The sequence below is a fragment of the Actinomadura spongiicola genome (assembly GCF_003432485.1).
Lineage (GTDB): Bacteria > Actinomycetota > Actinomycetes > Streptosporangiales > Streptosporangiaceae > Spirillospora > Spirillospora spongiicola.
Genome location: NZ_QVNQ01000005.1, coordinates 1 through 54,031, shown reverse-complemented (window position 1 = coordinate 54,031; position 54,031 = coordinate 1). Strand labels below are relative to the sequence as shown.

Genomic DNA, 54,031 nt, shown 5'->3' with positions numbered 1-54,031 from the left:
TGTCCGTCGCCGCCGCCAACAGATGCGTCGCCGTCGTATGCCGCAACCCATGCGGCGTCACACTCCGCCGCCGCCCCGCCTCCACCCGCGCCAACACCCGATCGATCACCGCCTGCACATCACCCCGCGCCAACCGACGCCCCCGCCACGACAACAACAACGCCTTCGGCTCCACACCCCGATCCAACCCACCCCGACCCCTCGCCACATACGCGTCCAACACCTCCACCACCGGACCCGGCAACGGCACATCCCGCGTCCGACCGCCCTTACCGAAAATCCGCCAATACCGCGTCCCCCCGTTGACGAAGAAGTCCTCCACGTTCGCCGCCGTCAACTCCGACACCCGCGGCCCCACCGCCGCCAACAACAACACGATCAGACCGTCCCGCAACTCCGTCCGCTGATCCGCACGCCGCCGACCCCCACCCCCCGCCGTCCCACCCTCGACACCCACCTCCGCCAAACCCCGCGCCGCACCCAACAACCCCTCCGCCTGCTCCACCGTCAACGCCCGCCGCTCCGCCCGCAACCCACCCCGCTGCACCGACCGCACCGTCACCGCCCGCATCGGATCCAACTGCACCCACCCCGCCACCACCGCGTACTTGAAGAACGCCGACACCGACCTCCGAAACCGCGCCTGCGACGCCGCGCTCTGCACCGGCCCCTCCACCGGCCGCACCACCGCCCCGGCCCGCCGCCGCCCATCAGGCTTGCGCGCGAACGCCAACAACACCTCGTCGACATCCTGACCCGTCAGATCGTCCAGGACCCGACCCCCACCCGCCAACTCCGCGAACGTCAACACGTCCCGCACGTACACCTCCGCCGTCCGCGGCGTCAACGCACCCGTCGAGGTCTTGGCACGCACCATCTCCGCGTAACGATCGGCGCTCTCGGCAACGGTCACACGCTGAACATCAGAGGGACGCACCCGCCGGACGCTACCCGCCGCCACCGACAAAACCCCAACCGGCCGGGGGAGAGGCTCGACCGACCACGCTTCCCCGGACCGTCGCCCCCGGTGCACACGATCGAGACCGCCCGACACCCCGATAGAGAACACTGAACACGTGAACCTCAGCGCATGGACCGGAGCCGTAAGCGCAGCCGTCGCCGTCCTTGCCGCCGCCATCGCCGTCTGGCAAGCACGCATCGCCCGGACAGCGGTAGACGCAGCACAACGCCAAGCACAGGCCTCTGAGCAACAAGTCGCCCTACTGCGACAACAACTCCACGACGACGCAACGCAACGGGCCATGGACGACCGACGCGAACGCACCATGGCCGGGGCGGCACTGGTGAAACAGGTCAGACACGCGGCCCAGGCCTACGAGCTCGCCCAGGAGTACCTCTACAAGGGCGGCCGCGACATCGGCGGGTACTTCACCGACGTGGCAGAGAGAATCGGCACGAGCATGAGGTCCCTCGACGCCACCCACGCATCGGCCGCTACCTCGGTACCCGCAATACCAGAAACCGTGCTCCGGGCATTAGAGCAGTTCGCACGCGTAGCCGCAGCACTGGGAAACGAACTCGACACCCTCGCAAGAACCAACCACCTGTTCTCCTGGACGAAAGAAGGCCGTCAACGGAGCGCCGCACGAACGTCCAGCCGGCAACTACTGGAACAACTCAACCAAGCCGAGGCCGCAGTCGTCACCGCCGTCCAAGCCTGGAACGACAACGACTAAGCGCCTTCCCCTCAACTCTCGACCACGACTGCGTTGAACGACCCTTTTGTCGACGGCCGGACGACGATCAACGTCGAGTCGACCGATTCAAGGCCCGGCGGTGTCGACGTGGCCGCCTCACAGGCTCACAGGAAGGCCGCGACCTTCGCGAAACGGGACCTGCGCGCCGCGTTTTGACCGGGGGACGGGCGAAGCCCTCCATCAGGACGGCAGACCATGACCCCGCTACCGGGCTCCTTCGCCAGTTCGTTACACCGTCGGCGCAGCGCGGGGGAGTCGGGTGCCTCCTGGCCCTGGGCGGCGATGACCGCACCATCATGCTGTGGGTTCTACAGCGCCGCACACTCGGGGCCACCCTCACCGGCCACACCCGGGCGGGCACCAGCCTGGCCTTCAGCCCTGACGGCCAAACCCTCGCCTCCGGCAGCGCGGACCACTCCGTCATCATCTGGCCCCTCAACACCACGACCGCCCACAGCCACCCACTCAACACCGCCAACCGCGACGACCCCACCACGTGATCGCTACAAGCCCCAGGGCAGGCTCTGAGAGCCGGAATCCGGTGCTTTCCTCCGGGTTCCAGGGCCGAATGCCCAGTACCGACTCCAGTGGTGGTCTTGATGGGGGAGCGGGGTCTCTTCCTGCGAGGCGGGGACGGAATGGTCGATCAAACGCACAGTGATCACGGATGTACATGGAGGCGCCCGTCAGGGTCCTCAAAGGTAGGGGAGGAGGTCATCGGGGATGGTCGACGAACGTGGGTGCGGCGGTTGCGCGGTTCGTGGGTCGCTTAGGGCGCCGGTGGGGTCGCGATGAGCGCGGGTGTGACCGGGCCATAAATGTAACTCTTTACACCATACAGAATTTGGCTTCTGTCTGGTTTGCCACGGAAAGCGCAGAACCGGGCACCGCAGGGGAGGCGGCGGCGCGGGCCGCGCCGCCACCTCGACCTCGCGGTCACTTCTTGTACGGCGCGACCTTCTCGCGCAGCTCGTGCATCGAGCTCTACAGCAGCTGCCGGAGCCGGTCACGGTCCGGACCGTCCGCGTCGGCGTAGTCGTCGATGTCGATCAACTGCTTCTTCGTCGCGGTGATCGAGTTCAGCTGATGGTCGAGCTTGATGTCACCGAACCAGGGGCTGCGCAGCAGGTTCGCCATGTCCGTGCGGAACATGGCGACCAGGTCGTCGGGGTCGGCGATGTGGTTCTTGACCTCGGCCACGAACGTCAACGTCGCCTTGCTGCCCAGCACCGCCTGCTGGAGCACGCCGTCGCCGGTCTTGCGGTCCAGCACGATCGTGAAGCTGTACAGGGCCGGGTCGCCCACCGGCTTGAACCGCACGTACTGCAGATCTCCGCCGGACTGGATCCCGATCACCGGGCATCCCAGATGCGCCATCGTGAACACCATCTCGCCGATGAGCGCCTCGTCCTTGCTCTCCCGCGCCTCGGCGTTGTTCTTGAACTTGTTGATCATCGAAAGCATGGCGGTCTCCGGTTCAGGCGGCGATACGGCCGTGCAGGTACTTCGCACAGGCCTGGCTGACGGCGGCGATGTGCTCCTGCAGCACCGGGTACTTCACCGTGTACTGGTCGGCGAAGTACTGGTCCAGGTCCAGTAGCAGCGGGACCTGGACGTAGACGTAGCCGGTGCCGAGGTCGGCGTCCACGGTGAACACGCCGGGCTCGCCGACGTCGAGGAAGCCGCTTTTCACCTCGGACTTCAGCGCCTGCCACACCGTCCGCGCGTCCTGGACGTACTCGCCGTAGGCCATCGTCACGGCCGCGTGCTGGCCCAGGGTCTTGGCGGCGGTGACGGTGCCGGACAGGTGAGTCAGCTGAAACATGAGGCGGTGCTTGTGCTCGCGATGCTGGAAGCGCAGGTAGTGGTGGTTGCTGTCGGAGTTCAGGTCGATGAGGGCGTTGCCCTGGGCGACCGCCGCGGTGATGACGGCTCCGACGAGCAGGTCGTCCATCTGGCGGGTGTGAAGTTCTTCGTTGAACCGCTGCCAGCTGCGGTTGACGAGCTGACCGAAGACCTGGTCGAGGTGCTCGCTCACGATCACCTTTCGGATGTGTGGATCAAGGGACGGGTGTGAGACTCCGGCGCCGCGGATTCGGTTTCGTCGGTTCGGTCACACGGTGACGCCCGCGCGGGTCGTGGTGTTGTCGGACGGTGGATTCCCGTCGCGGGCGTGCGCCTGGGAACGTGGGTGTCAGGCCTCTCTTCGGCCGGGCCGATCGTTGGTTGATAATGCACATTATGTTAAGTAGCGTTCCGGGGTCCTCCTCCGGCTCTGGGACGGGGTGTGTGCTGTGTCCGACTCGTCGAGCCTGGTGTGGACGTCGTGATCCTGAGCGTTCGTGCGCGCGTTGGACGAGTTCGCGCGGTGCTCGTCGCGACGTCGCCGGAGCGGTTTCGACGGAGCGGTGTCGCCGTGCGAGGGTTGGTGCCCGGTCGATGCGGCGGGACAGTGATCACGAAGCCGTTGCGGGTGGAACTGCGGGCGGCCCCTCCCCCCGGGACGATTCGGAGTCGCGTGAGGTGGCCCGTGGGGTCGGGTGACGAGTTGGCGTGCGGGTGCATGCGCGGATGTCCGTGGGGCTGGTGCCCCGGGCACTCCCCCGGAGATCGCGGTGGCATCCGGGCAGGTCGTCACGCTGAGTGACTGGTCGGGTGGGTGGCCCGGTGGAGTTGCTGGTTCCCGTGGGATGTGGCGGGGGCGACCGGGTGGCGGGTGGGTGTTCGACGCGGATCTGGTGAGGGGTGTCGGCGGTGGTGGCGGGGCGCGTCGTGCGGCTTGGGCGGGAGTCGGGGCAGGTAGGGCCGGAGGCTGCGCTTCCCGGGGGTGCTGGTGATCGGGCGCGGTTGTGCGGGCTGTTGGGTCGCACTCCCCTGGGTGGCTGGTCCGCGGGGTTTATGGGGATGCGTGGGGTGGTGGTGTGTGGTTAGGGTGCGGGGTATGACGTGGCGACATTGATCCTCAGGTGAGGCGAGGCTCGCGCGTAGGTTGTACGCCTACGCGTTCCTTGAGGATTGCATTCTTCTGTACCCGGTGTATGCGCTGTTGTTCGCGGACACCGGGTTGTCTCCTGCTGCGATCTCGTCGTTGTTCGTGATCTGGTCGGTCACGACGTTTCTGCTTGAGGTGCCGTCCGGTGTGTGGGCGGACGTGTTCTCGCGCCGGTTGTTGTTGGTGGCCTCTCCCCTGCTGGCGGGGGTGGGCTTCGGGTTGTGGTCGTTCTTTCCTTCGTACGCGGCGTTCGCCGTGGGTTTCGTGTTGTGGGGTGCGGGGTCGGCGTTGCGTTCGGGGACGATGCAGGCGCTGGTGTACGAGGAGTTGGATCGGGTGGGGGCGGTGGGGTCGTATGCGCGGTTGATCGGGCGGTCGGAGGCGATGTCGTTGGTGGGTGTGGTGGTGGCGTCGGCGTTGGCGTCGCCGGTGTTGGGGGCGGGTGGTTATCGGGCTTTGGGTGTGGCGAGTGTGGTGGTGTGCGGGTTGTGTGCGGTGGCGGGGTGGTTGTTGCCGGAGTCGCGGGGTGGTGGGGGTGGTGAGGAGGAGCCGTCGTTGGGGTCGGTGGTGCGTGCGGGGTGGGCGCAGGTGCGTGGGGAGCCGTCGGTGCGGTGGGCGTTGGTTTTGGTGATGGTGGTGGAGGGGGTGACGTCGTTGGATGAGTATGTGCCGTTGTTGGCGCGGTCGACGGGTGTGGTGGTGGCGGTGGTGCCGTTGTTGGTGTTGGTGGTGACGGTGGGTGATGCGGTCGGGGGTTGGGTGGCGGGGCGGGGGGTGCGGTGGTTGGCGCCGTTGTTGGGGGTGGGTGGGGTGTTGTTGGCGGTGGGTGCGTTGAGTGGGCGTCCGGGTGGGATGGTGTTGGTGGGTGTGGCGTTCGGGGTGTTTCGGTGGGCGATTGCGGCGGCGGACGCGCGGTTGCAGGAGCGGATCGGTGATGGGGCGCGGGCGACGGTGACGTCGGTGGCGGGGTTCGGTGCGGAGGTGGTGGCGTTGTTGGTGTATGTGGGTTATGCGTTGGGGTCGCGGTGGGCGGGTGCGGGGGTGTTGGTGGGGGTGGCGGCGGTTCCGTATGTGGTGGTGGCGGTGGTGTTGGGGGTGGTGGGGCGGCGGGGTGGTGTACATCGGGAGATGTAGGGCGTGGGTGTGGTGGTACGCGAAAGGTGCAGGGTGGGTGACTGCTTGCGCCTGATCCGGTGGTGGGGTGTGTGGGCGGAGGATCGTGGGGTCGTTGGTCGGGCGATTCTTGGAGTGTGTGGTGATGGGTGTGGATCCGTTGGTGTTGGCGCGGGTTCAGTTCGCGTTGACGGCGGCCACGCATTTCTTGTTCGTGGCGTTGACGTTGGGTTTGGCGACGTTGGTGGCGTTGACGCAGACGCGTTCTGTGGTGTCGGGGAGTGCGGTGCATGCGCGGATGACGCGGTTCTGGGGGCAGTTGTATGTGGTGAATTATGCGGTGGGGATTGTGACGGGGTTGGTGATGGAGTTCCAGATCGGGTTGAACTGGTCGGGGATGTCGCGGGTGACGGGGAGTGTGTTCGGGGCGCCGTTGGCGTTGGAGACGATTGTGGCGTTCTTTGTGGAGTCGACGTTTTTGGGGTTGTGGATTTTCGGGTGGGATCGGTTGAATCGGTGGGTGCATTTGGTGTTGATCTGGGTGGTGACGTTGACGGCGTATTTGTCGGCGTATTTTGTGTTGGTGGCGAATGGGTGGTTGCAGCGTCCGGTGGGGTTCGAGATGGTGGACGGTGCGGCGCGGTTGACGGATGTGGGGGCGTTGTTGTCGAATCCGACGGCGGTGTTGGCGTTTTTTCATGTGTTGTTCGGAGGGTTGTTGACGGCGGGGTTCTTCATGGCGGGGGTGAGTGGTTTTCACTTTCTGCGGCGGACGGTGGAGGTGGAGTTCTTTCGGCGGTCGATGCGGATCGGGTTGGTGACGGTGGTGGTGTCGGTGATTCCGGTGGTTGCGTTCGGGGGGATGCAGTTCGAGTACGTCCAGCCGACGAAGCGGGGTGGTGGGGACGGTGCGGCGGCGGCGGTGGCGGATTTCTCGGCGCGGTTCGGGCCTGATGTGTACATGCCGCCGCGTGGGGCGCAGGTCGGGTTGGGGTTGATGGTGTCGATGTGGTTTTTGATGGTGGTGTTGGCGTTGGTGGCTTTGGTGAAGTTGCCGTTCGGGCGGTGGCTGGTCCGGGGCCGGGTGTTCCACGTGGTGATGATCCTGGCGGTGCCGTTGCCGTATGTGGCGATGGTGTCGGGGTGGGTGTTCCGTGAGGTGGGTCGGCAGCCGTGGATGGTGTACGGGGTGGTGAAGACGCGGGACGCGTTGTCCCCGGGGGTGGGTTCGGCGGCGATGACGGTGTCGTTCGTGGTGTTCACCGTGTTGTTCGCGGTGCTGTTCGGGGTGAACGTGTGGTTGCTGGCGCGGTTCGCGCGGCGGGGTCCTGAGGGGGCGCAGTTGGGTGCCTCTCCCCCGGCGGAGCCGGTGTCCCCGGCGATGAGCCCGACGTTCTGAGGGTCCCGTTGCTCGTTCTGGTTCACGACGTTCTGACAGGAGTCTGGTGATGGATGTTCTCGCGGTGTTGTTGCTGGCCGTGTTCTCCGGCGGGTATCTGGCCCTGGCGGGTGCGGACATCGGGGTGGGGATGTTGCTGCCGTGGCTGGGCCGGGACCAGCGGGAGCGGCGGTTGGTGATCGCGTCGTTCGCGCCGTTCTTCCTGGGGAACGAGGTGTGGCTGGTGGCGTCGGCGGGGTTGGTCGCGGGGGCGTTCCCGGGGCTGGAGCACGAGCTGCTGGAGGAGCTGTATCCGCTGTTCGTGGTGCTGTTGGTGGGGTGGGTCGTGCGGGACATGGGGTTGTGGTTGCGGGGGCGCGTCGACGCGGTGGCGTGGCGCGGTGGGTGCGATGTGGCGGTGGTGGCGGGGAGTTGGGCGTTGGCGGTGGCGTGGGGGTCGGTGTTGGGTTCGTTGCTGTTCGGTGGTGAGTTGGGTGTGGGGAGCGTGGTGGGGGTGCCGTTGGGTGTGCTGTTCGTGTGGCATGGTGCGGGGTTCGCGCGGTGGCGGTTGCCGGTCGGTCTGGCGGGGCGGGCGGCGCGGATTCCGTCCCGGTACGGGTTGTCGGCGTTGGTGATGGCGTTGTTGCCGGTGGTGGCGGGTGTGGAGGTGTCGTGGTCGCGGGTGGCGGCCGAGGGTGCGGGGTTGACGATGACGGCGGTGACGACGGCGGCGGTGTTGCCGTTGCTGGTGGCGTCGCAGGCGCTGGTGTGGTGGACGTTTCGGGGGCGTGTGGAGTCGCCCTCGTACCTGTGAGTGGGGCCGGGTCATGGTGAGGGGGTCGTGGTGAAGGGTGTGGAGCGGCGGTTGTTGCGGTGTGCGCCGGTTCGGGTGCTGGTGGTGTTGGGGGTGTTGGCGGCGGCGCAGGGTGTGTTGGTGGTGGTGCAGGCGGAGTTGCTGGTGCGGGCGGTGGTGGGGTTGGACGCGGGTCCGTTGCCGTGGCTGGCGGGTGCGGTGGCGGGGCGGGCGGTGCTGGCGTGGGTGGTGGCGGTGGTCGCGGGTCGGGTGGCCGCGGGCGTGAAGCGGGGGCTGCGGGTGGCGTTGATGGGGCGTCCGGCGGGTGAGGCGGGGGCGCGGGTGACGTTGTTGACGCGGGGGTTGGACGCGGTGGACCCGTTCTTCACGGGGTATGTGCCGCAGTTGCTGGCGGCGTGCGTGGTGCCGGTGATCGTGTGGGCGCGGTTGGTGACGGTGGACTGGGCGTCGGCGGTGGTGGTGCTGGTGACGGTGCCGTTGGTTCCGGTGTTCGGGGCGCTGGTGGGGATGCGGACGGCGGCGTTGACGGGACGGCAGTGGGGGCTGCTGCGGCGGCTCGGCGGGCATTTCCGGGACGTGCTCGCGGGGTTGGGGACGTTGCGGTCGTTCGGGCGGGCGGAGCATCAGTCGCTGGTGGTGCGCGAGCTGGCGGACGGGCATCGGCGGGCGAGTGTGCGGGCGCTGCGGGTGGCGTTCTTGTCGTCGCTGGTGTTGGAGCTGGTGTGCGCGTTGTCGGTGGCGTTGGTGGCGGTTCCGGTGGGGTTGCGGTTGCTGGCCGGGGAGATGGTGTTGGCGGCGGGGTTGCTGGTGCTGGTGTTGACGCCGGAGGCGTATCTGCCGTTGCGGGCGTTGGGACAGCGGTTCCACGCGAGCGCGGAGGGGGTGGCGGCGGCGGAGGAGGCGTTCGCGGTGTTGGAGGGTCCGGAGCCGCGGCCCGGGGGCGCGCGGGTGGTGTCGCGGGGGGCGGGGCCCGGGCGGGAGGCTCCGGAGCTTGAGCTGTGTGGGGTGACGGTGCGGTATCCGGGGGCGGAGGAGGCGGCGTTGGAGGGGGTGTCGTTGCGGGTGGCGGCGGGTGAGCGTGTGGCGGTGACGGGCCCGTCGGGTGCGGGGAAGTCGACGCTGCTGCTGGTGTTGGCGGGACTGGTCGTCCCCGACTCGGGTGTTGTCGGGTGGTTCGGTGATGTTGTGGGACGAGCCGACGGCGCGGCTCGACCTGCGCAGTGAGCGGGCGCTGGTGGAGGGCGCGGCGCGGTTGCTGGTGGGGCGGACGGCGGTGCTGGTGGCGCATCGTCCCGCGTTGGTGGGTGTCGCGGACCGGGTGGTGCGGTTGGAGGGCGGCCGGGTCGCCGGTGACGTGCGGGGTGCGGCGGCGTGAGGCGCGGTAGGGGTAGGAGCGGGGGCGTGTGGGGTGCGGTGCGGCCGCATGTGGGGCGGCTGGTGGTCGCGGGGTTGGCGGGCGCGGCGGCGGAGTTGTGCGGGTTGGGGCTGGTCGCGGCGGCGGCGTGGCTGATCGCGCGGGCCGCGCAGCAGCCGGAGTTGGCGGCGTTGTCGGTGGCGATCGCGGCCGTGCGGGGCTTGGCTTTGGCGAAGGGGTCGCTGCGTTACGTGGAACGCCTGGTCGGGCACGATGCGGCGTTGCGGGCGCTGGCGGAACTGCGGGGCCGGGTGTTCGACGCGTTGGCCGCCGCGCGGCCCCCGTCTGGGTCGGTGCCGACGTCGGCGGGCGGGTCGGCGGGCCGGCGGGAGGTGCGGGACGGTGACGCGTTGATGCGGATGGTGTCGGATGTCGAGGCCGTCCAGGACGTGCTGCTGCGGTGCGTGCTGCCGGCGGTGGCGGCGGTGGCGTGCGGCGCCGCGGGTGTGGTGGTGTGCGGGCTGGTGTGGGCGCCCTCGGCGGTGGTTCTGGCCGGGGGTCTGCTGGTGGCGGGGGTGGTGGTGCCGGTGGCGGCGGCCGCGGCGGGGGGCCGGGCGGCGGCGCGGGTGGCCGCGGGACGGCAGGCGCTGGCGGTGCGGGCGCTGGACGTGTTGGAGGGCGCGGCGGACCTGGCGATGTTCGGCGCGTCGGAGCGGTTCGCGGCCCGCGCCGGTGACGCGGCGGGGCTGCTGGAGCGGGCGGAGCGGTCGGCGGCACGGGTGTCGGCGCTGGTGGCGGGGGCCGGGTTCGTGGTGCAGGGCGCCACGGTCGCGGTGGTGCTGTGGGGGGCGTCGCGGGCCGGTGCGGGGGTGGACGAGGTGGACGCGGCGGTGCTGGCGTTGACGGCGCTGGTGGCGGTGGAGTCGGTGCTGCCGCTGGCCGCGGCGGCGCGGCGGTTGCTTGAGGTGTGGCCGTCGATGCGGCGGGTCGGGGCGATACTCGCCACTCCCCCGTCCCCGGTGCCGGTTTCGGTGCCGGTGCGGCGTGGTCCGTTGGAGGTGGAACTGCTCGGGGTGCGTGTCTCCTACGGGGCGGGGTGGGCGCTGGACGGGGTCGACCTGCGGGTCGGGCGGGGACGGCGCGTGGCGGTGGTCGGAGCGAGCGGCGCCGGGAAGAGCACGCTGCTGGCGGCGGTGGCCGGTGAAGTGCCCGCGGCGTCGGGGGCGGTGCTGGTCGGCGGCCGGACCGTGGGGCGTGACATGCCCGGGGCGGTGCGGGGGCTGATGCAGGACGCGCACGTGTTCGCCGGAACGGTCCGGGCGAACCTGCTGCTGGCCTGCCCGGACGCGGACGAGGAGCGGTTGCGGGCGGCGGCGGGGCGGGCGCGGTTCCTGGAGGTGGTGGAGTCGCTGCCGGAAGGCTGGGACACGGTGGTCGGAGCGGGAGGCCGGGGCCTGTCGGGTGGACAGCGGCAACGGCTGCTGCTGGCGCGGGCGCTGCTGGCCGATCCCCCGGTCCTGGTACTGGACGAGCCGGCCGAGGCCCTGGACCCGGCGCTGGCCGACGCGGTGGTGGAGGACCTGCTGACACGGCCGGGGGGCGGGACGCTGCTGCTGGTGACGCACCGGCTGGCGGCGCTGGGGGCCGCCGACGAGGTGGTGGTCCTGGACCGGGGCCGGGTCGTGCAGCGCGGCCGACACGATGACCTGCTGGCGGCGCCGGGAGCCTACCGGGACCTGTGGTACGCCGAGGCCCTCGCCGCGGGCACCGCGTGACCACGTCGACGGTCGTGGCCGCCGACACGAACCGGGACGGCAAGAACTCTCCGGCGGAGTGCGCCGCGTTGATGCCACGGCACGGGTGCCGGTGATGTCCTGCCCGAGCCCGCTCCCCCGCCGATGGTCCCCGAACGGCCGCGGGCCGACCCGGTGACGTGTCGCCGCCGCGACGAGTCTCGCCGCCACCCGGGGCCTGGGGTAAAAACGGGCGATGTTGCCCTCGGTCATGTCGGACACGCCACCGACGCGCCGGTGGCGTCGGTGGTCCAGCCCGTGGAGGGTGAGCCGGTTGATCGTGCCGCCGAACTCCTCGTCGACGCGGGTGAGGAGCTCGTCTATGACGGTTGCGTGAGGGACGCCACGGAGGGTCCGCCCGTGTCGCTCGTCCCGACGCAGCCGAAATTCTCGTTTTCCGCGCGCCTGTACGGGACGGGCGCGTCCACGCCGCGTGAGTACCAGGAGGTGGACCGCCATGCCGCGCACGACGGCGGACCGCCTCGGGCGAAGCGACCGCCTACGCCGAGCGGCGGCCTTGAGCCGCGACACCGGGCGGTTGCATCGGTCAGTGGCATGCGCGGCGGTCGAGCGTGCGCGGGAACGGGGACGTGCCGCGACCCACGGTCTGAGGAACGCCGTCACCCGCGAACGTCACCGCCCGTACCGCGACCGCGTCCGCCATCGTCCCGTGAGCCGCGATCCAGAAGCGGGCCCCAGGGCGTCAAGGGAATCCGAGCGAAGGGCGACGACAAGGGAAGCGCCCTAGGGACAGGGGGCGATGGTGCTGAACGATGGCGGTCGGCAGCGGTGGTCGGCGATTCCCTCCCCGGCCCGGGCGACGGGGCCGTGGGCGACCCGAGGACGACCGGGGAGCGGTGGTGCCGGCAGGCCGTCAGGACCCTCGGTGCCCCGCCCATCGGGGTGTGCGGGGTTCCCGCGCGTCTGATTCAGCGGTGCGCTCCCCCCGGCGACCCGTTTCCTTCGGGCCGCCCCGGGTCGGCGGGCGGAGTGGTCGGCGTCGACGCAGGCGCGGGGCTGGGCGGGCGCTCGAGCGGTGTCTGCGCGCCGCCGCTCGCGGTCAGAGCAGGTCGCGGAGGGCCTGGCCGAGGACGGCGACGCCGTCGGTGATGTCGGAGGCGGGCACGGCGGCGTAGCCGAGGACCAGGCCCGGCGGGCACGGCCGCTGCGCGTGCCAGGACAGCGGGTGGGCCTTGACACCGCGGCCCAGGGCGGCCGCGGCGAGGTCGGTGTCGCGGAACCGTCCGGTGAAGGTGACGGTGAGGTGCAGACCGGCGGCGGTGCCGTGCACGGCGGCTCCCGGCAGGTGCGCGCCGATCGCGGTGATCATGGTGTCGCGGCGCTGGCGGTGGCGGCGCCGCGCCAGCCGCAGGTTCCGCTCCATCTCGCCGGACTCCATCAGTTCGGCGAGGACGAGTTGCGGCAGCGCCGCGTTGCCGAGGTCGGCGAAGCGTTTCTCGTCCACGATGGCGTCCAGATGGGCGGGCGGGGGCAGCAGCCAGCCGGTCCGCAGCGCCGGGGCCAGCAGCTTCGACACGCTGCCGGTGTAGAAGACGCGGTCGGTGAGCATGGACCGCAGCGCCGGGACGGGGGCCCGGTCGTAGCGGTGTTCGGCGTCGTAGTCGTCCTCGATGACCAGGCCGCCGTCCGCGGCCCACGTCATGAGGTCGCGGCGGCGGTGTCCGCCGAGGACGGTGCCGGTCGGGAACTGGTGGGCGGGGGTGAGCAGGACGGCGGGCGCGGCGGTGGCGCGCAGCGCGTCGACGCGGACGCCGTCGGTGTCGACGGGGACCGGTGGGGTGCGCATGCCCCAGTGCCGCAGGTGCTGGCGGACGCCGAGGGAACCGGGGTCCTCGACGGCGACGGTGTCGACGCCGTCGCGGGCCAGGACGCGGGTGATGAGGCCGAGGGCCTGGGCGGTGCCCGCGACGATGACGATGGCGTCGGGGTCGGCGCGCAGGCCGCGGTTGCGGGCGAGCCAGTGGGCGGCGGCGGCGCGCAGGGGCGCGGCGCCGCGGGGGTCGCCGTAGCCGAGGGCGGAGGCGGGCAGGGCGCGCAGCACGGTGCGTTCGGCGCGTTGCCAGGCGGCGCGGGGGAACGCCGACAGGTCGGGGACGCCGGGGGTCAGGTCGATGCGGGCGGACGCGTCGCGCAGAACGTCGAACACGTCGGATCCGGGGGTGCCGGAGAAGGAGGCCCCGGCCCCGGCCGGGGTGGGGGCGATGGGTGTGGGGGCGGTGAGGGGCGCGGCGACGACGACGGTGCCGGCGCGGCCGCGGCCGGCGATGTGGCCGTCGGCGACCAGGCGCTGGTAGGCCTCGGTGACGACGCCGCGTGAGACGTGCAGGTCGGCGGCGAGGACTCTGGTCGCGGGCAGGCGGCTGCCGACGGGCAGGCGGCCGTCGGCGATCGCGGCGCGGAGCCGTCCGGCGAGCCAGTCCGACAGGCCGCCGGGAGGCGCGTCGGCGGGGTCGAGTTGCAGGAAGTCCGACCCCCGCGATACGGACCTATCGGATGTCTCCGGATTGGACCTGTTCACCGAGCCATTGTGGGGCCACGGTGGCGTTATGGAAACCACGAGAACGGTCACCGCCCAAGGCGCGGAGCCCACGGGCGGATACGTGCACGGATACTCGGGGCGGGAGGCGCGGCGCCTGGGCGACCAGGCCGACGCGCTGGCCGACCTGCTGCACGAGGAGACCCGCTACCCGGCCGGGAGCCGGGTCCTGGAGGTCGGCTGCGGTGTCGGCGCGCAGACGGTGCATCTCCTGGAACGCTCCCCCGGCGCGCGCATCACGGCCGTGGACGTGTCCCGGGAGTCCCTGGAGCAGGCCCGGGAACGGGTGACGGCGTCATGCCCGGGGGCGAAGGTGCGGTGGCGGCACGGCGACCTGCACGACCTGCCGTTCCCCGACGACGCGTTCGATCACGTGTTCGTGTGCTTCGTCCTGGAACATCTGCCGGACCCGCGGGCCGCGCTCGCGGGCCTGCGGCGGGTGCTGCGGCCCGGCGGCACCCTCACCGTCATCGAGGGCGATCACGGGTCGGTGTTCCTGCACCCCGACAGCCCGCACGCCCGCGCGGTGATCGCGCACCTGGTCGCGTTGCAGGCCGCGGCGGGCGGTGACGCGCTCATCGGACGGCGGCTGGCGCCGCTGCTGGCGTCCGCCGGATACGACCGGGTCCGGGTGTCCCCGCGGACGGTGTACACCGACCGGTCGCGGCCCGCGCTCGCGCAGGCGGTCACCCTGGACACCTTCACCGCGATGGTCGCGGCCGTCCGCGACGACGCGATCGCCGCCGGGTTGACCACGCCCGCCGACTGGGACCGTGGCGTCGCCGACCTGCACCGCGCCGCCGAACCGGACGGCACCTTCCACTACGCCTTCTTCAAGGGCGTCGCCGTCAGACCGGCCTCCTGAGCCGCCCCCGGGGGCGGCGGTCGGTCGTGTGCGGACGGACGGTCGGCGGCTCCGGTTCGCTTGGCCGCGCAGGCACGGCGAACCGGACGGGCCGGGCGGTAAAGGTCGGAGGGGCGGTCAGTCCGGCAGGAGCGGGCCCAGCGGTCCCAGGTCGAGGTTGAGGTCGTGGTCGTCCAGGCCGAAATGGTCCTTGAGCCGGGTCATCGCCTCGTCCAGCCGCATCAGCGCCAGCCCCAGCGCCTCGATCTGCTCGTCGGTCAGGTCACCGCCTTCGGCGCGGCGCAGCGCCTGCCGTTCCATCAGCTGCCGGATCAGTTCCACCAGCGTCAGCACCAGCTTCACCAGGTCCCGCTCGACCGTCTCGGGATCGGTGTGCAGTCGCCGCAACGTCGGCGACGGGCGCTCGAACGGGTGCGTGGACGAAGGCCCGGACGAAGGCTCGGACGTGTGTTCGAACAGGTGCCCGGGCGGGTGCTCGGACGAGTGTTCGGTCAGGTGCGCGGAGGTGTCGGGTCGGGTCATGGTCGTTCCTCCTGTCCTTCCAGCTCCGGCAGCAGCTCGTCCCGGACCGTGGTGATCAGCGCCCGCAGCGACACCTGCACCAGGTCGACGCCCGCGATGGAGATCACCAGGTCGCCGGCGATGACGACGCCGCCGGCCAGCAGCCGGTCCAGCAGGTCGACCAGCGCGATCCGCTCCATCGGTGAGCCGGGCCCGTCGTCGTGCCAGACGGAGGTCACCGGTCCCCCGGCTCCCGCGCGGGCGTGGCGTCGTCGGTGTCGATGAAGGAGTACGGCGGCCACGGCCCCGTCACCTCCACCTCGATGCCCGGCAGCCGCTCCCCCGCCGCCCGCGCCACCGCCAGGAAACCCTCCGCCTGCTCCTCGTCCAGCAGGTAGGCGGCGTTGAGGATCTGGACGCCGGGACGTCCCGACAGGCGCGGGTCCTGCGGCGGGTGGTGCCGGTACGCCACCGCGTGGTCGGCGAGTTCGGCGTGCAGGTCGCGGGCCCGCGCGGCGGCCTCGCGCCCGGCGTCCTCGCGGCGGCGGCGCTCCCGCTGGCGGCGCCGCAGATACGCCGCCCCCGCCCCCGGCTCCCCACCACCGGATCCGGGGCCGGACGTGGAGACGGGCCCGGCGGCGGACACTGTGGCGGGTTCGGCGGGACGGTCGGGCGTGGCGGCGGCGCGCGGCGATCCGGGGACGGTGTAGGCCTTCACGCCCCACTCCGCGCGGCCCTCGACACGGTCGAGGACTTCACCGAACCGCGCGCCCTGCGCCGTCAGCACCTCGACGACCCGCGTGTCGTCGCGGTAGATCGTCGCGATCCGGACCGGCGCGGTCGGCGCGGCCCGCGCGGCCCGGTCCACCACGTCGTGGTGGGCGCGGGCGGTCGCCTCCAGCCACGCCAGGTCCTCCAGGTTGGCGCGCAGCGCCGCCTCCCCGTAGTCGGCCAGCCGGACGGTGCTGACCAGCGCGGTCAGCCCGTCGGCGACGACGCCGCGGACCGGGGCGCCCGCGACGCCGTGCGCGTCGCGCAACGCGGCCGGGTCCAGGCCTCGGGTCACCCCGTACAGGTAGACGGCGGTGCCGTCCGGCCGGTCACCCGCCTGCGATGTACCGGTCATGATCAGGGCTCCTTCCCCTGTTCCTCCGCCTGTCGCCGCGGGCGCTCGGCGGGCTCGGCGGGCTCCGCGGCGGCGGCGCCGTCGCCGGACTCCAGCGCCGCCAGCCGCTCACGGAGCCGCCGGTTCTCCTCCGCCAACTCCCGGTCCGCGGCGCCGTCACCGGACTCGGCGCGGGCGGCGGCCTTGGACGACAGCGACGGGTCGTGCTCCCACCAGTCGATGCCCATCTCCTTCGCGCGGTCCACCGACGCCACCAGCAGCCGAAGTTTGATCGTCAGCAGCTCGATGTCCAGCAGGTTCACCCGGATGTCCCCGACGATCACGATGCCCTTGTCGAGGATGCGTTCCAGCAGGTCCGCCAGGTTCGCCGGCTGTCCGTCGCCGGGCATCGACCGCGCGGCCGACCGGCCACCGGCCCAGGAGATATCACTCAACGCTGCTCAGTCCCTCCCCACCCGTCCCCGGGGGTAGCGGTGGACGCGACGGTAGGCGACCAGCTCACCGTCGGCGTCCACCTCCGTGTCATAGACCGCGAGGATGTCGGCGGAGTCGGGGATGCGGTGGGTCTCCACGACCTCCACCGTCACGCGCCAGCCGTCCCCGTCGGCGCGCTCCATCCCCACCACGGACTCCGCGCGCCGACCGGTCAACGCGGTGACGTGCTCGACCGCCCGCTCGGCGGCCCGGGACGCGGACATCATCGGCGGGCGCGGCCCTCGTTCAACCGCCCGATCAGTTCCTCCTCCCGGGCGGCGGCCTCCTCCTCGGTGATCTCACCGGCGGCGGCCTGGTCGGCGATCGCCTGCATCTCCGCGGCGATCCGCCCCGGGTCGTACAGCTGCGCCTCGGCCTGCTCGGTCAGCGTCTCCGCCAGCCACATCACCCCGCGCACGGGCGCCAGCGGCAACGTCACCAACCCGGTGAAGAACCCCATCGTCCTACACCTCGGGAACGAAGTCGTAGGGCGGCAGCGGCCCGATCAGCCGAAGCCGGATCCGGTCGGCGTGGGTGCGGCCCAGCTCCTCGACGACCCGCTCGAACTCGGCGCGCCGGTCGGCGGTCACCAGGAACGAGGCGTCCAGGACGTCCTCCTCCCGCACCGGGGGCTTGGGCGAGACCGCCTCCGCGGCCGGGGCCGCGGCCTCCAGCAGCACCTGCCCGTCGGTCTCGCGGCGCCGCGTCACCGCCTGCGCGATCAGCTCACCCAGCCGGACCCGGTCGTAGTACACCGCGTCGGCGATGTCGGGCGGCACCTCACGCAGCCGCCGCGCCAGCTCGGCGATCTCCGGTTCGGCGTCCATGATCTCGCGAAGCACGGTCTCCTGGACGTAGGTGGCCTTCAGCCGCAGCTCCACCCGGCCCTCCAGCCGGTCCAGCGCCTCGGCGAACCGGGCGGTGTTGTCGGCCAGCAACTCCTTCTCCACGGCGGTGGTGTCGGTCAGCGCCGACCCGAACCGGAACGGGAGCACCACGGTCCCGGCCTCCACCAGCGCGTTCAGCACCCGCTGGTGCGCCACCAGGTCGGCGCGCTCACCGAGCGGCCGATTCCCGGGCAGGTCACTGACGATCGCGGCGCACCCGCCGCCACCGTCCACCAACCTGACCGGACGGTCCTCAAGGCCGGCGACGTCGGCCGGGAGCGCCGCGCCCGAGCGCGTCACCCCGTACACGTACTGCGGGCCGTGCCCGGCGGCCTGCCCAGCCGCGGACTCCGCCGCGGGCTGCGACGCGGATCCAGGTGTGGGGGTCGTCATCGTCACTCGTCCTCCTTCCGGCGCGACCGGCGCCGCGAGGACTGCTCTTCCTTCTCGGAGTCCTCATCGTCGCCGGAGTCGCCGAAGGTCTCCTTGAGCCGCTCCGAGGCGCCTTCCAGCGCCCCCTTGGTCTTCTTCTTGGCGCCCGACTCCTGCATGCCGTCCAGCACCTGCGGCAGGCCCTGCGAGGTGCCGTCGTGGGCGATGTCGAGCCGGTTCACCGCCTCGGCGAACCGCAGGTAGGTGTCGACGCTCGCGATCACGATCCGCACGTCCACCGTGAGGATCTCGATGCCGACCAGCGACACCCGCGCGTACAGGTCGATGACCAATCCCTTCTCCAGGATCAGGTCGACCACGTCGGCCAGGCTGCTGCCCGACCCGCCGCGCTGGACATAATTGCTGCCCGAAGTCTGCTGGGCTACAGGCCCAGTCATCTCAACTCCTTCATCGGGGGTGTTCGTCTGGGGTTGAAGCACCCACGGGTGTACCCGTCACGAGCTGCCTAAACGGGTCGTCGGGATTCGGTCACGCGACCGTCAAGGCGCCGCGGCCACGCCCGGGCACCCAACGACCGGCAGGAACGGCCCACAGGGACGGCCCGCCGCACGCGGGTGGCGGCGGGGACGACGGTTGGAATCGTTCCGCCGGGTATGCCGGAGGCCATGCCCGCCAACGAGGCCGCCGACGAGCCCGGTTCACAGCCCGACGTCGGGCGCGGGCGCCGCGCCGCCGAGGCTCTCACGTGGTGGACGGCGCTGCTGGCCTGCTACCTGGCGTTGGCGTCCACCATCACCCTCACCGAGATCACCGTCGGGGCGGTGACGGCGGCCGCGGGCACCGCCGCCGCCATCGCCGGACGCCGCGCACTCCTCCCCACCGGGCCCACCACCGGCGCCGACGGCGCCGCCCAGCGCGCCGCCGACCGGGCCGCCGCGCGACGATCCCTCCGGCCCGCGCGGCTCCTGCCGCCGCTGGCACGGCTGCCCGCGCAGATCGCCGCCGACACCGCCCGCGTCACCGTCCGCGGCGCGGGCGGCGGGCACTGGACACGGCCGGCCGTCGCTCCCGGACCCGCCGCCCGCGGCGCCGCGACACTGCTGCTGTCGGCCTCCCCCGGCACCTACGTCGGTGGCGTGGACCCCGACCGCGGACTGCTGCGGGTGCACCGCCTCGCCCCCGGCCCGTCCCCGTTCGAACGGCGACTGGAACGCGCCGGGCTCATCGCCGACCCCGCCCCCGGCCGCGCACCGGCACCCGGCGCCCCGCCCGACGAGGAGCCGCCGTGAACACCGATGTGCTGAACACCGCGGGACCCGCCCTGGCCGTCATGGCGGGCGCGCTGCTCCCGGCGCTGCTGTCGACCCTGCACGGCGGTCCCACCGGGCGCCTGGCCGGGCTGATCGTCACCGGCCCCCTGGTCACCCTGGTGACGGTCCCGCTCGCCGCCGCCTACGGTCGCCCCGCCTACCTCGACGTCGCGCTGGTGCTCGCGCTGCTGTCGTTCGCCGGATCACTGGTGTTCGCGCGGTTCCTCAGCCGAACACTGTGAACGCCCAGAGGAACCCGAACGTGAGCCGGAGGGGACACCGATGAGCCTGGACCTGGTCGCCGACGTGCTCAGCTGGGCCGGCGCAGCCGTCGCCGTCGCGGCCGGCCTGCGGCTGCTCGGCACCCGCGGCGCCGCCGCCCGGCTGCACACCATCGCGCCCGTCACCGCCCTGGCCGCGCCGCTGCTCATCGCCGGAGTGGCGCTGCGGCCCTGGGCGTCCTGGCACGACGTCGCCAAACTCGCCGCCATCGCCGTGCTGCTCGCCGCGACCGGGCCCGCCACCGTCGTCACCGCCGGACTGGCCGCCCGGCGCGCCGCGGACCGGCCCGAGGAGACGACGTGAGCCCGAACCGGCCCACCGGACACGCCCCGCCACCGGACCCCCTCGGCCTGGACGCGCTGTCGGGGCCGCTCGCCGACACGTTCATCGCCGCCGCGCTCGCCCTGGCCGCGCTGATGGCGACCGCGGTCGTGCTCACCCGCCGCACCGTCCGGCAGGCGATCGTCCTGTCGGGGTACGGGATGGTCCTCGGACTGCTCTTCCTCATCCTCCAGGCCCCCGACGTCGCCATGTCCCAGATCGGCGTCGGAACGGTCCTGCTGCCGCTCATCGTCGTCCTGGCCCTGCACGCCACCCGCCGCTACCGCGACACCGCCACCGGGAACGGCCGACACGACGACGGGCGACCGGACGGTGCCGACACGCGGAACGACACGCGGGCCGACACGCGGAACGACACGCGCGGCGGTGGGCAGGCCGACGGGCGGGGAGCCGGGCGGTGACGCCCCGCGCCCGCGTCGCGCTGTTCGCGTTCGGCGCCGCCGGCACCGCCGCCCTGTACACCGCGGGGACCCTCGACCTGCCCGGGTTCGGCGGGGCCTGGCACCCCTACGCCGACCGCGCCGTCCGCCAGGCCGTCGCGCACGGCACCCCCAACGCCGTCGCGTCGGTCACCTTCGACCAGCGCGCCTTCGACACCCTCGGCGAGGAGATCATCCTGCTGGCGGCCGCGGTCGCCGCCGTCGTGCTCCTGCGCGTCCTGCGCCGCGAGGACGAGGACACCGACGGCTCCCACCGGCACGGCCCCGCCGACGTGCCCGACGCGCTCCGCCTCGTCGGGCACCTGCTGCTCCCCCTCACCCTGACCGTCGGCGTCTACGTCGTCGCGCACGGGCACCAGTCCCCCGGCGGCGGCTTCCAGGGCGGAGTGATCCTCGGCACCGCCGTCCACCTGCTGTATCTGGCCGGGGACTATCCGGCGCTGCGGCGGCTGCGGCCCCTCCCGGTGTTCGAGGCCGCCGAGGCCGTCGCCGCCGCCGCGTTCGTCGTGCTGGCCCTGGCCGCCACCGGGTGGGCCGCCACGGGACGGGTCCCCGCCCTCAACGGCGCCGTCGGCGTCGAGGTCGGCTGCGCCCTGACCCTGCTGCTCGGCAGGTTCTTCGAACAGGCCCTGCTCGTCCGCCCACCCGCCCCACCCGGCGGGCGGACCGGACGGACCGGGGAGGCGCCGTGAGCGTGCTGCCCTACCTGACCGCCGGGTGGATCATGCTCGTGGGCGTCTACGGCATCGTCACCAGCCGCGACCTCATCCACGCCGTGGTGTGCCTGTCGGTCACCCAGTCCGGCACCTACGTTCTGCTGCTGGCCATCGGCTACCGGTCCGGCGCCACCGCGCCGGTGTTCTCCGACCGGCCGCCGCCACCGGCGGGCGGGCCCGTCACCGACCCCGTCGTGCAGGCCATGGCCCTCACCGACATCGTCGTCGGCGCCACCGTCACCGCGCTGCTGCTCGCCCTGGCCGTCCAGGTCGCCAAGCGGCGCGGCACCCTGGACCCGGACGCCCTGCGGTCCCTCGAACCGTGATCCTGCAACTCACCGTCGCGCTTCCCGTCCTGGTCGCCGTGCTGCTGGCCGCGGCCGGGCGGTGGCTGCCGCGCCTGGCCGTCGACATCACCGCGCTGCTCACCGCCGCCACCGTCACCGCCCTGACCGCGCTTACCCTCGCCCGCTCCCCCACCACCCCGCAGGTGGTGTGGCTCGGCGGCTGGGGACCGGGCACCGGCGTCGGCGTCCCCCTGGCCGCCGACCCCCTCGCCGCCGCGCTCGCCTGCGTCACCGCCGTCCTCACCCTGGCCGCGCTCGCGTTCTCCTGGCGGTACTTCACCGACATCCAGGCGATCTTCCACGCGCTGGTGCTGCTGTTCCTGGCGTCGATGTGCGCGTTCATCTACACCGGCGACCTGTTCGACGCGTTCGTGTTCTTCGAGCTGATGAGCGTTGTGGCGTTCGCGCTGACCGGCTACCGGTCCGAGGAGCCCTCCACCGTCCACGGCGCCCTCAACTTCGGCATCGTCCAGTCCATCGGCGCCTACCTCACCCTCACCGGCATCGCCCTGGTCTACGGCCACACCGGCGAACTCGGCCTGGCCACGGCCGGACGCCACCTCACCACGACCGGCACCGCGACCGGGGGCGGAGACGCGCTGGTCACCGCCGCGTTCGTGCTCATCTGCACCGGATACCTGGTCAAGGCCGCCGCCGTCCCGTTCCACTTCTGGCTCGCCGACGCCCACGCCGTCGCGCCCACCCCGGTGTGCGTCCTGTTCTCCGGCGTCATGGTCGAACTCGGCGTGTACGGGGTCGCGCGGACGTACTGGGCCGTGTTCGACGGGCTGGTGCCGCTGCGGGCCGTCGCCGTCCTGGGCGCCGCCGCCGCGCTGCTCGGCGCCGTCATGTGCGTCCTGCAGAACCACGTCAAGCGGCTGCTGGCCTACTCCACCATCAGCCATGTCGGGCTGCTGCTGGTCGGTGTCGCCGCCGCGACCCCCGACGCGCTCGCCGGAACCGCCTACTCCCTGGCCGGGCACGCCGGTGTGAAGGGCGCGCTATTTCTGGGCGCCGGGGCACTGCTCAACCGGCACGAGACGGTGGACGTTCGGGAACTGCGCGGACGTGGCCGCGGCATGCCCGTCACCGGCATCACGTTCCTGGTCGGCGCGCTGTGCCTGGCCGGGCTACCGCCCTCGGGACTGTTCGCCGGACACTCGGTCACCGAACACGCCGTCCTCGACGTCGGCTGGTGGTGGTACACGCCGCTGTCGGTCGCCGCGTCCGCGCTCACCGCCGGGGCCGTCCTACGCGTCTGGCTCGTGGTGTGGCAAGGCGCCCGTACCACCCCCGCCCCCACCCACGGTCCAGACCACGGTTCAGATTACGACCGTGGCGCGTCCCGCGGGGACCCGCCCGAGGCCGGTCACGAGGACCCCGAAACACGCGTCACGCTCGGCTCCGTCCCGTGGACGATGCTCACCCCCGGCATCGTGCTGCTGGCCGCCGGACTACTCGCCGGACTGCTCCCCGGCGGGCCCGTCGCCCGCGCCGCCGAGGTGTTCGCCGACCGCGCCGCCTACGCCGGGCTCCTCCTGGACGGTCACCTCACCCACCCGAGTCCGCCGCCCGCCGACCCGTGGACCGTGCCCGGTCTCGGCGGATCCGCCGTCACGCTGCTGCTCGCCGCCGCCGTCGCCGCGGCGCACCACCGCAACCGACACCGCACCCACGGTCAAACCGGCCATCGCACCCGTCGTGGCACCGGCCGTCGCGCCGGTCGTCCGATGGCCGGTGTCGTGTCGGCGGTGCGGTCGGCGGCGGGGTGGGGCATCGGGCGCCTGCACGCCCTGCACTCGGGCCACATCGGCGACTACGCCGCCTGGCTCACCGTCGGGGTCACCGTCCTGGCCCTGCTCACCCTCCGGTTCTGACCCCGGGTTCCGACGGCGCGGCGCCGTCATCCGCTCCACAGGCGCCGCTTGCGGTAGCGGGGCTCCCACGTCACCCGGTTCAGGTCCCGCAGCGGCGCCGGCAGCGCCGCCAGGAACCGGCTCCGCTCGATCGGCGGGATCCCGTCCACCACCCACGGGACGAACGTCGGCGTCCGGGCCTCGCAACGCCGTCCCGCCTCCACGGCGAACGCCTCCCACTCCTCGGCCGCCAGCACCGACTCCGCCAACGGCAGCACGCCCGTCGCCTCATGCCGCAGATGCGCCTCCAGGGCCGCGCGCAGCTCCCGCACCGCCGACGGCAGATCCCGGCCGTCCTCCAGGGCCGTGTCGACCCGGCCGATCAGCGGCCCGATCCGGTCGTTGTCGGCGCGCAGCACCGCCAGCACGCCCCGCTCGGCGCGGCGGTCCCCGACCGCCCGCTCCACCCGCGGCCCCAGCACCCGCCCGGTCAGCTCCTGATGCAGCCCGAACAGGTCCTTGAAGTTCTCCCAGCCCTCGCGGACGTGCGCCGCCCGGCCCTTGCCGGCCGCCGCGGCCGCCGCGAGCCGGTCCAGGTCCCGGCAGAAGGCGTCGTGCGCGCCACGCAGGATGGTGTCGTACGCCCTGTCACGCGGCCGGATCACGAATGCTCCCATACCTGTATGAGCCTCCCAGAGGCCGTGATGTGACATCGCGGGCGCGTCACGAGACGCACATCACACCTGCGGTCCGCGCCCGGCGAGAAGGCCACGGCACCTCTTTCCATGCCATAAAGTATGTAACTGTTTATGCCGTATAGTGTTAAGCGAGGAGCCAGCATGCCACTGCCGTCCGCCGCGGGCACGGCCGCCGACGCCCACGACGTCATCGAGGTCCGCGGCGCCCGGGAGAACAACCTCGCCGACATCGACGTCGACGTCCCCAAACGCCGCCTGACCGTCTTCACCGGCGTGTCCGGCTCGGGCAAGTCCTCGCTGGTCTTCGGCACGATCGCGGCCGAGTCACGGCGCCTGATCAACGAGACCTACACCGCGTTCGTCCAGGGGTTCATGCCGAGCATCGGCCGTCCCGACGTCGACGCGCTGCGCAACCTCAGCGCCGCCATCGTCGTCGACCAGGAGCCGATGGGCGCCAACTCCCGCTCCACGGTCGGCACCGCCACCGACGCCCACGCCATGCTACGGATCGTCTTCAGCCGCCTCGGCGAACCGCACGTGGGCACCTCCACCGCGTTCAGCTTCAACAACGCCGAGGGCATGTGCCCCGCGTGCGAGGGCCTCGGCCGCGCCTCCCGCATCGACATCGACCAGATCGTCGACCGGGACCGGTCGCTGAACGAGGGCGCCATCACCGTCCCGAACTTCGGCGTCGACACCTGGTACTGGAAGATCATCGCCGGGTCCGGGCTGTTCGACCCCGACCTGCCGCTGCGCGACTACACCCCCGCCCAGTGGGACGACCTGCTCCACAAACCCGCCACCAAGATCAAAAGCGGTGGGTTCAACATCAACTACGAGGGCGTCCTGGTCAAGGTCAAACGCCTCTACCTCGACCGGGACACCGAGACGCTGCAACCCCACATCCGCGCGTTCGTCGACCGCGCCGTCACCTTCAGCGCCTGCGGCGCCTGCGGCGGCGCCCGCCTGGCCCCCGCCGCGCTGTCCAGCCGCATCGACGGCCGCAACATCGCCGACTGCGCCGCCATGCAGATCAGCGACCTGGCCGAGTTCGTGCGCGGCATCGACGACGCCTCCGTCGCGCCCGTGGTCGCCGCCCTGCGCGACACCCTGGACTCCCTGGTCGAGATCGGCCTCGGCTACCTCAGCCTGGACCGCGAGTCCACCACCCTGTCCGGCGGCGAGGCGCAACGCGTGAAGATGGTCCGCCACCTCGGCTCCAGCCTCACCGACGTCACCTACGTGTTCGACGAACCCACCGTCGGGCTGCACCCCCACGACATCGCCCGCATGAACGACCTGCTCCTGCGACTGCGCGACAAGGGCAACACCGTCCTGGTCGTCGAGCACAAACCCGAGACGATCGCGATCGCCGACCACATCGTCGACCTCGGCCCCGGCGCCGGCGCGGACGGCGGGCGGATCTGCTACACCGGCGACCTGGCCGGGCTGCGCGCCTCCGCCACCCTCACCGGACGGCACCTGGACCACCGCGCCCGCCTGCGCGGCGACGGCACCAAGGTCCGCGAACCGTCCGGCCACCTCACCGTCAAAGGCGCGTCCCTGCACAACCTCAAGGGCGTCGACGTCGAATTCCCCCTCGGCGTCCTCACCGTCGTCACCGGCGTCGCCGGATCCGGCAAGAGCTCCCTGGTCCACGGGTCGCTGCCCGGACGCGACGGCGTCGTCATGGTCGACCAGGCCCCCATCCGCGGATCCCGCCGCAGCAACCCCGCCACCTACACCGGGCTGCTGGACGCGATCCGCGCCGCGTTCGCCAAGGCCAACGGCGTCAAGGCCGCCCTGTTCAGCGCCAACTCCGCCGGCGCCTGCCCCGCCTGCAAAGGCATCGGCCTGATCTACACCGACCTGGCGATGATGGCCGGAGTCGCCACCGTCTGCGAGAAATGCCAGGGCCGCCGCTACACCGACGAGGTCCTCACCTACACCCTGCGCGGCAAGAACATCAGCGAGGTCCTGGCCATGCGGGTCGACCAGGCCCGCGAGTTCTTCACCACCGGGCAGGCCCGCGCCGTCCTGGACCGCCTCGCCGACGTCGGACTCGGCTACCTCGGCCTCGGACAACCCCTCACCACCCTGTCCGGCGGCGAACGGCAACGCCTCAAACTCGCCATCCACATGGCCGGCGACGCCGCCGTGTACGTCCTGGACGAACCCACCACCGGACTGCACCTCGCCGACGTCGACCAACTCCTGGCCCTGCTCGACCGCCTCGTCGACGACGGCAACACCGTCATCGTCATCGAGCACCACCAGGCGGTCATGGCCCACGCCGACTGGATCATCGACCTGGGCCCCGGCGCCGGAGCCGACGGCGGACGGATCGTCTTCACGGGCACACCCGCCGACCTCGTCTCGAGCGCCGACACCCTCACCGCCCGACACCTACGCGCCTACACCACCCACCCCTGACCCGCGCATCCCACCCGCCCGAGCCCGAGCACGCGCCGCCCCCGGCGGCGGAAACGACGGTGACCGCCACCGGGGGCGGCGGAACGTGCGCCGCAGGCGCCGACGAACCCGCTCGCGAACCGCGCGGTCGCCAGTGCGATCAGCGGCCCCCGTCGAGGGCGCGGTCACGCTCGCCCGGGTCCACCTGCACGAGCGGCTCCCGGACGCGGCGTCCCGGACGGTCCGTCCCGTGCTGCGTGCTCGTCGGGCTCCAGCTCATCTTCAACGGGTCGTCCGCCCGGCGTCGCGGGCCGACACGCGAACAACACCCCATCAACAACTGGTCGTGGTGGCGCTGTCACCGGACGGGAGTGGTGACGCCGTGCGCGGACGGGCGACCCCGAGCCCGGTCTCACCGACCGGGTCGGCGGCGCCCTCCGAGTCGTGGACGAGCGTCGGCGAGGAAGTCGCCTCCGGCGGGCGCCTTCTCACGCCGGGCGAACGCGTCCCGGACAGGTCAGTCGAGGGAGGTGTCGCCCAGCGATTCCAGCAGCGTCCGCAGCGCCCCCGCCAGCCGTTCCCGGTCCGCCGGGTCCAGCGCCGCCAACAACCGGTCCTCGTTGGCGGCGTGCAGGCCCACCAGCTCGTCCACGATCCGCAGGCCCTCCGGCGTCAGCCGGACCCGCACCGACCGCCGGTCACCGGTGTCACGGACCCGCTCCACCAGCCCCTTGGCCTCCATCCGGTCGATCCGGTTGGTGATCGCACCGGAGGTGACCATCGCCGCCCGCAACAGCTCACCCGCCGTCAGCTCGTACGGGGCGCCGTGCCGGCGCAACGTCGCCAGCACGTCGAACTCCCACGTCTCCAGCCCGTGTCCGGCGAAGAAGTCCTTCAACTCCCGGCGCAGCAACTGGTTCGCCCGCGAGATCCGCCCGACCACGCCCATCGGCGACACGTCCAGGTCGGGCCGCTGCCTGCCCCACTGCGCCAGGATCGCATCCACCGCGTCGGCCATGGACCCACCTCCATCCACAATCTCAACGTTGTGAATATCAATAACGCGGCCTCCTCGCCACGAGCCGCGCGGTCGTAGATCGACCAGAACCCGCCGGAAGATCGCACGGCTCCAGGTGACCTGCCAGGCGGCCCGGTACGGCGACTCGACGAGGAGGCGATGCGCGAGGCGGCGCAGCCCAAGGACGACCCGGCCGACCTGATCAACGTGGCGTCGGGGGACCTGGTCCGCGCACGCTGCGAACCGCCCGGACCCACCACGACGGCCCAGGCGATCAGTGCCGAGGTGAAGACCGAGTCCCTTCAGCCGTGGCCGGGCGCCTGGACGTGAGCGCGCGGTCCTGGCCGGCTCGGCAGCCGATGGTCGAACCGGTCAACCGGCGCAGCGAGGCCACCGACGCCGCCGACCCGCGCGAATCCTCGAAAGACAAGCGGCTGATCTCACTGGTGAGCTTCGCGCGCACGGCGCGACCGTAGCCCGCGATGACGTGACGACCACGTTCTGGCCTCCCCGACAGTCGTCCGGGACCCAGGTGGCCCTCCGGCGGGGCGTGCGGTGACTGATCATCGGTCGCGTGCGGTGGCGACGGCCGCCGGCACGATGGCCAGTGCCAGGATGCCGCCGCCGACGGCCAGGAGCGGGTAGCCGGCAGCGGCGACGACGAGGCCCGAGGCCATGCCGCCGGTGGCGCCGGCAACGGCGATGGCGACATCGACCATGCCCTGGGTCTTGGCGCGAGTGGCCAGCGGGACGGCGTCGGTGACGATCGCGGTGCCGCTGACGACACCGAAGTTCCAGCCCACACCCAGCAACGCGAGGGCCACCACGAGCGAGGCGACGGAGCCGCCGGGGGCGGTGGCGGCGATGATCCCGGCGGCGAGCAGGGTCAACCCGGAGGCGGCGGCGAGCGTGAGGCGGCCATAGCGGTCGACGAGCCGGCCGGTCAGCGGCGAAGGCAGGTACATCGCGCCGATGTGGACGGCGATGACGAAGCCGGACGCGCCTGCGCCGTGGCCGTGGTCGCGCATGTGGACGGGCGTCATCGTCATGATCGCGACCATGACCAGTTGGGTGAGCACCATGACCAGCGCGCCGACCAGCAGGCGGGAGCGGTGTCCTTCTACCGCCGGGCGCGGTCGGCCGGCGGCCTCGCCCGGCTGCGCGCCCGCCGCGGCGACGCACTCGGCTTCCAGGGCGCCGGCCAGCAGCAACGGGTCGGGGCGCAGCCAGACGACGAGGATCAAGGCGGCCATCGCATAGGCGGCGCCGGCGAGAAGGAACGGCCCGGCCAGGTAGGGGACGCCGAGGCTGTGAGCGAGGTCGCCGGTGGGTGCGGTGAGGCTCGGGCCGACCACGCCGCCCAGGGTGGTGGCGACGAGCACGGTGGACACGGCGCTCGCGCGGCGCGCGGGGGACGCCAGATCGGCGCCCGCGTAGCGGGCCTGCAGGTTGGTCGCCGCACCGGCGCCGTAGACGAACAGCGAGAGGAACAACAGGGCGGCGTTGCCGGCGACGGCCGCCGCGATGACACCCGCACTGCCCACGGCACCGGTCAGATACCCGGCGGCAAGGCCGGGGCGGCGACCACGGGCCTGGGAGACGCGCCCGACGGCGAGGGCCGCCAGCGCGGACCCGGCGGTACCCAGGGCACTGGGCAGACCCGCAAGCCCGGTGGAGCCGAGCATCTCCTGCGCGAGCAGGGCACCGACGGACACCCCGGCCGCCAGTCCGGCGCCGCTGAGAACCTGAGCGGCGACGAGAACGATCAGGACGCGACGCTGCACCTGGGCATGCGGAAGGCCCTCGGTCCGGGCGGGCACGGTATCGGTCACAGAAGAATGTTCCCTTATGGGCGTGAACCGCCCGAACCGCGCCGTCGGCGCCGTTGCGGCGGGTGCGAGCGACGGGCAGGCGGCGTCGACGGGCGGGCGCCCACCGCTCCGACCGGCCCGTCAGCCCCGGTCGCCGAAGTCCAGGCGGTCGACCAGCCCGGCGGCGGTGAAGGCGGCCACCAACTCGTCACGCCCCTCGGTGAAGTGCGCCCACCCCTCGTAGTGGACGGGAACCACCCGGCGAACACCGAGGATCTTGACGGCCTCGGCGGCCTGGGCGCTGGTGAGGACGAGGGGCGCGTTGTCGAACCGGACGGCGAAGCGGGGAGCCCCGGCGAAGAGGATCGCGGTGTCCACCGGGTCGAAGCGTTCCGCGATCTGCTCGACCACGTCGAGCGAGGCGTTGTCGCCGCTGACATAGATCCTGGGCAGGCCCTCCCCGGTCAGGACGAACCCGACGACCTGGCCGGTGACCGGTTCGACCTCCTCGCGTGCGCCGGGCCCGTGGATGGCGGGCACACCCGTCACGGTGATCGTCCCGCCGCCGGGACGATCCAACTCGATCGCCTCCCAGTCGGCCAGTCCCCTGGCCCCCTCCCCCAACCGTTGCCCGCCCCCGGGTGTGGTCAAGGTGAGGGGAACGTCGGCGAGCAGTGCACGGCCCGAGTGGTCGAGGTTGTCCGGGTGCTGATCATGAGAGAGCAGCACCACGTCGATCTGGCCGAGGTCGCCCGGTGCGGCGGAGGAGGGCGCGAGCTTGGTCAGCCGGCCGTCCGGCACCGGGTACTCGCGGGGAGGGTCGAACGTCGGATCGGTCAGGAAGCGCAGGCCACCGTACTCGAAGAAGGCGGTCGGGCCACCCAGGACACGGACAGGGATCTGCTCGGTGGTCGTGCTGGTACTGGCCAACTCAGGCACCTCACGGATGAGAAGTGGTCTATCCGTGAAAAAACGTACCGGTCTCTCACGGACGAGTGCAAGCCGTAACATGAGAACCATGAGTGACGCCCTGACCGCCGAGCCCGCGCCGCCACCCGCGCCGGGGGCGGAGGACTATCTCGCCCTCGACTTCGTCAACACCGTCATCGCGCGGCCCGCGGGGCAGCTCATCGATCTCCTCGGCACCCCCACGGCGACGAATCGGTGGCTCAGCGAACGCGGCCTCGCTCCGGCCGACGCGGGGCTGCAGGAGATGTGCGCGACGCAGCTGCGCTCGCTGCGTGAACACATCAGGGCACTGTTCGTCGCCCACGTCTCCGGGCTGCCCGCCTTGCCAGCGGCCCTGTCCGCCGTCAACGACGCGCTGAGCAGGGCCCCCACGGCCGCCCTCCTGTACTGGGACGAGAAGACCGGCCCCTACCGGGCGATCCCATGCCCCACCAACGAGATCCTCGACCGCGCCCTCGCGACCCTCGCGGCCAACGCGGCCGACCTCCTGACCGGCCCCGACGCCGAGCGCCTGACCGCCTGTGGTTCCGCCCCCTGCAGGCGCTACCTGCTGCGCCACGGCCGCCGCCACTGGTGCTCCGTCCGCTGCGGCGACCGCGCCCGCGCCGCCCGCGCCTACGCCCGACGCACCCGGCCGAACGCAGACTGACGAACGCAGACTGACGAACGTGCCCGCGCGATGATCGGTGGCGACGCCCATGGGCGGCTCCGGTGGACACGCCCGCGTGCCGCCGCATCGAATCGCGTCGGGCCCGGGACGCTCAGGGAACAGGGCTCCTCCGGGCATCCCTCGCCCGTCAGACCGACGTCCATGCCGGGCCCCCGCCGCGGCCAGAGGAACATCGGTCGACACGCCGAATCGCCCGGCCGCACGGTTACGACGGTGGGCCCGAACGTTCCCGTCGGCGACAGCGCGCAGCACCTCCCGCCGCCGGTCCGACAGCCCGACACCCATCAAGATCCCCGCCTGGCCTCAACCCCGCCTGGACGCGGCCAACGACCCGCAGTTCCTGCGAACCGGAGACGCGGTGGCAGAGGGCGCGAAGGCCGCCGCCAAGAAGTACATCGACGACCTCCCCGCCCACCGCACCAGATCCAACGCCATCGCCGCATGCCCGGGGACGTGGCCGTTCCCGATGAGCCGGGCCACACGGGCGACAGCCTGACCGGCGACATCCCCGCGCGTCTCCGCCGAGCCGCGGTAGAGGCGACGGCGATGCGCGCCGTCCAGCGGGGACCGCAGGACGGCGCGCGACGCGACGGACCGCACCCGGCATCGCCGCGCCCGGTCCGCCGACACCCGTCGAGAGGCGTCAGGCGACGGCGGTCCCCTCCAGTTCGACCAACAACTCCGGGATCGCCAACCGTGCCACCCCGAGCATCGTGGTGGACGGCGCCACCCCCGCCGCGCCCAACCGCGACGCCAGCACCCCGTAATGCTCGAAGAGCCGGTCGACGTCGGTGGCGTAGACGTTGAGCCGGACGAGGTTCGCCAGGGACATGCCCGCCTCGGCCAGCACGGCCTCCACGTTGTCCAGACTCAACGCCAACTGCGCCGCCATGTCACCGATATGCTGGGGCTTTCCGTCGCCGCCCATCGCCGCCTGCCCGGCGCAGTACAGGGTCCGGGTGTGCCCGGAGACGACCTCGCCCTGGTTATAGCCCAGCTCCACCGACCACGCCCACGGGTTGACCGCCGTCCGCTCCATCACCACACCAAACTCCATTCGTTTCCTCGACATCACCCGAGCTCGCCGGCCCGAGAGCCGACGCCTCGTTCGTCACATCGACAAGCCTCCCAACGAATCACGACATCTCTTGTCGTGTATTTCTGTAGGGTTTTTCGTATGCGCGCCGACCGGCTGGTCTCACTGGTGCTGCTGCTGCGGCGGCACGGTCGGATGTCGGCGCCCGCGCTGGCCCGCGAGCTCGAGGTGTCGACCCGCACGGTCCTGCGCGACATCGAGGCACTGTCCGCCGCGGGCGTCCCGGTCTACGCCGAACGCGGCCGGCACGGCGGTTTCACGTTGCTGCCCGGATTCCAGACCGAGCTCACCGGACTGAACCACGACGAGGCCCTCGCCCTGCTGGTCGCCGGGTCACGGCGCGGCGCGCAGGCGTTCGGACTCGGCTCGGCGCTCGCCTCGGCGATGCGCAAGCTCGTCGACGCGCTCCCCGAAGGCCACCGGACCACCGCCGCCGGCGCGGCCGAGCGACTGCTCATCGACCCCGAGACCGACCTGCTCTCGCGCCGTCCCGTCCCCGACGAGGTTCCCGACGGCGTCGTGGCCGAGGTCCGGCGCGCGGTCCTCGCCGGACACAAGCTGCGCATCCACTACGCGGCGATCGACCAGCCGCCCACATGGCGCACGGTGGACCCGATCGGCCTGGTCACCGTCCGCGACAAGGGCTACCTGCTCGCCACCAGATCCGGCTCGGACCGCACCTACCGGCTGTCGCGGATTCGGGCCGCCGAGGAACTCGACGAACCCGCGCAACGACCGGACCGGGTCGACCTGGACCGGGCCTGGCAGGAACGCGGCACGCGGTTCCGAACCGGCGGCGACCAGGTCACCGTCCTGGCCCGCGTGGACCCGACACGCCGCAAGGACCTGGCGGACACCGCCCTGACCGTCCGCGACGAACGAACCGACGCCGACGGACGGCTGCGACTGGAGGCGACCTTCCAGGACGCGAGACACGCCGAATGGGCCCTGTGGCAGCTCACCACGCACGCCGAAGCCCTGTCCCCGCAGTGGTTGCGCGACTCCCTGCGCGCCCGCGCCACCGCCATCGCCGCCCTCTACGCCCCGCGACCAGAAGCCACGCGACCCGGCACACAGGACTGAGTTCGCCTCACCCAGCAGCGCCCATGCCCTTCGACACACCAGAGACTGATGGCGTCTTCGAATCCGGTGCGGGTGGGCAGGCCGAGGAGTTCGACATCGACGTTGTCGACGCCCTACGCGGAGCGGCTGGTGCCGGGGGTCCCCCTCACGAGGACGCCGACGCGTCGGGCGATGACGTCCACGAGTTGGGGCGCCTGCGGCGAGACGGCTAGGAGCAAGGCGAGGGCGTGGGTCCGGGCAAGGTGGCGCTCCCCGGTCCACTCCTCCCTGACGCGGGGCGATGCGTCCCCAAGAGCAGGCGACGGCCTTCCCGACGATCCGGCGGGTCCGCGCCGCCTCGGCGAGCGTGCCACGCACCGGCCCCGGAGCGGGATGAACGCGACTCGATCAGCGGATGCTCGGGCAACGCCACCGGCGACCCGGCGCACCTCTACACACTCCTCCACGCCGCCCACCCCCAGCCGCCCACGACGGCCCCGTCGCCAGCGCGCGGGGGTCGTCGGCGTCAACGGACCGGACGAACCGGGCCCAGTATCTCCCTGTGGCATGCGCGCCTCCGACCGATCACCGCGTCCCTCCACCGCACCCCGGCCCGGACGGCGGCGACATTCGAATCCCTGATGGGCGAGGGGGACGGTCGTCGGGCTTAAGCGGCAATCGAACGGCCAGTCACGTTAAGGAGCCCGGCGGGCGCGTCTCGTCGTGACTGGTCGCTCCGATGCGGATGGCGTCGGACGGGCGGGGGTTGCTGCGTTGAACGGCCCATGTTGGTGAAGGGGTATCTGAAGGCTTGGCGGGCCTTCCGGGGATCGGCTTCAAGATCTACAAAAACGTTGGCTTCTTGAGGATCCCGCAGCAGGCCCGACCGAGCCGCTGCCCTTTTCGCGCGTACGTGGTTCCCTCAAGAAGGGGCCCGCCGGGCTGGCCGCGCTGTTCGCGGCCGCGCTGACCACCATCACCGCCGAAACCCTCCCGATGGGCCTGTTACCGCAGATCAGCGACGACCCGCAACCTCCCAGGCATGAACGGGATCCCTGGTCGGCGGCTACACGCTGCTCATCATCGCCGTCATCGTCCCGCTGACGGCGATGACCGCGCAGTGGACCACCCCCGGCTTCTCGGGGCTCCTCACCGGGAGGATCACCGGACTCGGTCCCACGGGATGCCCTCGATGCGGGTGATGTTCTGCTCGCCCCATTCCCCCAGTGACGCCATGGCGGTGTTGAGGGAGTGCCCGAACTCTGTCAGCGAGTACTCCACCTTCGGTGGGACCTGGTGATAGACCTCGCGGTGCAGGAGCCCGGTGGTCTCCATCTCCCGCAACTGCAGGATCAGCACGCGCTCGCTGATGCCAGGGACCGCGCGCCGCAGCGCCCCGAAACGCAGCGGTCCGTCTTGCAGGGCGAAAAGGATCAGTCCCTTCCACTTGCCGCCTATGACGGCGATGGCGGCATCGAGCCCGCAGGTAAACGTCCGCTTGTTCGTCTTCTCCACCAGCATCCTCACTTACATCTTTGTTAGTACCTGATGAAATAGTAGGTACTTGAGTCAATATCCGTGTAGCCGCCAGCATGGACCGGGCGCCTCCCCAGGACCGTTAGGGGCATCGGCGGCGCACGACTCCGACTCTTCTCTTGCGACCCTGGAGCTTGGATCTGATGGGAAATCACCCGACCCCGGTCACCGTCCTCGGACTGGGTGCGATGGGCACAGCACTGGCCGAGGCCTTCGTCCGGGCCGGACATCCGACCACCGTCTGGAACAGGACCCCAGCCAAGGCCGCGCCTCTCATCGCCATGGGGGCAACGCACGCCGAGGCCATCGACGACGCGGTGGCGGCAAGCCCGCTGGTCGTCACCTGCCTGACCACCTTCGAGGACACCCGGCTGGCTCTGGAGCCGGCCGTGGCGTCACTGCGCGGACGAGCCCTCGTCACCCTCAACAGCGGCTCCCCGGCCGGTGCCCGCGAAACCGCCGCCTGGGCCACCGACCACGGCGCGCGCTTTCTGGCCGGGGCGGTCAAGAACGTGCCCTCGGCCGTGGGAGCCCACGACACCCTGCTGTACTACAGCGGCGACAAGACCGTCTTCGAGGAGTTCGAGACGACGTTGAAGGCGCTGGGCGGCGACACCGTCCACCTCGGCGACGAGACCGACCTGGCCGCTCTCTACGAAATGGCGGTGGGCGCCCTCCTGCTGCCCGCGCTGGTCGGCTTCTTCCAGGGCGCCGCCGCCATCCAGGCGCGCGGCCTGCAGGTGAGCTCCATGGTCCGCTTCACCGGCAAATGGCTGGACATGATCACCAACCTGTTGCCGGTCTACGCCCAGGAAATCGACAACGGCCACTACACCGATGCCGCCTCCTCGGTGAACCTCTTCCTAGCCGGGATTCCCGACGACGAAGACCTGGGCAGGGAGACCAACGTCGACACTTCCTGGCTCGCGCCCCTGCATCACCTGGTGAGGCGGGCAGCCGAGGCCGGCCATGGCGACCACAGCATCTCCGCGCTCACCGAAGTGCTCAAGAGACCGGAACAACCGGCCTGACCCCCTACCCCCGGTCGACTGGACTCCGGGTGAAGGAAACCGCCGCCACAACCTTCCAGCGACCGCCTACCTACGGCCAGTCACGACAAAAGGCGTCCCACGGCTCCTTAACGTGACTGGCCGTTCGGTTGCTGGTCAAGCCCCGTCGTCTACTCGCGGGCTGCTGAACCCGGGTCGGCGGTGCCGTCCGAGGTCGTCTCAGGCCCGATGTGGAGGACCTCGCGGGCCTGTTCGGCGGCGCGGACGGTGCCCTCGCTGACGATCTCAAGGAAGCGGGCGGTCTTCTCCAGCCGGACGGCGGCGGGGGTGTGCGCGCCGAGAACGGCGGAACCCTGCCGGGCGGTCTCGATGATCTGGGTGAGAGACCGGATGGTGGCGGTCATCGACCGGAACCAGACGTCGTCGTCGACGATGTAGCGCTCGCGGCGGCGTTCGTCGCGTTCACGGCGGACGAGGCCCTGGCTCTCCAAGAACGTGATCGCCTTGGAGATGGACGCCGGGCTGACCCGCAGCCGCCGGACGAGTTCGGACGCGGTGAGGCTACCGGAGTCGGTGATGGTGAGGCAGGTCAGGACCCGGGCCATCATCTTGGGCACACCCGACGCCATGAGGACGGTGGTGAAGACCTCCGCGAACTCGCTCACGGCCTCCGCGTCGCGTCCGTGCGGCTGGGGAACCGGCTCCGTCCCCCGGGACGGGGCGGACCCGCGTCGGCGGGCGCGGAGCTCGGTGGCGCGATGGGCCAGGTCGGCGCGGTACTCGGTCGGGCCGCCGTTCCGCATCACCTCACGGGTGATCGTCGAGGTCGGACGGCCGAGGCGGCGGGCGATCTCCGCGTAGGCGAGGCCGTCCGCCAAGCCCACCGCGATCTGCTGACGCTCCTGCTGGGTGAGTCGGCCTCCCGGCACCGCGACCTCCTTCGACGACCTCCGCCGCCCGCAGCCTAGCGTTCCCACTCAGCTCATTGCAACATCCGAGCGTCTGGTCATTGCATTGAGCTGAAGCTTATCGCAACGATTTCTCGCGACTAACCTGCGATAACACACTCTCCATGCAACGAGTTTGTTGCTCGAACAGAGAAGGCAACGTAGCTTTCCATTATTCGAAACGACCTGCGAAAGAAGTGCGATGCAGAAGCTCACCACCCGGGCGCCTCGGCCTCCCCGGACGCTCGAACCGCCCACGGCGGCACCGTCGCCCGCAGCCTTCAAGGAGAGTCACCGATGAGCGACGCGATCACAGCACGCGGGCTGCGGAAGTCCTACGGCGACAAGGTCGTGCTGGACGGGATCGACCTGACGGTCCCCCGGGGAACGGTCTTCTCCCTGCTGGGGCCGAACGGGGCCGGTAAGACGACGGCGGTGCAGATCCTGTCGACCCTGATCCGGGCGGACGGCGGCGAGGCGACGGTCGCGGGCTTCGACCTGACGCGTCAGGCGGACGACGTCCGCGGCGCGATCGGGGTCACCGGCCAGTACTCCGCGGTCGACAAGCTGCTGACCGGTGAAGAGAACCTGCGGCTCATGGCCGACCTGAACCACCTGCCGCGCCGGGAGGGCCGGCGCCGGGCGGCCGAACTGCTCGACCGGTTCGATCTGGCCGAAGCGGCGCGCAGGCCCGCCTCCACCTACTCGGGCGGGATGCGGCGACGGCTGGACCTGGCGATGACCCTGGTCGGCGACCCCGAACTGATCTTCCTGGACGAGCCCACCACCGGCCTGGACCCGCGCAGCCGCCGCTCCCTGTGGCGAATCGTGCGGGACCTGGTCGCGGGCGGCGTCACCATCTTCCTCACCACCCAGTACCTGGAGGAGGCCGACGAACTCGCCGACCGCATCGCCGTCCTCGACCAGGGACGGCTGATCGCCGAAGGCACCGCCGAAGAGCTCAAGCGGCGCGTCCCCGGCGGCCACGTGGCGCTGCGGTTCACCGGCGACGACGCGCTCAACCGTGCGCTCGGCGCGCTCGGCCGGGGCTTCGTGGACCCGGCCGACGACGACCGGCTCACGCTGCGGATCCCCTCCGACGGCGGTGTGGCGTCCCTGCGTGAACTGCTCGCCCTGCTCGACGCCGCCGGTATCGAACCGGCCGACCTCAGCGTGCACACCCCCAACCTCGACGACGTCTTCCTCACACTCACCGGTCAGCACACGGAGGCCACCCGATGAGCGCCCTCACCCTCGCCACCCGCGACTCCTCCACCATGGTCCGGCGCCAACTCAAGCGCCTGGTCCGCTACCCGTCCATGACCGTGCAGCTGATCCTCACGCCCGTCGTCATCCTGGTCGTGTTCGTCTACGTCTTCGGTGGCGCTCTCGGCGACGGACTCGGCGGCGGCCGCGGCGCCTACATCGACTACGTCGTCCCGGGCGTCCTGCTCATGGCCGTGGCCACCGCCGCGACCGGAACCGCCGTCATGGTCGCCACCGACATGACCGAGGGCGTCATCGCCCGTTTCCGCACCATGCGGATCTCCCGTGCCTCGGTCCTCACCGGCCACGTCGTCGGCGCCGTCGTCCAGCAACTGCTCGGCATGGCCGCCGTGATCGGCGTGGCCCTGGCCATGGGCTTCGACCCGAACGCCACCGCCGTCGAGTGGCTGGCCGCGGCCGGGCTGCTCACCCTGTTCGTCATAGCGGTCACCTGGCTGTCGGTCGCCCTCGGAATGAGGTCCTCGACACCCGAGGCCGCCAGCAACGCCCCCATGCCCCTGATCCTGCTGCCCTTCCTCGGCAGCGGTTTCGTCCCCACCGACTCCATGCCGACCGTCCTGCGCTGGTTCGCCGAATACCAGCCCTTCACCCCGGTCATGGAGACCGTCCGCGGCCTCCTGCTCGGAACCCCCATCGGTAACAGCGCCGCCATCGCCACCGCTTGGTGCATCGGCATCGCCGCCGTCTCCTACCTCTGGGCCAGGCACACCTTCAACCGAACGTGAACCGCATCAACACGGCCGTCACCCCCCCCCGGGGGGGCGTAGACATGGGTCGGACCGAGGCCCGGACGCATCTCCGGGAGGCGCGTCACCCAGGCCACACTCCGGACGGGACCTCACCGCTCGAGATCCTGCACGTACGCGAGGCCGGGGCCGGCGGCCCCGGCCAGTCGGCCTCGACCGGGCCGAGCCCGCGCATGACCGGTCTCGCCGTCGGCGTCGTCCCCGCCTGATCGTCCCCGCCTGATCGTCACCGCCGCCGGAGCGGGTGGCGCTTTGGTCATCGCACGTCAACGTTCCGGCCGGTAAGACCGGGCCCGGCGCAGCCGCGGGTCGACGGCCGTTCTCCAGGGGGACACGCGCGATCGGTCATCGGCCGGGCTTCTCCTCGGCGGGCGCTGGGAGGACGGGCCGCGGTGTTCGCGTGACGGCCTTGCCGACGTTGAGGACCACCGCCGCGATGATGACGGTTCCACCGAGAACCAGGTTCGCGGTGAGCACCTCGTCCGCGAGCAGGGTTCCGAGCGCGACGGCGACCATCGGGTTGACGTAGGCGTAGGTGGCGACGGTGTCGGTGGGCAGGTGGGCGATGGCGTAGACATAGGCCGTGAAGGCGACCATGGAGCCGGCGACGATCAACCAGAGGAGGCCGACGATGGAACGGGTGGTGATCGCCGCGAGGTCGAGCCGGCCGAACTCGCCCGTCACGGCGGCGGCGATGATCAGCAGCAACCCGCCGGCGAGCATCTCCAGCGCCGTCACCACCATCGGGTGCGACGGCAACGGGACGCGGCGGGAGCAGACCGAGCCCGCCGCCCAGCACACCGACGCGAACAGCACCACGGCGGCGCTCAGCACGTCCACGCGGGCACCGGGACCGCCGATCAGCACACCGACCCCGACCGTGCCGAGCAGAAGCGTCAGCGTCATCGTGCCCGTGACCCTTGTCCGGGTGACCACCGCGTTGATCAGGACCATCCAGACCGGCACGGTCGCGACGATGAGGGCCGCCGCGGCGGAGTCCAGGCGGGTCTCGCCGACGCTGAGCAGGCCGTTGCCGCCGACCAGCAGCAGCGCGGCGATGATCAGCACCGAGCGCAGTTGCCCCGCGGTCGGGCGCGCGGCTCCGCGAGCGTGCCGCGGGCCGACGAACGCGAACATCACCAGCCCGGCCGTCAGGAACCGGACACCGGCCATGAGCAGCGGCGGGATCGTGTCCACCGCCTCGCGGATCGCCAGATAGGTGGACCCCCACACGATCCACACGGTGACCAACGCCAGCCACGCGACCACCGGCCGGTGAGGCAAATTAGGGACAGCAGACATGTAGCCTCACTAACCAAGGCGAATTGGACTGTACGGCTACGAAAGATAAGGTTGATCTCCCATGAAGGGCAAGTTCTCACCATGAGCAGACAGCTGGACGAGGTGGACCGGACGATCCTGAGAGAGATGACGTCCGACGCCCGGCAGACCATCCGGGCGCTCGCCGCGACCGTGGGGCTCTCGGAGCCGTCGGTGCGCGACCGGCTGCAACGGCTGGAGCGCGACGGGGTGATCACCGGCTATCACGCGGCCCTGGATCCGGCGAGCGTGGACGCCGACACGACGGCGTTCGTGGCTCTGCGGTTCACGATGTCGGCCAAGGCGGAGGTCAACGCGGCGCTCGCCGGCGATCCCCGCGTCCTGGAAGTGCACGAGGTGGCGGGCGAGGACTGCTACTGGCTGAAGGTGCGCGTGGCCGGAACCGGTCCGCTGGCGGAAACGCTCGACCACATCCGCGCGATCCCCTCGGTGACCGGGACCAGCACGACCATCGTGCTGCGCACCGTCTTCGAACGCCCGCTGGGCGTCGACGCCTCAGGCCCCCGGTGACCGCACACGCCCGACCCGCCGACGCCACCGCCCGGTAAAGGCCTCGGGCGGGTACCGGCCTGCCGGTGCGTCGAGTTCGACACGGCCCTTTCCGACGTGGCCGCGAGACCGCCCCGTCTGACCGAGGTCTTCGAGGTGGCCGCCCCGCAGGACGGCCGAGCCCGCGCCCGGTGGAAACGCGGCTTCTTCCGAGCCGCGCGGCGGGCGGCCGGGATCGGGCGAACCATCACGAGCAGGCGATTCGCCGTCCGCTGTTCCTTCAACGAGGGGTCGGACGAGGCCCGTGCGCGAACCGTACCGTGATGGACAGGCCGCCCTCGGGGCGGGCGGTGGCGGTCAGGGACGCGCGATGGGCCTGCGCGACGGCGTCGACGATCGCCAGACCCAGACCGTGGCCGTCCTGACGGCCAGGCGCCAGCTTCTCGAAGGCGTGGAAGAGCCGCTGAACCTGGTCCGCAGGGACGACCGGGCCGCTGTTGACGACCGTGAGCGCCACCCGCGCGCCGGACGTCCCCGTGGTGACGTCCACCTGCCCGCCCGCGTGGTTGTGGCGGACGGCGTTGTCGACGAGGTTGGCGACCAGGGCTTCGAGCAACCCCGGGTCCCCGGCCGTCACCGCGGGCGCCAGGCGCCAGGTGAGGGCGACGCGCCGCTCGGCCGCCTGGTCACGGCGGGAGGCGAGCACCCCCTCGACGACGTCGGCGAGGTCGACGGCGTCCCGGCGGGTCACGCCGCGTTCGCCCGTGGCCAGGGTGAGCAGCGCCCGGACGAGCCGCTCCTGGTGCGCGCCGAGCTCCAGCGCGTCCCGGCAGACCGCGCGCAGGGAGTCGGTGTCGGCGCCCGGGTCGGCGAGGGCGACCTCCAACAGGGTGCGCAGCCCGGCGAGCGGGGTGCGCAGCTCATGGGAGGCGTTGGCGACGAAGTGGCGCTGCGCGTCGAAGGCCGCCTGCAGGCGGGCGAACAGATCGTCGAGGGTGCCGCCGAGCTCGGTCAGCTCGTCGACCGGTTCGCCGAGGTCGAGTCGCCGGTGCAGATCGCCCGCCGAGATGACCTGGGCGGTGGCGGTGATGGCGCGCAGCGGGCGCAGGAACCGTCCGGCGACGAACCAGCCGAGCGCCCACGCGACCGGAACCAACACGACCAGGGCGACCACCGACCCCGCCAAGAGCCGGCCCAGCCCGAACCCGGGCCCGGACCCGCTGGTCACGCCCGACACCGGGCGGCCCTCGGGTCCGGCCGCGTCGACGCTGGCCAGCGGGACGACGACCAGCACGAGCACGAACACCCCGGCGGCGTACACGCCCGCCGCGTACCCGAGCGCGAGCCGCGCCCGCAGCGACCTCCCGGCCGGCCGCCGGGACGTCATGACGGCCCGATGCGGTAGCCGCCCTCGCGGACCGTCTCGATCACGGGCGGGTCGCCGAGCTTGGCCCGCAGCCGGCGCATGGTGTGCTTGACGGCGCTGCTGAACGGGTCGGCGGCCTCGTCCCAGACCCGTTCGAGCAGCTCCTCGGCGGACCGGACCACGCCGGGCACGGCGAGCAGGCATTCCAACAGCGCGAACTCCTTCGGGCTGAGGTCCAGGCGACGACCGGCCCGGGACGCGGTGCGGCGGGCCGGATCGAGGGTGATGTCCCCGCACTCCAGCGTCGGCGGCAACGGCGGGGTCGCCCGGCGCGCCAGCGCGCGGACCCGCGCGACCAGTTCGGCGAACGCGAACGGCTTGGGCAGGTAGTCGTCGGCGCCGAGACCGAGCCCGTCGACGCGGTCCTCGACCGTGCCGGACGCGGTGAGCATCAACACCCGGGTCGCGCACCGGCCGTGGGCGAGCCGCCGGCAGATCTCGTCACCGTGCACGCCGGGCAGGTCCCGGTCGAGGACCACGACGTCATAACGGGTGACGGCCAGGCGTTCCAGGGCGCCGGTCCCGTCCAGGACGACGTCGACGGCCATGCCCTCGCGGCGCAACCCCGTCCCGATGGAGCGGGCGAGGATCTCGAAGTCCTCGACGACCAGGACCCTCACCGCCGCCCACCGCCGATCGACGCGCGGACAAACCTGCCGCCGGGTGGAGGTGCCATGATCCGACGATGCCAGATCCCCGGTCGCGGCCCGGTCGCGGCCGCCGCGACCGGGCCGCGACCGGGCGCCGCGTACAACCGTCGGCATGAAACCGACTGCCATCCGTGAACCCGCCGCGACGGGCATCGTCGTCGCCGGGCTGCGCAAGCGGTACGGGACGACCCCGGCCCTCGACGGCATGTCCTTCACCGTCCGACCGGGACTGGTGACCGGCCTCGTCGGGCCGAACGGGGCCGGAAAGTCCACCACGATGCGAGTGATCCTCGGGCTGGACGCCGCCGACGCGGGCACGGCGCTCGTCGACGGACGGCCCTACCGGAGCCTGCGGCGTCCACTGAACCACCTCGGCTCACTGCTGGACGCCGCCGCCCCGCACCCCGGCCGCAGCGGCCGCGACCACCTGCTCTGGCTGGCGCACGCGCAGGGACTGACCGCGCGACGGGTCGACCAGGTGATCGACCAGGTCGGCCTCACACCGGCGGCGCGCCGCAAGGCGGGCGGCTACTCGCTCGGCATGCGGCAACGCCTCGGAATCGCCGCGGCGCTGCTGGGCGACCCGCCGACCCTCATGCTCGACGAGCCGTTCAACGGCATGGACCCCGACGGCATCATCTGGACGCGCCGCCTCCTGCGGTCCCTGGCAGCCCAGGGCCGCGCCGTACTGGTCTCCAGCCACCTGATGGGCGAGATGCAGGACATCGCCGACCACCTCGTCGTGGTCGGACGCGGCCGGGCCGTCGCCGACGCCGCCGTCACCGAACTCCTCGCGGCCGCCTCCGGCGACCGGGTCGTCCTGCGGACCCCCGCCGCGGCCCACGCCACGCGGATCCTCACGCGCGCCGGCGCGACCGTGACGGCCACCGGCCCACACACGGGCCCCGACACCGTCACCGTCTCCGGCCTGCCCGCGGAACGGATCGTGACGCTGCTCGGCGGGAACGCGGTGCCGTTCACCGAGGTCACGGCGCACCGCGCCACCCTTGAGGACGTGTACCTGGAACTCACCCGCGAGACCGTCGAGTTCCCCACCTCCCCGCAGGCACCACGATGACCCGCACCGCAACGCCGCACCGGCCCGGCGGGAGCGAGTCCGGGCGGGACGGCTTCCCGCGGGTGCTGCACGCGGAGTGGACCAAGTTCCGGACGGTCCCGGGCTGGGTGTCCGGCACCGTGACGGCGGCGCTGCTGGTGGTACTGTTCGCCGCCCTCGCCGGAATCAGCGCCGACCAGAAGGACGCGCCGCCCGTCCCGATCGGACCGGGCGGCGGGCCGGTCACCGACAGCTTCTACTTCGTGCACCGGCCGCTGACCGGGAACGGCGGCGTCACCGTCTCGGTGTCCGCGCTCCACAGCCTCATCCCCACCGGCCCCGCCGACCTGCGGCCCGGTGCCGTGCCCTGGGCGAAGGCCGGACTGATCATCAAGGACGGCACCCGCCCGGGATCCCCCTACGCCGCGATCATGGTCACCGGCGGTCACGGCGTGCGGATGCAGGACGGCTACGTCCACGACACCGCCGGCCCGTCCGGCCCCGCCACCGCCGCGTCCCCCCGATGGCTGCGGCTGGACCGCACGGGCGACACGATCACCGGCCACGCCTCCACCGACGGCACGCACTGGACGAAGGTTCGCACCGTCCACGTCACTGGCCTCGGACCGACCGCGCACATCGGGCTGTTCGTCGCGTCACCACCGTCCGTGCACGGCATGGGCACCCGCGGCACCGTGTCCACGGCCGTCTTCGAGGACCTTCGCGTCCACGGCCACGGCGGCGGCGGGTGGACGGGCGAGCAGGTCGGACCCGACTCCCCCACGTTCGCCGGCTACCTGGCGAACACGACCGGCTCGTTCACGGGATCCGGCGGCCGCCTCACGGTCACCGGCGCCGGCGACGTGGCGCCCGCCGTCCGCGAGACCCTCCCGACCGGCGGCACCCTCGCCGACATCCTCACCGGCACGTTCGCCGCGCTCGTCGCCGTGACCGTTGTCGCGGCGCTATCCATCACCACCGAGTACCGGACGGGCCTGATCCGCCTCACTCTGACCGCCGGCCCGAGCCGGGCCCGGGTGCTGCTAGCCAAGGCGGTCGTGCTGGGAGGCGTCACCTTCGCCGCCGGGCTGGCCGGAGCCCTCCTGGCGGTTCCGCTCGGCGAGCGGCTCGCCCGCACCAACGGCGTGTACGTCTTCCCGGCGACGTCCGCGACCGAACTGCGGGTCCAACTCGGAACCGCGGCGACGCTCGCGACCGCGTCGATCCTGGCCCTGTCCCTCGGCGCCGTTCTCCGGCACGGCGCCGGGGCGGTCACCGCCGCCATCGTGGCCCTCGTGCTGCCCCACCTGCTGACGGCCGTCCCGTTCATGCCCGCGGACGCCTCGAACTGGCTGGCCCGGGTGACGCCGGCCGCGGCCTTCTCCGTCCAGCAGACCCTCGAACGGCCCCACCAGGTCACGAGCATCTACACGCCGTACAACGGCTACTACCCGCTCGCGCCCGGGGCCGGGTTCGCCGTCCTGGCCGCCTACGCGGCGGTGACCCTGGCCGTCGCGGCCGTGCTGCTGCGCAGGAGGGACGCGTGAGATCGGCCCTGCACGCGGAATGGACGAAGATACGCACCGTCTCCGCCCCGCTCCGGCTGCTGCTCGGCGGCGTCGCTGCGACCGTGGCCCTGAGCGCCGCGGCGGCCTCGGTGGCGACCTGCACGTCCCCGACCTGCGGCGGCGACCCGACCAGGCTCAGCCTCACCGGCGTCATCCTGGGCCAGGCCTTCGTCGCCGTCCTGGCCGTCCAGGTCATCGCCGGCGAGTACGGCACGGGCATGATCCGCACCACCCTGCTGGCGACGCCGCGCCGGACCGTCACCCTGGCGGCCAAGGCCGTCACCCTCACCGGCGTCGTCACCGCGGCCGGGACCGTCGCGGTCCTCGGGTCGCTGCTGGCCGGACGGTTCATCCTGCCCGCCCCGTCCCCGGTCGACGGCCCGGCGCTGCGCGCCACCGTCGGCTCGATCCTCTACCTGACGCTGATCGCCCTGCTCGGCCTCGGCCTCGCCACCATCCTGCGGGACTCCGCGACCAGCATCGGGACCGTCCTCGGCGTGCTCTACCTCTTCCCCGTCCTCGCCCAGGTGATCGGCGATCCGCAGGCGCAGCGGCTCCTCCAACGCGCCGGGCCGATGAGCGCCGGACTCGCCGTCCAGGCCACCACCGGCCTCGACGACCTGCCGATCGGCCCCTGGACGGGCCTCGCCGTGACCGCCGGATGGGCCGCCGCCGCGCTTTTCACCGGCGGCCTGCTCCTGCACATCCGCGACGCCTGACCCGCCGACCGGACCACGTCACCCCGGTCTCACGCTGCCCGGGTCAAGGACCTTTCGGCGACCGCGCTGCCTCGTCCGCCCAGGGTGGTCCAACGTGGCGACCGGTCGCCGGCGGTCGTCAGCCCCGCAGAAACGCGCGCACCTGCTCGGCGACCGGTTCGGGCACCGTCCAGAACGCGGAATGGTCCTGGTCGGGCAAGGTCAGCACGGTGACATCCGGCAGGATCGCGGCCAGTGCGTGGGCGCCCTCCCGGATGAAGGCCTCACCGTTGCCACCGACGGCCACCGCGATCGGCGCGTCGATCGACCAGCGGTCGGCGGGCAGTGGCCTGCCGTCCTGGAGGCCGCTCAGGATCTCACCGTCGTAGGCGTAGGTGTGGGCGTACTCGGCCATCCCGTCCCAGGACGGGTCCTGCCTCATCATCGGGAGGAACTCGGCCGGAACCCCGACCACCTCGGAGATGAAGTACTCGACGGCCTCACCGCGCCGGCCCGCCGCGACCAGGGCCCGCTGATGCTCGACATAGCCGGCGGGCGCCGGAGGCCGGGACTCATCGACGATGAACGGCGGTGCATGTACGTGCCGACTTCCACGGCGTCACCGCACTTCATAGGTGACCTGCCCGCCCATAATGGTTGCCGGGGCGGCGGGAGAAGGGGCGTGGCGTGATGTCGGGGGAAGAGGGCTTCGACCGTCGGATCGAGCCGTTCCGGACGGAGCTGCTCGCGTACTGCTACCGGATGCTCGGGTCCGTCCACGACGCGGAGGACCTTGTTCAGGAGACGTATCTGCGGGCATGGCGGGCACGCGCCCATTACGACGAGACGCGCGGTTCGCTGCGGACCTGGCTGTACCGGATCGCGACGAACGCCTGCCTGACCGCGCTTAGAGCCCGGGGCGGCAGGCCACTGCCGTCGGGGCTGGTGGACGCGTCGGATCCGCTCGCGCCGCTCGTCCCGGCAGAGCACGCCTGGCTCCAGCCCCTGCCGGACTCGCTGCTGGGGGCGGGCGACCCGGCCGTGACCGTGATCGACCGCAGCAGCCTGCGGCTGGCGTTCGCGTCCGCCCTGCAGCATCTGTCGGCGCGGCAGCGCGGCACGCTGATCCTGCGTGACGTGCTCGGCTTCCCGGCGTCCGAGACGGCGGAGATCCTCGACACCACCGTCGTGTCGGTGAACAGCTCCCTGCAACGGGCACGTGCCCGTCTGAAGGACACCGGGATCCGGCAGGAATCGGTCGGCGAGCCGTCCGCGGCCGAACAGCGCGCCTGGGTCGAGCGCTACATGAAGGCGTTCGAACTCGCCGACGTCGAGGCCCTCAAACGGCTGATCACCGAAGACGTCCTCATGGAGATGCCGCCGATGCTCAACTGGTTCACCGGACGCGAGAACTACGGGCTGTTCATGGACCGGGTGTTCGGCGCCGCCGGGAAGGACTGGCTCCTCAAGGAGGTCACCGCCAACGGCGGCCAGCCCGGATTCGCCGCCTACCGGCGGGACGGCGACGCGTACCGGCTGCACACGCTCCAGATCTTCACCGTCACCCCCAGCGGCATCAGTCGGAACTCGGTGTTCCAGGACACCGAAGTCTTCACGGCCTTCGACCTGCCCACCGAAAATCCCTGACGACGGTGCGATGAGTTCGGGCGACCCCGCAGGTATGTATCGGCGAACTCACCGGAACACCCCGGGCGAGCCGATCACAAGGGAGAACCCGATGCCGAACACCCGTGTCGAGGACGAGGCCGCGATCCAGGCCGTGCTGGCCGACTCCTACAAGGCGTGGGCCGCCGGAGACGCCGACGGCATGGTCGCCGACTACACCACGGACGCGACCGCCATCCTGCCCGGCTCACTCCGCGACGGCCGCGAGACGATCCGCCGCAGCATGGCCCAGGGCTTCGCGGGCCCCCTCAAGGGCAGCTCCACCTACGACAAGCAGCTCAGCATCCGCTTCCTCGGCCAAGACGCCGCGATCGTCATCAGCGAATCCGCCATTCTCTTCCCCGGCGAAACCGAGATCACCGACGACCACCGCAAGGTGAACGCCACCTGGGTCTTCGAGAAGCGCGACACCCGATGGCTGATCGCCGCCTACCACAACAGCCCGACCCTGACCCCCGAAAAGTAGTCCGCCTCCAACGGAACACCCTGCAATTCGGTGGTAAGACGCCCTGCTTCTCGCGTGCGCGGCGGGTGACGGCCGGATTCCCCGGAAGCCGGCCGTCACCAACGACCGTTCCGCTATTTCCGATGGACGGGTAGTCACTGTCCGGCCCAGTGGACTGCCTCCGACAGGTCGTCCTAGGCTCCGGCCTCGGGACGGGCCCGGCCAGCGTGCCGTACGGTACGCGGCGGGCCTTACGACGTCGACTGGCTGAAGAAGGGCACAAGCCCGCCGCGGGGATCGGCCGTTACCTGAGAGCCGCGCCCCTCGCGCAGGCACTGCTGCCGTGCCGCGTCCTTTCCACCAGCGGAACCGGCATCGTCCAACCAGACGTGGAGTTCTTGCACGTCAGTCCGGCTCACCCGTGGCGGCGAGCCCCGGGGAGACCGGCTATTGAGACGCTGCGGAATCGTCTCGCGACTCTTCCTCGCTCGTGTATGCCTTGAAGGTTCGAGGAATGACCCATACATGGTTGACGAGGCCGATGGCAAGAAGGATGCCGGTCGTTTGAAGCGCGAAACCCGGAGATTTCTCGTTCGTGGTCCGGGAACCGTTCGCGCGCACCGAGACCTCTTTGCCTTGGTCGGCGCGGCGAGCGCCGTCGATCTTGCCGGTGTGGCGGACGCCGTCGACAACCCACGAGCCGTGGCAAGTCGTTACAGTTCCCGTCCTTCCGGCGCCGCTGCGGGAATCGCATCGTTCGACGAAGGCCTTGGTCTCGGTGCCCGTCACGTACGTCCATAGGCCGGGAGCCACGAGGACGGCCCAAAGAATCACCAGGGTGACCCAGATGAGACAGCGGGTGATCCTGCTGAGGGACTTGGCTGTGGAACGTTGCACCTGATCATTTAATCGGAGGTTGTGCGCGTGTGGGCGGTATCGACGGGACATTTGGGGACAGGACGGTGCGGACGCCACGGATCGCCGTCACGTCGGTGGCGGGGGCGCGGTCAAAAAGGAGCAGGTCAGCGTGGAGGCCGATCGCGGACGAGCCGATCTCGGCCGCCATCGGCCGTCCGATCAGCGCCCGGCCCAAGATTCGTCATCGTGCGGCGAGGCGGCGGCGAACGGACGCCTCCGCGCAGGGCCGTAGTTCACAGTCCCGGCCACAAACCGATTTATCTTCGACCGCCCGCACGGCGCGACCCGACCGACTGTCGTCGACGATCAGGTGTTGGGCATCGGCGCCCCGCACGTGCCTGGCGTGTCGCGCGACTCGGGCTCACCCGGGACGCCAGGCCTCCCCGCGCCGCCACCAGCGCCGGGCTGCGTCGCGTTCTCGACCGACGAGTCCGCGACCGCCGGCACGCGACGCCGGCGTCTCCGGTGTCTCACGCACGTCGTCAGACCCCGCGCCGACCTCGGGCGAGCAGGGCGGCAAGGTCGTCGGGGACGGGCATGGGCCGGGTGAGGCCGACGCGGGCACGTCCGGTGTTGCCCTCGGGATAGCGACCCAGGGCCGAGCCGGGCGCGGCCACGACGATGCGCATGACCTGCCCGAGCGCCTCGCGACGGTCGCGCTGAGCCAGGGCGAGGGCGAGCATGGCGATGTGGTTGCGGGTGTGCGGCCACGGCCAGGGTTGCGACAGGATGTGCGCGCGTTCCAGGTGCCTCCACCGGGCTGCGGGGTCGGTTGCGGTGCGGGCGGCGGCCATCTCACGGGCATAGGCGTCCCGCACCTGCGCGGGCATCGTGCGACCGAACATTCCGCTGGAGGCCGGCGTCCCCGCGCCGATCGCCACGACCGCCTCGGCCAGGTTGTAGGTGATGGTCGCGGCCACGAACCACCGGGCCCGCCGCGCCAGCAGCGCGCGGCGTCTCACAGAAAGGCCGGGTGACGTCCGCGGCGGCAGCGCCGTCATGGTCGCGCCGCTCCCCCGAGGTCCTCAGGCCCACGCCCGCCCACCTGCGCGTCACCGTCCGCGCCATAGGTCGGGCACAGCGCCACGGCACGGTCGGTGGCGGCCAACAGGTGCTCGGCCGAGCGCAGCAGGTCGAGCAGTTCCGGGACGGCGATGAAGTAGAACGACTGGCGCCCCTCGGCGCGATAGTCCACCAGCTTGCAGCCGCGCAGGCACGCCAGATGCTTGGACACCGTCGACTGGCCCATGTCCAGTTCCCGTGTCAGGTCCACCACCCGCGCCTCGCCCCGCGCCAGCCGCTGCACGATCGACAACCGCACCGGATCGGCCAGCGAGTGGAACAGCGCGGCCGCCGGCGCCAGCCCGTCCAACGAAGTCATTCCACAATCGGAATCAATCACCACAACGCGATGATATGCCTTGGCCGTGGTGTGTCAAAGTCGAGACCCATGCCGCGGCCAACGCGATCGAAGCCCAGCGGTCGATCACGATCGTGTGCCTGTGGGGCGGCGGGTTACCGGCCTCGGTCAACGGGCTGCGGTTCATTGTCCCGGTTCAGACGATCAACGCCGGTCTGGCCCCGACGTACTTTGTGAGTGGCAGGTTCAATGTGGGCGTACGCCGTCGATGGCGATCGCCAGCAGACAGTCGGCTTCGGCGGGGCCGTCGGGTTCCTGCTCGGTGGCCAGGGCGATGGCGCTGACGAGCTTCAACAGATGGGTGATGGCGATGTCAGGGCGCACGGCGTCCGCCGCTCGGGCGCGAGCGAGGAGGGCATCGCCAGCGTTGGTGATCATGTCATGACAGGTACTACCGAGGGTCGGGTCGCCGCCGCCCATCAGTGACGCGCCCAGGCCCCGGTTGGCCACCGCGTGTGCGCCGACGGCGCGGAGCCAGGTGAGCAGCGCTTCGCCCGGATCGGGGGCGCCGAGCAGGTCGTCGGCCTTGGCGCACAGAGCCTCCACGCGATCTTTGAAGACCGCCTCCAGAAGCGCCTGCCGGGAGGGGAAGTGCCGGTGCAGGGTGGCCGAGCCGACTCCCGCGCGGCGGGCGACCTCCTCCAAGGAGGCATCGGCGCCGTGCTCGGCGATCAGGGCGCCCGCTGCGGCGATGATCCGGTCGACGTTGCGGCGGGCGTCGGCGCGCATCCGCTGGCGGGGCGGCACGGCGGCGTCCTTGGACACTGGGCACTCCTGGCGACTTGATAAATGGGGCGGTCCTCCATATCGTAGCGGACGATAACCGGTGGACCACCCCATTTAAGGGCGGTTCGTCTTCTGCGCGGACGCGAGGGAGAGACAGTGACGCCGACGAACAAGACCGTCGTGGTGGTGGGAGCGACCGGCCTGCAGGGCAGGGCCGTGACGCGCCACCTGCTGCGCGGTGGCTGGCAGGTGCGTGCGCTCACCCGGGACCCGAACGGGATACAGGCCCAGGCGCTGGCGAGGGTCGGCGCGCAGGTGGTCCGGGCGCGAATGGAGGACGTCGATTCCGTGACCGCGGCGGCCGAGGGCGCCTGGGGGCTGTTCAGCGTCCAGCCCACGGTCGGCTCGCCCGGCACCGCGCCGGACTTCACGACCGAGGACGAGGTGCGCTGGGGCGTGAACGTCGCCGAGGCCGCGCACGACGCCGGCGTCGGGCACCTGGTGTTCACCTCGGTCGCCGGCGCGGACCGCCACCCCACCGAGAAGGTGCCGGTGAACCTGGTCAGCAAGTGGCGGATCGAGCAGCACATCGCCCATCTCGGCCTGCCCGCGACGATCTTGCGGCCGGTCTCCTTCATGGAGAACTTCACCGGCGGATACGCGCTGCGGAACGGGACCCTGACCACCGGGCTCGCACCGGACACGGCCCAGCAGATCATGGCCGTCGACGACGTGGGCTTCATCACCGAGCTGGCGTTCCGCCACCCCGAGGAGTGGATCGGCCGGGCGGTCTCCCTGGCCGCCGACGAACTCACCCCGGTCCAGGTCGCCGAGGCCATCGGCGAGGCGCTCGGGATATCGCTGCCCTACGTCCAGATCCCGATCGAGGCGATCCGGAACCTGAGCGAGGACTTCGCCTATGCCAACGAATGGCTCAACGAACGCGGCTACCGCGCGGACATCGCGGCCACCCGGCGGATCCACCCTGCCGCGATGGACTTCTCCACCTGGCTGGAACGCACCGGCGCCGCCCAGATCTCGGTGTTCATGAACTCCTCACGCACCGCGGGCCAGGGCGCGTGAGCCCCCGCGCACCCGGCCTCGGACGTGTCGGGATCTGGGCGGGGGACTTCGACCTCCTCTCCGCCGCCGATGTCCGGCAGGCCGCGGCCGCGATCGAAGATCTCGGCTATGGCACCCTGTGGTTCCCCGAGACCACGGGACGCGAAGCCATGGCGCAGGCCGCTCTTCTGCTGGCGGCCACCCGGCGGATCACCGTGGCCGCCGGCATGGCCGACATCTACGCACGCGACGCGGTCACGGCCGCCGCCGCACAACGCACCCTCCAGGAGGCCTTCCACGGACGATTCCTGCTCGGCCTGTGGGACGGTCACCCGAGCCTGGCCGAGGACATCCGCGGCCACCGCTTCGGACCGCCCCTGGCCACCATGCGCTCCTACCTCGACGCGCTCGACACCGCCCCGTTCGGACCACCCGCCACGACGAATTCACCACACCGCGTACTGGCCGCCCTGGACCCCGGCATGCTGGCGCTGGCCGCCGAACGCACCCAGGGCGCGACCGTGCTGGGCATGCCCACCGAATACACCTCCACCGCCCGCAAGACCCTCGGAGACGACCGCCTCCTCGCCGTCACCCAACTGTGCGTACTCGGCCACGACCGCGAACACACCGGCGAACTGGCCCGCACCACGGCCGAGGCCGCCCTCCCCAACCGCCGCGACCTGCTGCGCGGTCTCGGACACCCCTCCCCGGACGCGCTCGACGACCGGCTCGTCGACGCGATCGTCGCCCACGGCCTCGCCGAGGACATCGCCCACCGCGTCCACGAACACCTCGACGCCGGAGCCGACCACGTCAGCCTCCACCTCCTGACCGCCGAAGCACATGTCCCGCCCATACGGCAGTGGGAGGAACTCGCCGCGCATCTCCCGAACTGACCAGCGCACCGACCGCGGTTCCTGGGTTCCTCAAGCCTCGGGTAAGCCCCGGTGGCGCATCCCGGTGATCACGTGCGTCTGAAGGTCTCCACTGGGCGGCCGGGGCGCCAGAGCCGGATCACGAGCTCGTCGTCCTCGACCGCCGTGACCACGGCTTCGTGGAGATCGAGACGGAACACATGGAAATCGCCGGGGGGCTCAGAACCCGTGGTGAAGGCGCGCTTCTCCCGAGGGTCGGTGACCTCGACCGCGACACCGGCGACCTTGACGTCACCGCCCTCACCCGGATGCGCGTGGATCGCGCACCGGCCGTCCCGCCGCAGATCGAGAGCCTTCACCGCGTTCGACATCGAGCCGAACGACAATTCCCCCGCAACGAAGTCGACCTCGCTTCCGCTCACCCGCGGCGCCCCGTTCTTGCGCAACGTCGCCAGGATGTGGGTCTTGGCTCCTTGGAATCGGACCTTCACCACTGATGCGAGCTCATCGGCCTCGGCCTCGAACTGTTCCCACGTCGCCATCCCAGCAGTCTGACGACCAGGACCGACATTCGCTCGCGTCACCTGCGCGCACGCCGGCCTCGATGAGACAGGGCGCCAGGCCGTCACAGAGACCTGGCCTCCCTCCGGCTCACACCGACCCGCGCCCGAGCCGAACAGAGCGTCGGCTGATCGCTCTCGCTGACGACATCACCATCGTGGGTACGGTTTTGCGACGGGGTTATGGGGGCGCGGGCCGGCTGCTATTCGTTAGGGTGATCGTCGTGTTGGGGACGGCCTCGGAGTATGGATGACCTTGGTCGATCGGGCTGCGCCTCCCCGACTTGCGACATCATGACGTCCGAAGAAACCCGCTTCCTTGACCAGTACCGCGAACACCTTCTCGGCGTGGAGATCGCGGCGCTCTGGCGGCTCTGTGCCGTCTCCGACGAAGGGCCGATCCGGCTACCGGATACCGTGGTCCTCGAACTCGTCGGCGGCGAGTTCGTCTCGCTCACTTAGACGTCATCTCATTTGGGTTGGCGCCGGTAGTCTGCGGCCGTGGAGATGGTCGAGCGGCTGGTGCCGGAGGAGTTGTGGGAGCTGTTCCAGCGGGTGGTGCCGCCCGCTCCGAGGAGGCCGCAGGG

General features: G+C 71.7%; 62 protein-coding genes and 1 pseudogene (1 of these 63 cut by a window edge). 35 read left to right on the top strand and 28 right to left on the bottom strand.

Annotated elements, in window-relative coordinates; genetic code table 11:
• Nucleotides 1-913 carry the 5' portion of a tyrosine-type recombinase/integrase gene (locus tag D0T12_RS16660; protein WP_233526114.1) on the bottom strand. It extends 140 nt beyond the left edge of the window, so the window shows 913 of its 1,053 coding nt (coding positions 1-913); it begins with the start codon at nt 911-913; its stop codon lies off the left edge, out of view.
• A 163-nt stretch (nt 914-1,076) separates the two neighbouring features.
• Here D0T12_RS16660 and D0T12_RS16655 point away from each other — a divergent pair, with 163 nt between their 5' ends.
• Together D0T12_RS16655 and D0T12_RS16650 are read left to right on the top strand one after the other, a co-directional pair.
• Nucleotides 1,077-1,697 (top strand): hypothetical protein, encoded by a 621-nt coding sequence (locus D0T12_RS16655; RefSeq protein ID WP_147339533.1) that lies wholly within the window; start codon nt 1,077-1,079, stop codon nt 1,695-1,697.
• 317 nt (nt 1,698-2,014) lie between these two features.
• Nucleotides 2,015-2,218 (top strand): WD40 repeat domain-containing protein, encoded by a 204-nt coding sequence (locus D0T12_RS16650; RefSeq protein WP_117400532.1) that lies wholly within the window; start codon nt 2,015-2,017, stop codon nt 2,216-2,218.
• 484 nt (nt 2,219-2,702) lie between these two features.
• Here D0T12_RS16650 and D0T12_RS16645 read toward each other — a convergent pair whose 3' ends face one another.
• Together D0T12_RS16645 and D0T12_RS16640 are read right to left on the bottom strand one after the other, a co-directional pair.
• Nucleotides 2,703-3,182, bottom strand: coding sequence for a hypothetical protein (locus D0T12_RS16645; protein WP_117400531.1), 480 nt, complete (start codon nt 3,180-3,182; stop codon nt 2,703-2,705).
• Between the two features lie 13 nt (nt 3,183-3,195).
• The gene (locus D0T12_RS16640; RefSeq protein WP_147339532.1) at nt 3,196-3,756 is read right to left on the bottom strand and encodes a hypothetical protein; all 561 of its coding nucleotides are present in this window, start codon (nt 3,754-3,756) and stop codon (nt 3,196-3,198) included.
• Between the two features lie 951 nt (nt 3,757-4,707).
• Between D0T12_RS16640 and D0T12_RS16635 the strand changes: the two genes are divergently transcribed.
• The 6 genes from D0T12_RS16635 to cydC all read left to right on the top strand — a co-directional run bounded on the left by D0T12_RS16635 (nt 4,708) and on the right by cydC (nt 11,144).
• On the top strand, nt 4,708-5,844 hold the full coding sequence (locus D0T12_RS16635; RefSeq protein WP_233526113.1) for an MFS transporter: 1,137 nt from the start codon (nt 4,708-4,710) through the stop codon (nt 5,842-5,844).
• A 124-nt stretch (nt 5,845-5,968) separates the two neighbouring features.
• Nucleotides 5,969-7,222 (top strand): cytochrome ubiquinol oxidase subunit I, encoded by a 1,254-nt coding sequence (locus D0T12_RS16630; protein ID WP_407642092.1) that lies wholly within the window; start codon nt 5,969-5,971, stop codon nt 7,220-7,222.
• 49 nt (nt 7,223-7,271) lie between these two features.
• Nucleotides 7,272-8,015: a cytochrome d ubiquinol oxidase subunit II gene (locus D0T12_RS16625; protein ID WP_117400529.1), complete on the top strand. Its 744-nt coding sequence runs from the start codon at nt 7,272-7,274 to the stop codon at nt 8,013-8,015.
• Nucleotides 8,016-8,042: 27 nt separating this feature from the next.
• Nucleotides 8,043-9,239 carry an ABC transporter transmembrane domain-containing protein gene (locus D0T12_RS37035; RefSeq protein ID WP_267900407.1) on the top strand — a complete coding sequence of 399 codons (1,197 nt, stop codon included), beginning with the start codon at nt 8,043-8,045 and terminating at the stop codon, nt 9,237-9,239.
• Entirely contained in the window at nt 9,193-9,390 is a 198-nt protein-coding gene (locus tag D0T12_RS36580) for a P-loop NTPase family protein (protein WP_147339531.1), read from the top strand. The genes D0T12_RS37035 and D0T12_RS36580 overlap by 47 nt, the downstream gene beginning before the upstream one ends.
• A 26-nt stretch (nt 9,391-9,416) precedes the next feature.
• Nucleotides 9,417-11,144, top strand: a complete 1,728-nt coding sequence (cydC, locus tag D0T12_RS16610) for a thiol reductant ABC exporter subunit CydC (RefSeq protein WP_233526112.1) — start codon at nt 9,417-9,419, stop codon at nt 11,142-11,144.
• Between the two features lie 1,078 nt (nt 11,145-12,222).
• On the opposite strand, the gene pdxR is transcribed toward cydC, so the two are convergent.
• Entirely contained in the window at nt 12,223-13,701 is a 1,479-nt protein-coding gene (gene pdxR, locus D0T12_RS16605; RefSeq protein ID WP_117400526.1) for a MocR-like pyridoxine biosynthesis transcription factor PdxR, read from the bottom strand.
• 28 nt (nt 13,702-13,729) lie between these two features.
• On the opposite strand from pdxR, the gene D0T12_RS16600 reads away from it, so the two are divergent.
• Nucleotides 13,730-14,584 (top strand): L-histidine N(alpha)-methyltransferase, encoded by an 855-nt coding sequence (locus D0T12_RS16600; protein WP_117400525.1) that lies wholly within the window; start codon nt 13,730-13,732, stop codon nt 14,582-14,584.
• A 117-nt stretch (nt 14,585-14,701) separates the two neighbouring features.
• On the opposite strand, the gene D0T12_RS16595 is transcribed toward D0T12_RS16600, so the two are convergent.
• From D0T12_RS16595 to gvpJ, 8 genes are read right to left on the bottom strand one after another with little or no spacing between them, the layout of a single operon-like run.
• Nucleotides 14,702-15,106 (bottom strand): gas vesicle protein K, encoded by a 405-nt coding sequence (locus tag D0T12_RS16595; RefSeq protein ID WP_117400524.1) that lies wholly within the window; start codon nt 15,104-15,106, stop codon nt 14,702-14,704.
• Complete coding sequence (locus tag D0T12_RS16590) at nt 15,103-15,324, bottom strand: gas vesicle protein (protein ID WP_233526111.1); 222 nt, start codon at nt 15,322-15,324, stop codon at nt 15,103-15,105. Before D0T12_RS16590 ends, D0T12_RS16595 begins: the two co-directional genes overlap by 4 nt.
• The gene (locus D0T12_RS16585; RefSeq protein WP_117400523.1) at nt 15,321-16,211 is read right to left on the bottom strand and encodes a GvpL/GvpF family gas vesicle protein; all 891 of its coding nucleotides are present in this window, start codon (nt 16,209-16,211) and stop codon (nt 15,321-15,323) included. The genes D0T12_RS16590 and D0T12_RS16585 overlap by 4 nt, the downstream gene beginning before the upstream one ends.
• A gap of 2 nt (nt 16,212-16,213) precedes the next feature.
• Entirely contained in the window at nt 16,214-16,645 is a 432-nt protein-coding gene (locus D0T12_RS16580) for a gas vesicle protein (RefSeq protein ID WP_407642090.1), read from the bottom strand.
• Nucleotides 16,646-16,651: 6 nt separating this feature from the next.
• Nucleotides 16,652-16,912, bottom strand: a complete 261-nt coding sequence (gene gvpO, locus D0T12_RS16575) for a gas vesicle protein GvpO (protein WP_117400521.1) — start codon at nt 16,910-16,912, stop codon at nt 16,652-16,654.
• Complete coding sequence (locus D0T12_RS16570) at nt 16,909-17,145, bottom strand: gas vesicle protein GvpG (RefSeq protein ID WP_117400520.1); 237 nt, start codon at nt 17,143-17,145, stop codon at nt 16,909-16,911. Before D0T12_RS16570 ends, gvpO begins: the two co-directional genes overlap by 4 nt.
• A 4-nt stretch (nt 17,146-17,149) precedes the next feature.
• A complete protein-coding gene (locus D0T12_RS16565) occupies nt 17,150-17,965 on the bottom strand; it encodes a GvpL/GvpF family gas vesicle protein (protein ID WP_117400519.1) in 816 nt (271 codons plus the stop codon).
• A 2-nt stretch (nt 17,966-17,967) separates the two neighbouring features.
• The gene (gvpJ, locus tag D0T12_RS16560) at nt 17,968-18,402 is read right to left on the bottom strand and encodes a gas vesicle protein GvpJ (protein ID WP_117400518.1); all 435 of its coding nucleotides are present in this window, start codon (nt 18,400-18,402) and stop codon (nt 17,968-17,970) included.
• A gap of 228 nt (nt 18,403-18,630) precedes the next feature.
• Between gvpJ and D0T12_RS16555 the strand changes: the two genes are divergently transcribed.
• The 7 genes from D0T12_RS16555 to D0T12_RS16525 are packed head-to-tail and all read left to right on the top strand — an operon-like array spanning nt 18,631 to nt 23,279.
• Nucleotides 18,631-19,254, top strand: a complete 624-nt coding sequence (locus tag D0T12_RS16555; RefSeq protein ID WP_147339529.1) for a hypothetical protein — start codon at nt 18,631-18,633, stop codon at nt 19,252-19,254.
• Nucleotides 19,251-19,517 carry a monovalent cation/H+ antiporter complex subunit F gene (locus tag D0T12_RS16550; protein WP_199487503.1) on the top strand — a complete coding sequence of 89 codons (267 nt, stop codon included), beginning with the start codon at nt 19,251-19,253 and terminating at the stop codon, nt 19,515-19,517. Before D0T12_RS16555 ends, D0T12_RS16550 begins: the two co-directional genes overlap by 4 nt.
• Nucleotides 19,518-19,557: 40 nt before the next feature.
• Nucleotides 19,558-19,860, top strand: coding sequence for a monovalent cation/H(+) antiporter subunit G (locus D0T12_RS16545; RefSeq protein ID WP_117400516.1), 303 nt, complete (start codon nt 19,558-19,560; stop codon nt 19,858-19,860).
• Complete coding sequence (locus D0T12_RS16540; RefSeq protein WP_233526110.1) at nt 19,857-20,300, top strand: Na(+)/H(+) antiporter subunit B; 444 nt, start codon at nt 19,857-19,859, stop codon at nt 20,298-20,300. Before D0T12_RS16545 ends, D0T12_RS16540 begins: the two co-directional genes overlap by 4 nt.
• Nucleotides 20,297-21,031, top strand: a complete 735-nt coding sequence (locus D0T12_RS16535; protein WP_117400515.1) for a Na(+)/H(+) antiporter subunit B — start codon at nt 20,297-20,299, stop codon at nt 21,029-21,031. The genes D0T12_RS16540 and D0T12_RS16535 overlap by 4 nt, the downstream gene beginning before the upstream one ends.
• Entirely contained in the window at nt 21,028-21,381 is a 354-nt protein-coding gene (locus D0T12_RS16530; protein ID WP_117400514.1) for a sodium:proton antiporter, read from the top strand. Before D0T12_RS16535 ends, D0T12_RS16530 begins: the two co-directional genes overlap by 4 nt.
• Entirely contained in the window at nt 21,378-23,279 is a 1,902-nt protein-coding gene (locus D0T12_RS16525; RefSeq protein ID WP_117400513.1) for a complex I subunit 5 family protein, read from the top strand. The genes D0T12_RS16530 and D0T12_RS16525 overlap by 4 nt, the downstream gene beginning before the upstream one ends.
• 26 nt (nt 23,280-23,305) lie before the next feature.
• On the opposite strand, the gene D0T12_RS16520 is transcribed toward D0T12_RS16525, so the two are convergent.
• Entirely contained in the window at nt 23,306-23,923 is a 618-nt protein-coding gene (locus D0T12_RS16520; RefSeq protein ID WP_158581518.1) for a hemerythrin domain-containing protein, read from the bottom strand.
• Between the two features lie 144 nt (nt 23,924-24,067).
• On the opposite strand from D0T12_RS16520, the gene D0T12_RS16515 reads away from it, so the two are divergent.
• Nucleotides 24,068-26,389, top strand: a complete 2,322-nt coding sequence (locus D0T12_RS16515) for an ATP-binding cassette domain-containing protein (protein WP_407642089.1) — start codon at nt 24,068-24,070, stop codon at nt 26,387-26,389.
• 496 nt (nt 26,390-26,885) lie between these two features.
• Here the strand turns inward: D0T12_RS16515 and D0T12_RS16510 are convergent, their stop codons facing one another.
• Nucleotides 26,886-27,386, bottom strand: coding sequence for a MarR family winged helix-turn-helix transcriptional regulator (locus tag D0T12_RS16510; RefSeq protein WP_117400510.1), 501 nt, complete (start codon nt 27,384-27,386; stop codon nt 26,886-26,888).
• A gap of 159 nt (nt 27,387-27,545) precedes the next feature.
• On the opposite strand from D0T12_RS16510, the gene D0T12_RS35370 reads away from it, so the two are divergent.
• A complete protein-coding gene (locus D0T12_RS35370; RefSeq protein ID WP_158581517.1) occupies nt 27,546-27,716 on the top strand; it encodes a hypothetical protein in 171 nt (56 codons plus the stop codon).
• A 233-nt stretch (nt 27,717-27,949) separates the two neighbouring features.
• On the opposite strand, the gene D0T12_RS16505 is transcribed toward D0T12_RS35370, so the two are convergent.
• On the bottom strand, nt 27,950-29,218 hold the full coding sequence (locus D0T12_RS16505; RefSeq protein ID WP_117400509.1) for an MFS transporter: 1,269 nt from the start codon (nt 29,216-29,218) through the stop codon (nt 27,950-27,952).
• Nucleotides 29,219-29,338: 120 nt separating this feature from the next.
• The gene (locus D0T12_RS16500) at nt 29,339-30,136 is read right to left on the bottom strand and encodes an MBL fold metallo-hydrolase (RefSeq protein ID WP_233526109.1); all 798 of its coding nucleotides are present in this window, start codon (nt 30,134-30,136) and stop codon (nt 29,339-29,341) included.
• A 79-nt stretch (nt 30,137-30,215) separates the two neighbouring features.
• Between D0T12_RS16500 and D0T12_RS16495 the strand changes: the two genes are divergently transcribed.
• Nucleotides 30,216-30,815 (top strand): CGNR zinc finger domain-containing protein, encoded by a 600-nt coding sequence (locus D0T12_RS16495; RefSeq protein ID WP_117400507.1) that lies wholly within the window; start codon nt 30,216-30,218, stop codon nt 30,813-30,815.
• 379 nt (nt 30,816-31,194) lie between these two features.
• On the top strand, nt 31,195-31,332 hold the full coding sequence (locus D0T12_RS35365) for a hypothetical protein (protein WP_158581516.1): 138 nt from the start codon (nt 31,195-31,197) through the stop codon (nt 31,330-31,332).
• A gap of 147 nt (nt 31,333-31,479) precedes the next feature.
• Here D0T12_RS35365 and D0T12_RS16485 read toward each other — a convergent pair whose 3' ends face one another.
• Nucleotides 31,480-31,875 (bottom strand): RidA family protein, encoded by a 396-nt coding sequence (locus D0T12_RS16485; RefSeq protein WP_117401044.1) that lies wholly within the window; start codon nt 31,873-31,875, stop codon nt 31,480-31,482.
• Nucleotides 31,876-32,013: 138 nt separating this feature from the next.
• On the opposite strand from D0T12_RS16485, the gene D0T12_RS16480 reads away from it, so the two are divergent.
• Nucleotides 32,014-33,015: a helix-turn-helix transcriptional regulator gene (locus D0T12_RS16480; protein ID WP_117400505.1), complete on the top strand. Its 1,002-nt coding sequence runs from the start codon at nt 32,014-32,016 to the stop codon at nt 33,013-33,015.
• 1,140 nt (nt 33,016-34,155) lie between these two features.
• Here the strand turns inward: D0T12_RS16480 and D0T12_RS16470 are convergent.
• Nucleotides 34,156-34,515, bottom strand: a complete 360-nt coding sequence (locus D0T12_RS16470; protein WP_117400503.1) for a winged helix-turn-helix transcriptional regulator — start codon at nt 34,513-34,515, stop codon at nt 34,156-34,158.
• 158 nt (nt 34,516-34,673) lie between these two features.
• Here D0T12_RS16470 and D0T12_RS16465 point away from each other — a divergent pair, with 158 nt between their 5' ends.
• On the top strand, nt 34,674-35,561 hold the full coding sequence (locus D0T12_RS16465; protein WP_117400502.1) for an NAD(P)-dependent oxidoreductase: 888 nt from the start codon (nt 34,674-34,676) through the stop codon (nt 35,559-35,561).
• A gap of 149 nt (nt 35,562-35,710) precedes the next feature.
• Here D0T12_RS16465 and D0T12_RS16460 read toward each other — a convergent pair whose 3' ends face one another.
• Nucleotides 35,711-36,469, bottom strand: coding sequence for a helix-turn-helix domain-containing protein (locus tag D0T12_RS16460; protein WP_117400501.1), 759 nt, complete (start codon nt 36,467-36,469; stop codon nt 35,711-35,713).
• Between the two features lie 315 nt (nt 36,470-36,784).
• Between D0T12_RS16460 and D0T12_RS16455 the strand changes: the two genes are divergently transcribed.
• From D0T12_RS16455 to D0T12_RS16445, 3 genes are read left to right on the top strand one after another with little or no spacing between them, the layout of a single operon-like run.
• Entirely contained in the window at nt 36,785-37,729 is a 945-nt protein-coding gene (locus tag D0T12_RS16455) for an ATP-binding cassette domain-containing protein (protein ID WP_117400500.1), read from the top strand.
• The gene (locus D0T12_RS16450) at nt 37,726-38,499 is read left to right on the top strand and encodes an ABC transporter permease (protein ID WP_117400499.1); all 774 of its coding nucleotides are present in this window, start codon (nt 37,726-37,728) and stop codon (nt 38,497-38,499) included. Before D0T12_RS16455 ends, D0T12_RS16450 begins: the two co-directional genes overlap by 4 nt.
• A 44-nt stretch (nt 38,500-38,543) precedes the next feature.
• Entirely contained in the window at nt 38,544-38,729 is a 186-nt protein-coding gene (locus tag D0T12_RS16445) for a hypothetical protein (RefSeq protein ID WP_147339528.1), read from the top strand.
• Between the two features lie 136 nt (nt 38,730-38,865).
• Here D0T12_RS16445 and D0T12_RS16440 read toward each other — a convergent pair whose 3' ends face one another.
• A complete protein-coding gene (locus D0T12_RS16440) occupies nt 38,866-39,822 on the bottom strand; it encodes an EamA family transporter (protein WP_117400497.1) in 957 nt (318 codons plus the stop codon).
• Nucleotides 39,823-39,903: 81 nt separating this feature from the next.
• Between D0T12_RS16440 and D0T12_RS16435 the strand changes: the two genes are divergently transcribed.
• The gene (locus D0T12_RS16435) at nt 39,904-40,371 is read left to right on the top strand and encodes an Lrp/AsnC family transcriptional regulator (RefSeq protein ID WP_117400496.1); all 468 of its coding nucleotides are present in this window, start codon (nt 39,904-39,906) and stop codon (nt 40,369-40,371) included.
• Between the two features lie 259 nt (nt 40,372-40,630).
• Here D0T12_RS16435 and D0T12_RS16430 read toward each other — a convergent pair whose 3' ends face one another.
• Nucleotides 40,631-41,737 carry a sensor histidine kinase gene (locus D0T12_RS16430; protein WP_117400495.1) on the bottom strand — a complete coding sequence of 369 codons (1,107 nt, stop codon included), beginning with the start codon at nt 41,735-41,737 and terminating at the stop codon, nt 40,631-40,633.
• Nucleotides 41,734-42,396 (bottom strand): response regulator transcription factor, encoded by a 663-nt coding sequence (locus tag D0T12_RS16425; protein ID WP_117400494.1) that lies wholly within the window; start codon nt 42,394-42,396, stop codon nt 41,734-41,736. The genes D0T12_RS16430 and D0T12_RS16425 overlap by 4 nt, the downstream gene beginning before the upstream one ends.
• Before the next feature lie 142 nt (nt 42,397-42,538).
• Between D0T12_RS16425 and D0T12_RS16420 the strand changes: the two genes are divergently transcribed.
• Genes D0T12_RS16420 through D0T12_RS16410 form a run of 3 tightly spaced genes read left to right on the top strand, consistent with a single transcriptional unit; the run spans nt 42,539 to nt 45,770 of the window.
• On the top strand, nt 42,539-43,504 hold the full coding sequence (locus tag D0T12_RS16420) for an ATP-binding cassette domain-containing protein (protein ID WP_199487501.1): 966 nt from the start codon (nt 42,539-42,541) through the stop codon (nt 43,502-43,504).
• Nucleotides 43,501-45,030, top strand: a complete 1,530-nt coding sequence (locus D0T12_RS16415; RefSeq protein ID WP_117400493.1) for a DUF1349 domain-containing protein — start codon at nt 43,501-43,503, stop codon at nt 45,028-45,030. The genes D0T12_RS16420 and D0T12_RS16415 overlap by 4 nt, the downstream gene beginning before the upstream one ends.
• Nucleotides 45,027-45,770, top strand: coding sequence for an ABC transporter permease (locus D0T12_RS16410; protein WP_117400492.1), 744 nt, complete (start codon nt 45,027-45,029; stop codon nt 45,768-45,770). The genes D0T12_RS16415 and D0T12_RS16410 overlap by 4 nt, the downstream gene beginning before the upstream one ends.
• A 118-nt stretch (nt 45,771-45,888) precedes the next feature.
• Here the strand turns inward: D0T12_RS16410 and D0T12_RS16405 are convergent, their stop codons facing one another.
• Nucleotides 45,889-46,194: an alpha/beta fold hydrolase gene (locus tag D0T12_RS16405; protein WP_147339527.1), complete on the bottom strand. Its 306-nt coding sequence runs from the start codon at nt 46,192-46,194 to the stop codon at nt 45,889-45,891.
• A gap of 245 nt (nt 46,195-46,439) precedes the next feature.
• On the opposite strand from D0T12_RS16405, the gene D0T12_RS16400 reads away from it, so the two are divergent.
• Together D0T12_RS16400 and D0T12_RS16395 are read left to right on the top strand one after the other, a co-directional pair.
• Nucleotides 46,440-47,396: a sigma-70 family RNA polymerase sigma factor gene (locus D0T12_RS16400; RefSeq protein WP_117400490.1), complete on the top strand. Its 957-nt coding sequence runs from the start codon at nt 46,440-46,442 to the stop codon at nt 47,394-47,396.
• 91 nt (nt 47,397-47,487) lie between these two features.
• Complete coding sequence (locus D0T12_RS16395) at nt 47,488-47,901, top strand: SgcJ/EcaC family oxidoreductase (protein WP_117400489.1); 414 nt, start codon at nt 47,488-47,490, stop codon at nt 47,899-47,901.
• A gap of 426 nt (nt 47,902-48,327) precedes the next feature.
• On the opposite strand, the gene D0T12_RS34885 is transcribed toward D0T12_RS16395, so the two are convergent.
• The 4 genes from D0T12_RS34885 to D0T12_RS16375 all read right to left on the bottom strand — a co-directional run bounded on the left by D0T12_RS34885 (nt 48,328) and on the right by D0T12_RS16375 (nt 50,983).
• A complete protein-coding gene (locus D0T12_RS34885; protein ID WP_147339526.1) occupies nt 48,328-48,669 on the bottom strand; it encodes a hypothetical protein in 342 nt (113 codons plus the stop codon).
• A 611-nt stretch (nt 48,670-49,280) separates the two neighbouring features.
• The gene (locus tag D0T12_RS16390) at nt 49,281-49,799 is read right to left on the bottom strand and encodes a DUF3703 domain-containing protein (protein WP_233526107.1); all 519 of its coding nucleotides are present in this window, start codon (nt 49,797-49,799) and stop codon (nt 49,281-49,283) included.
• Nucleotides 49,796-50,179, bottom strand: a complete 384-nt coding sequence (locus D0T12_RS16385) for an ArsR/SmtB family transcription factor (protein WP_117400488.1) — start codon at nt 50,177-50,179, stop codon at nt 49,796-49,798. The genes D0T12_RS16390 and D0T12_RS16385 overlap by 4 nt, the downstream gene beginning before the upstream one ends.
• A 225-nt stretch (nt 50,180-50,404) precedes the next feature.
• Nucleotides 50,405-50,983 carry a TetR/AcrR family transcriptional regulator gene (locus tag D0T12_RS16375; RefSeq protein ID WP_233526106.1) on the bottom strand — a complete coding sequence of 193 codons (579 nt, stop codon included), beginning with the start codon at nt 50,981-50,983 and terminating at the stop codon, nt 50,405-50,407.
• A 117-nt stretch (nt 50,984-51,100) separates the two neighbouring features.
• Here D0T12_RS16375 and D0T12_RS36570 point away from each other — a divergent pair, with 117 nt between their 5' ends.
• A complete protein-coding gene (locus D0T12_RS36570) occupies nt 51,101-52,027 on the top strand; it encodes an NmrA/HSCARG family protein (RefSeq protein WP_117400486.1) in 927 nt (308 codons plus the stop codon).
• Nucleotides 52,024-52,905, top strand: a complete 882-nt coding sequence (locus tag D0T12_RS16365; protein WP_233526105.1) for a TIGR03620 family F420-dependent LLM class oxidoreductase — start codon at nt 52,024-52,026, stop codon at nt 52,903-52,905. Before D0T12_RS36570 ends, D0T12_RS16365 begins: the two co-directional genes overlap by 4 nt.
• Nucleotides 52,906-52,973: 68 nt before the next feature.
• Here D0T12_RS16365 and D0T12_RS16360 read toward each other — a convergent pair whose 3' ends face one another.
• Nucleotides 52,974-53,513: a pyridoxamine 5'-phosphate oxidase family protein gene (locus D0T12_RS16360; RefSeq protein WP_325050815.1), complete on the bottom strand. Its 540-nt coding sequence runs from the start codon at nt 53,511-53,513 to the stop codon at nt 52,974-52,976.
• A 225-nt stretch (nt 53,514-53,738) separates the two neighbouring features.
• On the opposite strand from D0T12_RS16360, the gene D0T12_RS35360 reads away from it, so the two are divergent.
• Nucleotides 53,739-53,906, top strand: coding sequence for a hypothetical protein (locus D0T12_RS35360; RefSeq protein WP_158581515.1), 168 nt, complete (start codon nt 53,739-53,741; stop codon nt 53,904-53,906).
• A 39-nt stretch (nt 53,907-53,945) separates the two neighbouring features.
• Nucleotides 53,946-54,031: pseudogene (locus tag D0T12_RS16355) on the top strand (IS5/IS1182 family transposase); the annotation flags it as partial.

Excerpts from the sequence above, each read along its gene's own strand:
- D0T12_RS16650 (WP_117400532.1), top strand. The coding sequence starts at position 2,015 with ATGCTGTGGGTTCTACAGCGCCGCACACTCGGGGCCACCCTCACCGGC.
- D0T12_RS16645 (WP_117400531.1), bottom strand. The coding sequence starts at position 3,182 with ATGCTTTCGATGATCAACAAGTTCAAGAACAACGCCGAGGCGCGGGAG.
- D0T12_RS16630 (WP_407642092.1), top strand. The coding sequence starts at position 5,969 with ATGGGTGTGGATCCGTTGGTGTTGGCGCGGGTTCAGTTCGCGTTGACG.
- D0T12_RS16625 (WP_117400529.1), top strand. The coding sequence starts at position 7,272 with ATGGATGTTCTCGCGGTGTTGTTGCTGGCCGTGTTCTCCGGCGGGTAT.
- D0T12_RS16600 (WP_117400525.1), top strand. The coding sequence starts at position 13,730 with ATGGAAACCACGAGAACGGTCACCGCCCAAGGCGCGGAGCCCACGGGC.
- D0T12_RS16595 (WP_117400524.1), bottom strand. The coding sequence starts at position 15,106 with ATGACCCGACCCGACACCTCCGCGCACCTGACCGAACACTCGTCCGAG.
- D0T12_RS16585 (WP_117400523.1), bottom strand. The coding sequence starts at position 16,211 with ATGACCGGTACATCGCAGGCGGGTGACCGGCCGGACGGCACCGCCGTC.
- gvpO (WP_117400521.1), bottom strand. The coding sequence starts at position 16,912 with ATGATGTCCGCGTCCCGGGCCGCCGAGCGGGCGGTCGAGCACGTCACC.
- D0T12_RS16570 (WP_117400520.1), bottom strand. The coding sequence starts at position 17,145 with ATGGGGTTCTTCACCGGGTTGGTGACGTTGCCGCTGGCGCCCGTGCGC.
- D0T12_RS16565 (WP_117400519.1), bottom strand. The coding sequence starts at position 17,965 with ATGACGACCCCCACACCTGGATCCGCGTCGCAGCCCGCGGCGGAGTCC.
- gvpJ (WP_117400518.1), bottom strand. The coding sequence starts at position 18,402 with ATGACTGGGCCTGTAGCCCAGCAGACTTCGGGCAGCAATTATGTCCAG.
- D0T12_RS16555 (WP_147339529.1), top strand. The coding sequence starts at position 18,631 with ATGCCCGCCAACGAGGCCGCCGACGAGCCCGGTTCACAGCCCGACGTC.
- D0T12_RS16545 (WP_117400516.1), top strand. The coding sequence starts at position 19,558 with ATGAGCCTGGACCTGGTCGCCGACGTGCTCAGCTGGGCCGGCGCAGCC.
- D0T12_RS16515 (WP_407642089.1), top strand. The coding sequence starts at position 24,068 with ATGCCGTATAGTGTTAAGCGAGGAGCCAGCATGCCACTGCCGTCCGCC.
- D0T12_RS16510 (WP_117400510.1), bottom strand. The coding sequence starts at position 27,386 with ATGGCCGACGCGGTGGATGCGATCCTGGCGCAGTGGGGCAGGCAGCGG.
- D0T12_RS35370 (WP_158581517.1), top strand. The coding sequence starts at position 27,546 with ATGCGCGAGGCGGCGCAGCCCAAGGACGACCCGGCCGACCTGATCAAC.
- D0T12_RS16495 (WP_117400507.1), top strand. The coding sequence starts at position 30,216 with ATGAGTGACGCCCTGACCGCCGAGCCCGCGCCGCCACCCGCGCCGGGG.
- D0T12_RS16485 (WP_117401044.1), bottom strand. The coding sequence starts at position 31,875 with ATGGAGCGGACGGCGGTCAACCCGTGGGCGTGGTCGGTGGAGCTGGGC.
- D0T12_RS16480 (WP_117400505.1), top strand. The coding sequence starts at position 32,014 with ATGCGCGCCGACCGGCTGGTCTCACTGGTGCTGCTGCTGCGGCGGCAC.
- D0T12_RS16470 (WP_117400503.1), bottom strand. The coding sequence starts at position 34,515 with ATGCTGGTGGAGAAGACGAACAAGCGGACGTTTACCTGCGGGCTCGAT.
- D0T12_RS16465 (WP_117400502.1), top strand. The coding sequence starts at position 34,674 with ATGGGAAATCACCCGACCCCGGTCACCGTCCTCGGACTGGGTGCGATG.
- D0T12_RS16455 (WP_117400500.1), top strand. The coding sequence starts at position 36,785 with ATGAGCGACGCGATCACAGCACGCGGGCTGCGGAAGTCCTACGGCGAC.
- D0T12_RS16450 (WP_117400499.1), top strand. The coding sequence starts at position 37,726 with ATGAGCGCCCTCACCCTCGCCACCCGCGACTCCTCCACCATGGTCCGG.
- D0T12_RS16445 (WP_147339528.1), top strand. The coding sequence starts at position 38,544 with ATGGGTCGGACCGAGGCCCGGACGCATCTCCGGGAGGCGCGTCACCCA.
- D0T12_RS16440 (WP_117400497.1), bottom strand. The coding sequence starts at position 39,822 with ATGTCTGCTGTCCCTAATTTGCCTCACCGGCCGGTGGTCGCGTGGCTG.
- D0T12_RS16435 (WP_117400496.1), top strand. The coding sequence starts at position 39,904 with ATGAGCAGACAGCTGGACGAGGTGGACCGGACGATCCTGAGAGAGATG.
- D0T12_RS16430 (WP_117400495.1), bottom strand. The coding sequence starts at position 41,737 with ATGACGTCCCGGCGGCCGGCCGGGAGGTCGCTGCGGGCGCGGCTCGCG.
- D0T12_RS16420 (WP_199487501.1), top strand. The coding sequence starts at position 42,539 with ATGAAACCGACTGCCATCCGTGAACCCGCCGCGACGGGCATCGTCGTC.
- D0T12_RS16415 (WP_117400493.1), top strand. The coding sequence starts at position 43,501 with ATGACCCGCACCGCAACGCCGCACCGGCCCGGCGGGAGCGAGTCCGGG.
- D0T12_RS16405 (WP_147339527.1), bottom strand. The coding sequence starts at position 46,194 with ATGATGAGGCAGGACCCGTCCTGGGACGGGATGGCCGAGTACGCCCAC.
- D0T12_RS16400 (WP_117400490.1), top strand. The coding sequence starts at position 46,440 with ATGTCGGGGGAAGAGGGCTTCGACCGTCGGATCGAGCCGTTCCGGACG.
- D0T12_RS16395 (WP_117400489.1), top strand. The coding sequence starts at position 47,488 with ATGCCGAACACCCGTGTCGAGGACGAGGCCGCGATCCAGGCCGTGCTG.
- D0T12_RS16390 (WP_233526107.1), bottom strand. The coding sequence starts at position 49,799 with ATGACGGCGCTGCCGCCGCGGACGTCACCCGGCCTTTCTGTGAGACGC.
- D0T12_RS16385 (WP_117400488.1), bottom strand. The coding sequence starts at position 50,179 with ATGACTTCGTTGGACGGGCTGGCGCCGGCGGCCGCGCTGTTCCACTCG.
- D0T12_RS35360 (WP_158581515.1), top strand. The coding sequence starts at position 53,739 with ATGACGTCCGAAGAAACCCGCTTCCTTGACCAGTACCGCGAACACCTT.